50 protein-coding genes (2 of these 50 cut by a window edge) are annotated in these 57,671 nt (G+C 59.5%); 31 read left to right on the top strand and 19 right to left on the bottom strand.

Going from position 1 to position 57,671, the window contains the following annotated elements; translation table 11 throughout:
* The 9 genes from AGR2A_RS18120 to AGR2A_RS18080 all read left to right on the top strand — a co-directional run.
* Positions 1-338, top strand: the 3' portion of a protein-coding gene (locus AGR2A_RS18120) for an ABC transporter ATP-binding protein (RefSeq protein ID WP_004437876.1). 364 nt of this gene lie to the left of the window's left edge; 338 of the gene's 702 nt are visible here — the last part of the coding sequence; its start codon lies beyond the left edge, outside the window; it ends in the stop codon at positions 336-338.
* Positions 339-340: 2 nt separating this feature from the next.
* On the top strand, positions 341-1,228 hold the full coding sequence (locus tag AGR2A_RS18115) for a branched-chain amino acid ABC transporter permease (RefSeq protein ID WP_004437878.1): 888 nt from the start codon (positions 341-343) through the stop codon (positions 1,226-1,228).
* Position 1,229: 1 nt separating this feature from the next.
* Positions 1,230-2,237, top strand: coding sequence for a branched-chain amino acid ABC transporter permease (locus AGR2A_RS18110; protein WP_006698062.1), 1,008 nt, complete (start codon positions 1,230-1,232; stop codon positions 2,235-2,237).
* A gap of 72 nt (positions 2,238-2,309) precedes the next feature.
* Positions 2,310-3,905 carry a GMC family oxidoreductase gene (locus tag AGR2A_RS18105; protein ID WP_072495038.1) on the top strand — a complete coding sequence of 532 codons (1,596 nt, stop codon included), beginning with the start codon at positions 2,310-2,312 and terminating at the stop codon, positions 3,903-3,905.
* Between the two features lie 13 nt (positions 3,906-3,918).
* Complete coding sequence (mmsB, locus tag AGR2A_RS18100; RefSeq protein WP_037090645.1) at positions 3,919-4,803, top strand: 3-hydroxyisobutyrate dehydrogenase; 885 nt, start codon at positions 3,919-3,921, stop codon at positions 4,801-4,803.
* Positions 4,800-6,755 (top strand): acetoacetate--CoA ligase, encoded by a 1,956-nt coding sequence (locus tag AGR2A_RS18095; RefSeq protein ID WP_072495039.1) that lies wholly within the window; start codon positions 4,800-4,802, stop codon positions 6,753-6,755. Before mmsB ends, AGR2A_RS18095 begins: the two co-directional genes overlap by 4 nt.
* Before the next feature lie 4 nt (positions 6,756-6,759).
* Complete coding sequence (locus AGR2A_RS18090; RefSeq protein WP_072495040.1) at positions 6,760-7,545, top strand: 3-hydroxybutyrate dehydrogenase; 786 nt, start codon at positions 6,760-6,762, stop codon at positions 7,543-7,545.
* A gap of 124 nt (positions 7,546-7,669) precedes the next feature.
* The gene (locus tag AGR2A_RS18085; protein ID WP_022563475.1) at positions 7,670-8,011 is read left to right on the top strand and encodes a hypothetical protein; all 342 of its coding nucleotides are present in this window, start codon (positions 7,670-7,672) and stop codon (positions 8,009-8,011) included.
* Between the two features lie 93 nt (positions 8,012-8,104).
* On the top strand, positions 8,105-10,441 hold the full coding sequence (locus AGR2A_RS18080; RefSeq protein ID WP_072495041.1) for a glucose/quinate/shikimate family membrane-bound PQQ-dependent dehydrogenase: 2,337 nt from the start codon (positions 8,105-8,107) through the stop codon (positions 10,439-10,441).
* A 76-nt stretch (positions 10,442-10,517) separates the two neighbouring features.
* Here the strand turns inward: AGR2A_RS18080 and AGR2A_RS18075 are convergent, their stop codons facing one another.
* Positions 10,518-11,018 carry a ferritin-like domain-containing protein gene (locus AGR2A_RS18075; protein WP_044459433.1) on the bottom strand — a complete coding sequence of 167 codons (501 nt, stop codon included), beginning with the start codon at positions 11,016-11,018 and terminating at the stop codon, positions 10,518-10,520.
* Positions 11,019-11,192: 174 nt separating this feature from the next.
* Between AGR2A_RS18075 and AGR2A_RS18070 the strand changes: the two genes are divergently transcribed.
* The gene (locus AGR2A_RS18070) at positions 11,193-11,678 is read left to right on the top strand and encodes an MgtC/SapB family protein (protein ID WP_004437902.1); all 486 of its coding nucleotides are present in this window, start codon (positions 11,193-11,195) and stop codon (positions 11,676-11,678) included.
* A gap of 6 nt (positions 11,679-11,684) precedes the next feature.
* On the opposite strand, the gene AGR2A_RS18065 is transcribed toward AGR2A_RS18070, so the two are convergent.
* Genes AGR2A_RS18065 through AGR2A_RS18040 form a run of 6 tightly spaced genes read right to left on the bottom strand, consistent with a single transcriptional unit; the run spans position 11,685 to position 15,563 of the window.
* On the bottom strand, positions 11,685-12,911 hold the full coding sequence (locus tag AGR2A_RS18065) for an NAD(P)/FAD-dependent oxidoreductase (RefSeq protein ID WP_072495042.1): 1,227 nt from the start codon (positions 12,909-12,911) through the stop codon (positions 11,685-11,687).
* Positions 12,912-12,930: 19 nt separating this feature from the next.
* Positions 12,931-13,341 carry a TIGR02588 family protein gene (locus AGR2A_RS18060; protein ID WP_004437907.1) on the bottom strand — a complete coding sequence of 137 codons (411 nt, stop codon included), beginning with the start codon at positions 13,339-13,341 and terminating at the stop codon, positions 12,931-12,933.
* A 7-nt stretch (positions 13,342-13,348) separates the two neighbouring features.
* Positions 13,349-14,209, bottom strand: coding sequence for a TIGR02587 family membrane protein (locus AGR2A_RS18055; protein WP_004437909.1), 861 nt, complete (start codon positions 14,207-14,209; stop codon positions 13,349-13,351).
* 53 nt (positions 14,210-14,262) lie between these two features.
* Positions 14,263-14,703: a PPC domain-containing DNA-binding protein gene (locus tag AGR2A_RS18050; RefSeq protein ID WP_072495043.1), complete on the bottom strand. Its 441-nt coding sequence runs from the start codon at positions 14,701-14,703 to the stop codon at positions 14,263-14,265.
* Positions 14,704-14,763: 60 nt separating this feature from the next.
* On the bottom strand, positions 14,764-15,324 hold the full coding sequence (locus AGR2A_RS18045; RefSeq protein WP_004437914.1) for a DJ-1/PfpI/YhbO family deglycase/protease: 561 nt from the start codon (positions 15,322-15,324) through the stop codon (positions 14,764-14,766).
* 17 nt (positions 15,325-15,341) lie between these two features.
* On the bottom strand, positions 15,342-15,563 hold the full coding sequence (locus AGR2A_RS18040) for a hypothetical protein (RefSeq protein WP_006698052.1): 222 nt from the start codon (positions 15,561-15,563) through the stop codon (positions 15,342-15,344).
* A gap of 44 nt (positions 15,564-15,607) precedes the next feature.
* Here AGR2A_RS18040 and AGR2A_RS29635 point away from each other — a divergent pair, with 44 nt between their 5' ends.
* Genes AGR2A_RS29635 through AGR2A_RS18020 form a run of 4 tightly spaced genes read left to right on the top strand, consistent with a single transcriptional unit; the run spans position 15,608 to position 19,603 of the window.
* Entirely contained in the window at positions 15,608-15,838 is a 231-nt protein-coding gene (locus AGR2A_RS29635) for a hypothetical protein (protein ID WP_004437918.1), read from the top strand.
* A gap of 15 nt (positions 15,839-15,853) precedes the next feature.
* Complete coding sequence (locus AGR2A_RS18030; protein ID WP_072495044.1) at positions 15,854-16,672, top strand: N-formylglutamate amidohydrolase; 819 nt, start codon at positions 15,854-15,856, stop codon at positions 16,670-16,672.
* Entirely contained in the window at positions 16,669-18,546 is a 1,878-nt protein-coding gene (locus AGR2A_RS18025; protein ID WP_072495045.1) for a flavohemoglobin expression-modulating QEGLA motif protein, read from the top strand. The genes AGR2A_RS18030 and AGR2A_RS18025 overlap by 4 nt, the downstream gene beginning before the upstream one ends.
* A gap of 10 nt (positions 18,547-18,556) precedes the next feature.
* Positions 18,557-19,603: a glutathione synthase gene (locus tag AGR2A_RS18020; protein WP_004437928.1), complete on the top strand. Its 1,047-nt coding sequence runs from the start codon at positions 18,557-18,559 to the stop codon at positions 19,601-19,603.
* Here AGR2A_RS18020 and AGR2A_RS18015 read toward each other — a convergent pair whose 3' ends face one another.
* Positions 19,604-20,626, bottom strand: coding sequence for an NAD-dependent epimerase (locus tag AGR2A_RS18015; RefSeq protein ID WP_072495046.1), 1,023 nt, complete (start codon positions 20,624-20,626; stop codon positions 19,604-19,606).
* Positions 20,627-20,709: 83 nt separating this feature from the next.
* Positions 20,710-22,041, bottom strand: coding sequence for a UDP-glucose dehydrogenase family protein (locus AGR2A_RS18010; RefSeq protein ID WP_072495047.1), 1,332 nt, complete (start codon positions 22,039-22,041; stop codon positions 20,710-20,712).
* Between the two features lie 386 nt (positions 22,042-22,427).
* Between AGR2A_RS18010 and AGR2A_RS18005 the strand changes: the two genes are divergently transcribed.
* A complete protein-coding gene (locus tag AGR2A_RS18005) occupies positions 22,428-23,315 on the top strand; it encodes a DMT family transporter (RefSeq protein ID WP_072495048.1) in 888 nt (295 codons plus the stop codon).
* 9 nt (positions 23,316-23,324) lie between these two features.
* Here the strand turns inward: AGR2A_RS18005 and AGR2A_RS18000 are convergent, their stop codons facing one another.
* On the bottom strand, positions 23,325-24,227 hold the full coding sequence (locus AGR2A_RS18000) for a LysR family transcriptional regulator (RefSeq protein WP_072495049.1): 903 nt from the start codon (positions 24,225-24,227) through the stop codon (positions 23,325-23,327).
* Positions 24,228-24,440: 213 nt separating this feature from the next.
* Here AGR2A_RS18000 and amaB point away from each other — a divergent pair, with 213 nt between their 5' ends.
* The 4 genes from amaB to AGR2A_RS17980 all read left to right on the top strand — a co-directional run bounded on the left by amaB (position 24,441) and on the right by AGR2A_RS17980 (position 28,810).
* Positions 24,441-25,970, top strand: coding sequence for an L-piperidine-6-carboxylate dehydrogenase (amaB, locus tag AGR2A_RS17995; protein ID WP_080823256.1), 1,530 nt, complete (start codon positions 24,441-24,443; stop codon positions 25,968-25,970).
* A 254-nt stretch (positions 25,971-26,224) separates the two neighbouring features.
* Positions 26,225-27,178: an aliphatic sulfonate ABC transporter substrate-binding protein gene (locus AGR2A_RS17990; RefSeq protein ID WP_035210700.1), complete on the top strand. Its 954-nt coding sequence runs from the start codon at positions 26,225-26,227 to the stop codon at positions 27,176-27,178.
* Between the two features lie 16 nt (positions 27,179-27,194).
* Positions 27,195-27,974 (top strand): ABC transporter permease subunit, encoded by a 780-nt coding sequence (locus AGR2A_RS17985; RefSeq protein WP_072495051.1) that lies wholly within the window; start codon positions 27,195-27,197, stop codon positions 27,972-27,974.
* Positions 27,975-27,982: 8 nt separating this feature from the next.
* Positions 27,983-28,810: an ABC transporter ATP-binding protein gene (locus AGR2A_RS17980; RefSeq protein ID WP_072495052.1), complete on the top strand. Its 828-nt coding sequence runs from the start codon at positions 27,983-27,985 to the stop codon at positions 28,808-28,810.
* Between the two features lie 43 nt (positions 28,811-28,853).
* On the opposite strand, the gene putA is transcribed toward AGR2A_RS17980, so the two are convergent.
* Positions 28,854-32,528 carry a trifunctional transcriptional regulator/proline dehydrogenase/L-glutamate gamma-semialdehyde dehydrogenase gene (gene putA / locus AGR2A_RS17975; protein WP_072495053.1) on the bottom strand — a complete coding sequence of 1,225 codons (3,675 nt, stop codon included), beginning with the start codon at positions 32,526-32,528 and terminating at the stop codon, positions 28,854-28,856.
* 175 nt (positions 32,529-32,703) lie between these two features.
* Between putA and AGR2A_RS17970 the strand changes: the two genes are divergently transcribed.
* Positions 32,704-33,174 (top strand): Lrp/AsnC family transcriptional regulator, encoded by a 471-nt coding sequence (locus AGR2A_RS17970; protein ID WP_037090663.1) that lies wholly within the window; start codon positions 32,704-32,706, stop codon positions 33,172-33,174.
* Between the two features lie 64 nt (positions 33,175-33,238).
* On the opposite strand, the gene AGR2A_RS17965 is transcribed toward AGR2A_RS17970, so the two are convergent.
* Positions 33,239-33,805, bottom strand: coding sequence for a sigma-70 family RNA polymerase sigma factor (locus tag AGR2A_RS17965; RefSeq protein WP_004437960.1), 567 nt, complete (start codon positions 33,803-33,805; stop codon positions 33,239-33,241).
* The gene (locus AGR2A_RS17960) at positions 33,805-34,011 is read right to left on the bottom strand and encodes a NepR family anti-sigma factor (RefSeq protein ID WP_004437962.1); all 207 of its coding nucleotides are present in this window, start codon (positions 34,009-34,011) and stop codon (positions 33,805-33,807) included. Before AGR2A_RS17960 ends, AGR2A_RS17965 begins: the two co-directional genes overlap by 1 nt.
* 138 nt (positions 34,012-34,149) lie before the next feature.
* Between AGR2A_RS17960 and AGR2A_RS17955 the strand changes: the two genes are divergently transcribed.
* Entirely contained in the window at positions 34,150-34,944 is a 795-nt protein-coding gene (locus AGR2A_RS17955; protein WP_004437964.1) for a response regulator, read from the top strand.
* 96 nt (positions 34,945-35,040) lie between these two features.
* Positions 35,041-36,030: a sensor histidine kinase gene (locus tag AGR2A_RS17950; protein WP_034500236.1), complete on the top strand. Its 990-nt coding sequence runs from the start codon at positions 35,041-35,043 to the stop codon at positions 36,028-36,030.
* Positions 36,031-36,287: 257 nt separating this feature from the next.
* Here the strand turns inward: AGR2A_RS17950 and AGR2A_RS17945 are convergent, their stop codons facing one another.
* A complete protein-coding gene (locus tag AGR2A_RS17945; RefSeq protein WP_072495054.1) occupies positions 36,288-38,012 on the bottom strand; it encodes a sensor histidine kinase in 1,725 nt (574 codons plus the stop codon).
* A 232-nt stretch (positions 38,013-38,244) separates the two neighbouring features.
* Here AGR2A_RS17945 and AGR2A_RS17940 point away from each other — a divergent pair, with 232 nt between their 5' ends.
* Positions 38,245-38,820 carry a PRC-barrel domain-containing protein gene (locus AGR2A_RS17940; protein WP_004437975.1) on the top strand — a complete coding sequence of 192 codons (576 nt, stop codon included), beginning with the start codon at positions 38,245-38,247 and terminating at the stop codon, positions 38,818-38,820.
* Between the two features lie 97 nt (positions 38,821-38,917).
* Here AGR2A_RS17940 and galE read toward each other — a convergent pair whose 3' ends face one another.
* From galE to AGR2A_RS17925, 3 genes are all read right to left on the bottom strand, one after another.
* Positions 38,918-39,901 (bottom strand): UDP-glucose 4-epimerase GalE, encoded by a 984-nt coding sequence (galE, locus tag AGR2A_RS17935; protein ID WP_004437978.1) that lies wholly within the window; start codon positions 39,899-39,901, stop codon positions 38,918-38,920.
* Positions 39,902-40,072: 171 nt separating this feature from the next.
* Complete coding sequence (locus tag AGR2A_RS17930) at positions 40,073-40,510, bottom strand: hypothetical protein (RefSeq protein ID WP_004437980.1); 438 nt, start codon at positions 40,508-40,510, stop codon at positions 40,073-40,075.
* Between the two features lie 4 nt (positions 40,511-40,514).
* On the bottom strand, positions 40,515-40,859 hold the full coding sequence (locus tag AGR2A_RS17925) for a DUF883 family protein (RefSeq protein WP_004437983.1): 345 nt from the start codon (positions 40,857-40,859) through the stop codon (positions 40,515-40,517).
* 277 nt (positions 40,860-41,136) lie between these two features.
* Between AGR2A_RS17925 and nspC the strand changes: the two genes are divergently transcribed.
* Together nspC and AGR2A_RS17915 are read left to right on the top strand one after the other, a co-directional pair.
* Entirely contained in the window at positions 41,137-42,234 is a 1,098-nt protein-coding gene (gene nspC, locus AGR2A_RS17920; RefSeq protein WP_004437985.1) for a carboxynorspermidine decarboxylase, read from the top strand.
* 59 nt (positions 42,235-42,293) lie between these two features.
* Positions 42,294-43,532 carry a saccharopine dehydrogenase family protein gene (locus tag AGR2A_RS17915; protein ID WP_004437987.1) on the top strand — a complete coding sequence of 413 codons (1,239 nt, stop codon included), beginning with the start codon at positions 42,294-42,296 and terminating at the stop codon, positions 43,530-43,532.
* 292 nt (positions 43,533-43,824) lie between these two features.
* On the opposite strand, the gene AGR2A_RS17910 is transcribed toward AGR2A_RS17915, so the two are convergent.
* Positions 43,825-45,672 carry a DEAD/DEAH box helicase gene (locus tag AGR2A_RS17910; RefSeq protein WP_022563496.1) on the bottom strand — a complete coding sequence of 616 codons (1,848 nt, stop codon included), beginning with the start codon at positions 45,670-45,672 and terminating at the stop codon, positions 43,825-43,827.
* 390 nt (positions 45,673-46,062) lie between these two features.
* Here AGR2A_RS17910 and AGR2A_RS17900 point away from each other — a divergent pair, with 390 nt between their 5' ends.
* From AGR2A_RS17900 to clpB, 6 genes are all read left to right on the top strand, one after another.
* Positions 46,063-47,340 (top strand): aspartate kinase, encoded by a 1,278-nt coding sequence (locus tag AGR2A_RS17900; RefSeq protein WP_006698035.1) that lies wholly within the window; start codon positions 46,063-46,065, stop codon positions 47,338-47,340.
* A 174-nt stretch (positions 47,341-47,514) separates the two neighbouring features.
* Positions 47,515-49,782, top strand: a complete 2,268-nt coding sequence (gene ptsP / locus AGR2A_RS17895) for a phosphoenolpyruvate--protein phosphotransferase (RefSeq protein ID WP_004437993.1) — start codon at positions 47,515-47,517, stop codon at positions 49,780-49,782.
* A gap of 29 nt (positions 49,783-49,811) precedes the next feature.
* Entirely contained in the window at positions 49,812-50,891 is a 1,080-nt protein-coding gene (gene prfA, locus AGR2A_RS17890) for a peptide chain release factor 1 (RefSeq protein WP_072495055.1), read from the top strand.
* Complete coding sequence (prmC, locus tag AGR2A_RS17885; RefSeq protein WP_072495056.1) at positions 50,888-51,757, top strand: peptide chain release factor N(5)-glutamine methyltransferase; 870 nt, start codon at positions 50,888-50,890, stop codon at positions 51,755-51,757. Before prfA ends, prmC begins: the two co-directional genes overlap by 4 nt.
* Positions 51,758-52,152: 395 nt before the next feature.
* Positions 52,153-52,935 carry a DUF4167 domain-containing protein gene (locus AGR2A_RS17880; protein WP_004437999.1) on the top strand — a complete coding sequence of 261 codons (783 nt, stop codon included), beginning with the start codon at positions 52,153-52,155 and terminating at the stop codon, positions 52,933-52,935.
* A 365-nt stretch (positions 52,936-53,300) separates the two neighbouring features.
* Positions 53,301-55,925, top strand: a complete 2,625-nt coding sequence (clpB, locus tag AGR2A_RS17875; protein ID WP_006698032.1) for an ATP-dependent chaperone ClpB — start codon at positions 53,301-53,303, stop codon at positions 55,923-55,925.
* A gap of 68 nt (positions 55,926-55,993) precedes the next feature.
* Here clpB and AGR2A_RS17870 read toward each other — a convergent pair whose 3' ends face one another.
* A protein-coding gene (locus AGR2A_RS17870; RefSeq protein ID WP_072528814.1) for a M23 family metallopeptidase crosses the window boundary here: on the bottom strand, positions 55,994-57,671 show its 3' portion. It continues 269 nt past the right edge of the window; the window shows 1,678 of its 1,947 coding nt (coding positions 270-1,947); its start codon lies off the right edge, out of view — the gene reads right to left on this strand; its stop codon occupies positions 55,994-55,996.

Below are 57,671 nucleotides of genomic sequence, written 5' to 3'. Positions count from 1 at the left end.
ATCTTTACGAACGCCGCACCAGCCCCGGCACGAAGCTCTCCGGTGGCGAGCAGCAGATGCTGGCCATGGCGCGCATCCTGCGCACCGGCGTCAAGGTGCTGCTGCTGGATGAGCCGACCGAAGGGCTTGCCCCCGTCATCGTACAGCGCATTGGAGAGGTTTTGCAGAAGCTGAAGAGCCGCGGCATGACCGTGGTTCTGGTGGAGCAGAATTTCCGGTTTGCGAGCCGTATCGCCGATCGTTTCTACCTCATGGACCACGGCCAGATGGTCGGCGATTTTCCGGTGGGGGAGCTTTCCGCCCGCATGGGCGAGCTTAACAAGGTGCTGGGGGTTTAACCATGACGATGATCTTCGGCGTTCCAATTCAGGCGCTCCTCGGGCAATTGCTGGTCGGCCTTATCAACGGCTCATTCTATGCGCTGCTGTCACTTGGGCTTGCTGTCATCTTCGGGCTGTTGCGCGTCATCAATTTTGCCCATGGCGCGCAATATATGCTCGGCGCTTTCGTCGCCTTTCTCGGCCTGCAATATTTCGGCATCAATTTCTGGGTGGCGCTCATCGTCACGCCGCTCGTCGTCGCGCTGTTCGGGGCGATCATCGAACGTTTCCTTCTGTCGCGGCTTTATGATCTCGATCCACTCTATGGTCTGCTCTTCACCTTCGGCCTGGCGCTGGTGGTGGAAGGCACGTTCCGGTGGCTTTACGGCGCGGCGGGCCAACCCTATTCGGTGCCGCGCGAACTCGCAGGCGGCACCAATCTCGGCTTCATGTTCCTGCCGAACTACCGCGCTTTCGTCGTCGTGATCTCGCTGATCGTGTGCATCGCCACCTGGGCCTTGATCGAAAAGACGCGTCTTGGCTCCTATCTGCGCGCCGCGACGGAAAACCCGACCCTTGTGCAGGCTTTCGGCATCAATGTGCCTGTTCTGTTGACGCTCACCTACGCGCTCGGCGCCGGCCTTGCGGGTTTCACCGGCGTTCTCGCCGCCCCCATCTATCAGGTCTCGCCGCTGATGGGCACAAACCTCATCATCGTCGTCTTTGCGGTGGTGGTTGTCGGCGGCATGGGCTCGATCATGGGCGCCATCGTCACCGGCTACATGCTCGGTATCGCCGAGGGCCTCACCAAGGTGTTCTACCCTGAGGCCTCCAATATCGTCATCTTCGTCATCATGGCCTTTGTGCTGCTCATCCGCCCCGCCGGACTCTTCGGAAAGGACGCCTGATATGTCCAAAGCCACCCATAGCCCGACAGCCGGCGCAATGCCGCGGACGGAAGTATCGACGACGGCAGCAACCATCAAGACGGTGCTCATTCTGGCCGGGCTTGCCATTCTCATCGCCGCGCCGATGTTCGTTTATCCGATCTTCCTGATGAAGCTTCTCTGCTTTGCGCTTTTTGCCTGCGCCTTCAATCTGCTGATCGGTTATACCGGGCTGCTTTCCTTCGGCCATGCGGCGTTCTTTGGCGGCGCCGCCTATTTCACGGCCTATTCCGTGAAGGAATGGGGTGTCACACCGGAAATTGGTCTGGTCATCGGCATGGCCGGTGCCGCTCTCCTCGGCCTTGTCATCGGCTTTTTCGCCATTCGCCGACAGGGCATCTATTTCGCCATGATCACACTCGCCTTGTCGCAGATGTTCTATTTCTTCTGCCTGCAAGCGCCGTTCACTCATGGAGAGGACGGCCTGCAGGGCGTGCCGCGCGGCCATCTCTTCGGTATTCTCGATCTCAATGGTCCGCTCAATATCTATTACACGGTGCTTGCCGCCTTCGTGTTGGCGCTGCTGGTCATCTGGCGTTTCGTCAATTCGCCGTTCGGCATGATCCTGAAGTCGATCCGTGAAAACGAGCAACGCGCCATTTCGCTCGGCTATAGCGTGCAGCGCTACAAGCTCGGCGCCTTCGTCATGTCGGCGGCGCTCGCCGGGCTTGCTGGCGGGCTGAAGGCGCTGGTGTTCCAGTTCGCGACGCTGACCGACGTCACATGGCAGATGTCCGGTGAGGTGATCCTGATGACGCTGCTCGGCGGCATCGGCACCATGATCGGCCCGATTTTCGGCGCGGGCCTTGTCGTGACCCTGCAGAACTATCTCGCGACCTCGGACTTCCCGGTCACCATCATCACCGGCCTCGTCTTCATGGCCTGCGTTCTGGTGTTCCGTCGCGGTCTGATCGGTGAATTTTATGCCTCCCGGCTGGGGCGGAAACTCGGCTTTCAGCACCGCAGCTAGCCAATTTGAAAAAACCTGAAAAGCCTCCCCGCGTTCGGGACGACGCGGCAAGGATGGCGTGTGGAGAAGAGAATGGGCGAATATGACTATATCGTCATCGGAGCGGGGAGCGCCGGATGCGTTCTCGCCAACCGCCTTTCGAAAGACCCGAACAACCGCGTGCTGCTTCTGGAAGCGGGCGGCAACGATAACTACCACTGGATTCATATTCCGGTCGGTTATCTCTATTGCATCAACAATCCACGCACGGACTGGTGTTTCAAGACGGCGGAAGAGCCTGGCCTGAATGGACGCGCGCTGATTTATCCGCGCGGCAAGGTGCTGGGCGGCTGCTCCTCCATCAACGGCATGATCTACATGCGCGGGCAGGCACGGGACTATGACGTCTGGCGGCAGCTTGGCTGCGAAGGCTGGGGCTGGGACGACATCCTGCCCTATTTCCTGAAGTCTGAGGATTTTTATCGCGGCAAGAGTGACCTGCATTCCAGCGGGGGCGAGTGGCGTGTGGAAAAGGCCCGCGTGCGCTGGGATGTGCTTGATGCCTTCCAGAAGGCGGCAGGAGAAGCGGGTATTCCCGCGACTGACGATTTCAACCGCGGAGACAATGAAGGGGCGGGTTATTTCGATGTCAACCAGCGGGCGGGCTGGCGCTGGAACACGGCGAAAGCATTCCTGAAACCGGTGCTTGGCCGCAAGAACCTCACCGTTTTGACCAAGGCCCATGTCAAAAGGCTCATCATCGAAGAAGACCGGGTGACGGGTGTCGAATTCCATCATGACGGCGTCCTGAAAAAAATGCGGGCGCGGCGCGAAACCGTGCTGTCCGCCGGCGCAATCGGCTCGCCGCATGTTCTGGAGCTTTCCGGGGTCGGCCGTGGGGATGTGTTGCAGGCTGCCGGTATCGATACGGTGGCGGAAGTTCAGGGTGTGGGCGAGAACCTGCAGGACCATCTGCAGCTGCGGATGGTCTACAAGGTCTCCGGTGTTCTGACGCTCAATGAGCGGGCCTCGACGCTCTTCGGCAAGGCGCGGATCGGCCTGGAATATGCGCTGACGCGCTCCGGGCCGATGTCCATGGCGCCGAGCCAGCTCGGTGTCTTCACCCGCTCTTCGCCGGAAAAGGAAACCGCTGATCTGGAATATCATGTGCAGCCGGTTTCGCTCGACAAGTTCGGGGATCCGGTTCACACTTTTCCCGCCATAACGGCAAGCGTCTGCAATCTGCGGCCGGAAAGCCGTGGCTCAGTGCATGTGAAAGGACCGGATTTCGCCATGCAACCGGAAATCCGCCCGAACTATCTTTCCACCGAAGGCGACCGGAAGGTGGCCATAGATGCCATGCGGCTGACGCGCCGCATCGTCGCCCAGCCGGCCTTTTCCCGCTTCAGGCCGGAGGAATACCAGCCCGGCCCCTCCTTCGAAAACGACAATGATCTTGCCAAGGCGGCAGGTGATATCGGCACAACCATCTTCCACCCTGTCGGCACGCTGCGCATGGGGTCGGATATGGAAAGTGTCGTTGATGCGCGCCTGAAGTTCCGCCGGCTCGCCGGGCTGCGCGTCGCCGATGCCTCGGTAATGCCGCGCATTACATCCGGAAATACCAATTCGCCGACAATCATGATTGCCGAAAAGGCCGCCGACATGATCCTTGCGGATAATCGCTGAAAGGAACCTACCGATGAAGACCATCGCTTTTCTGGGGCTGGGACATATGGGCCTGCCGATGGCCGCCAATCTCGTCAAGGCGGGATATGCCGTCAGGGGATACGATCTTGCCGAAGCCTGCCGTGCAGCGGCAAAGGAGGCGGGCATTCCGGTTGCCGCGAATTCTGCCGAAGCAGTCAACGCGGCTGATGTGGTCATCACCATGCTGCCCAAGGGCGAACATGTCGTTTCGGCCTATGGCGATCTGATTGGTAAAATCTCTGCCGGAACGCTCCTTATCGACTGCTCGACCGTGGATATGGCAAGCGCATTGAAGGCGCATGAACTGGCCGCTTCCGCCGGCTGCCCTTCGGTCGACGCCCCCGTTTCCGGCGGCACGGGCGGTGCGGCCGCCGGCACCCTGACCTTCATGTGCGGTGGTGAGGCGGAGGCTTTTTCGGCGGCGAAGCCGCTGCTGGAAGCCATGGGCAAAAAGATCGTGCATTGCGGCAAGGGCGGCAACGGGCAGGCGGCCAAGATCTGCAACAACATGATCCTCGGCATTTCCATGATCGCGGTTTCCGAGGCTTTTGTGCTCGGCGAAAAACTCGGGCTTTCGCACCAGGCGCTGTTCGATGTCGCCTCCACCTCTTCCGGGCAATGCTGGTCGCTCACCACCTATTGCCCGGTGCCGGGTCCGGTGCCGACATCACCCGCCAACAAGGATTACCAGCCCGGATTTGCCGCAGCCTTGATGCTCAAGGACCTGAAGCTTTCTCAGGAGGCGGCCAATGGTGCTGACGCCTCCACGCCGCTGGGTGCTGCGGCGGCGGCGCTTTATGAGAGCTTCGTCGACGACGGGCAGGGCGGGCGTGATTTTTCCGCCATCGTTGAAATGCTGCGCGGGAGCAGAGCATGACAGCCGCCGCGCCATCTGACATTCTGTGGGTGCCGCCGGAAGAGAGGGTGAAGCGCTCGGCGCTTTTCGCCTTCGCGACAAGAACCGCAAAGATACACGGGCAGGCCGCCGATGATTATGCCGGCCTGCTGCGCTGGTCCATCGACGCGCCGGAAGAGTTTTACGATGCGCTGTGGGACGAGCTCGGCATTATCGGCACGCGCGGCGACGTTGCGTTCAAGCCGGGCGCGACGATCCGGGAGGCTGAGTTCTATCCGGGCGCGAGGTTGAATTACGCCGAAAACCTTCTGCGCGATGCCGATGAGCGGTTGGCCATCATCGCTCATCGTGACGATGGTACAAGGCGCGAGATAAGCCGCAAGGGGCTTTACAACGCAGTGTCCCGCATGGTGCAGGCGCTCGTGCATGCCGGGGTGCAGGAAGGTGATCGCGTCGGGGCGATCGTCACCCATGATATAGAGGCGATTGTGGGATATCTGGCCGTGAGCGCCATCGGTGCCATCTGGTCGTCCTGCTCTCCGGATTTCGGCCCGGCAGGCGCCTCTGACCGCCTGTCTCAGATCGGCCCGAAAATCATCATCGCCGTGCCGGAATATGGTTATGCCGGTAAACGCATCGACGTCGGCCCGACCATCCGCGCCGTGGCGGAGAGTGCGGCCCCTGAAAAGATCGTTCTGATCGGTGAAACCGTTCCCGAAAGCCTTACTGATCTCGGCTGCGTCACGCTTGCGGCTTTCGTTGCGCCTTATGCGGCGGGCGAGATTGTCTTCAACCGTCTGCCCGTCCAGGCGCCGCTGGTGATCCTTTATTCCTCCGGCACGACAGGCAAGCCGAAATGCATCACCCATTCCGGCGGCGGCCTGCTTCTTCAGCACATGAAGGAGCTGAAACTGCAATGCGATATCAAGGAGGGTGAGCGCTTTTTCTATTTCACCACCTGCGGCTGGATGATGTGGAACTGGCAGGTCTCCGGTCTCGCGCTCGGTACCACCCTCGTCACCTATGATGGCAATCCCGGCTATCCGACGCCCGGCCGGCTGATCGATCTCATCGACGCCGAAGGGATCGCCACTTTCGGCACGTCTGCGAAATTTATCGATGCATGCCTGAAGGCGGGACTGAAACCGCGGGAAAGCCATGATCTTTCATCGCTGCGAACAATTCTCTCCACTGGTTCGCCGCTCATCCCGCAATCCTTCGATTATATCTATCGCGACTGGAAGGCGGATGTGCATCTCGCCTCCATTTCCGGCGGCACCGACATCTGCGCCTGTTTCCTCGGCGGCAATCCCCTACAGCCGGTTCATCGCGGTGAATTGCAGGGCGCGATGCTCGGCATGGATATCGATACGCTTGACGATGAGGGCCGTTCCGTTCGCGGCGTTCCCGGCGAACTCGTCTGCCGGAATGCGCATCTGTCCATGCCGGTGAAATTCTGGGGCGATGAGGATGGTTCGCGCTATCAGGCCGCCTACTTCGATCGTTTCCCCGGCATCTGGGCGCATGGCGATTTCGCCGAACTGCGGCCCTCCGGCGGTTATGTGATCCATGGACGCTCGGACACGACGCTTAATCCAGGTGGGGTGCGCATCGGGACTGCGGAAATCTACCGGCAGGTGGAAACCGTGCCCGAAGTAGAGGAGGCCATTGCCGTTGGGCAGGATATCGACGGGGACCAGCGGGTCATCCTCTTCCTGCGCATGAAGGGTGGTGCTGCCTTGACGGAAGAGCTGGAAAAGACCATCCGCAGCCGCATCCGTTCGGGGGCGACGCCGCGGCATGTGCCGGCAAGGATCATTGCTGTCAGCGCTATCCCACGCACACGCTCCGGCAAGATTTCCGAAACCGCGGTGCGCGACACCATCCATGGTCGGCCGGTGAAGAATGCCGATGCGCTCGCCAATCCCGAAGCGCTCGAACTTTTCCGCAACCTGCCGCAGCTGAAGGACTAGGCCCATGGAGGATCAACCGAAAACCGTGCTTGTCACCGGTTCTACCAGCGGCATCGGACTTGCCATCGCCAGGCGTTTCGCCGAGGCGGGCTATCTGGTCGCTGTCCATGGCATAGAAACGGTGGAGGAGGCGACGCAGGCGCTGGAGGCTGTGGGGAAAGTGGCGCGGCAAAGACCGGCCTATTTCTCCGCCAACCTCGCGAACTATGAAGAAAGCGCGCATCTGCCTGAAAAGGTCATTGCGGAATTCGGCCATGTCGATGTCCTCGTCAACAATGCCGGCATTCAGAAGGTCGCGCCGATCGATGAGTTCGACTTCGCGGATTTTTCCCGCATCGTTGCCATTTCTCTCGACAGCACCTTTCACACCATCCGCGCTGCTTTGCCGGGCATGAAGGAAAGAGGCTGGGGCCGCATCGTCAACATCGCTTCCGCGCATGGTTTGCGCGCGTCTCCCTTCAAGGCGCCCTATGTGGCAACCAAACATGCGGTGGTGGGACTGACGAAAAGCGTTGCGCTGGAGGTTGCCGAACTCGGCATCACCTGTAACGCCATCTGCCCCGGCTATGTCTGGACCCCGCTTGTGGCCGCGCAGGTCGCGGATCAGGCGAGAGTACACGGCATGAGTGAGGAAGATGTGGTGAAAAAGGTGATGCTTGCGCCGCAGCCGACAAGACGCTTCATCCAGCCGGAGGAAATCGCTGAAATGGCACTTTATCTCGCTGGCGATATGGCCCGTTCCATCACCGGCACCACCATTTCCATCGATGGCGGCTGGACCGCGAAATAACCGAGAGGCCCGGACGCCCTCTTCCGGTAAGGGCCAGATTGCGCCATGTCGAATGCGCCGGCCCCTCGCGGGAACAAAACCTCTCCCTGTGGATTAGATTGACAGAGTTTAGGGAGTGAAAGACATGGCCAGAGAAAATACCAGCTATCTCGACGGTCGGGATGCTCCGAAAAAGGAGACGGCCACACGGGCACGGCAAGGATCGACAGGACGTCCGGTTCTTGTCATTCTGATCGTCAGCGTGTTGTTAGCGCTGGTGGTCTGGGCTGTCGTGGAATACGCGGTTTTCGAACCGGACGAGAACCTGCCGCAAAATCCGCAGACGGAGAACGCCCCCGTCCCGCAGCAGCCGTCGGGATCGGAGAGCTTCGACAACAATCCCGCAAACGGCCGTGCTTCGCCGCCGGCTTCAACGGAGCGAAACCCTTCCCCGCAGGACTCCACGGGGGCGCCGCAGAACCCGTGACGCAGATGCCATGAATTTTCGTGGCGTTTGAATGGAACCATATTGCTCCCGATTTCATTTCACACAAAGTGACAGGAATCGGGGGTTTCATTCATGGCAGTCACCGTCACTGCAGTTTTTCTCACGCTCATCGGCCTTGCGCTGTTCGGTTTCGGCTCCCAGCTTGTGATGCTTGGGGGCAGTCTTTATTATGTGCTTTCCGGACTGGCCTTTCTGTTGACGGGCGTTCTGCTCTTCAAGCGCAATCGCGCAGCACTTCACGTCTATGCCGTCTTCATTGTCGCAACACTTGCGTGGGCCGTCTGGGAAGTCGGTTTTGACTGGTGGCAGCTTGGCCCGCGCGGCGGCTTTATCATTGTGATAGGCCTCTGGCTCCTGGTGCCCTGGGTGAGGAAGCCACTCGGTTTTGCAAGCCCGACGGGGCTAAGCTATGGGCCGAATGCATGGCCGCTGGCGCTTTCCGTTCTCGCTTCCATCGCGGTTGCCGGATATTCGATGGCACAGGACCCGCATGATCAGCCAGGGTCCTTGCCGCAGGAAACGGCGTCCGCGACGCCGGCCTATGGCGGCAATGTGCCTGATGGTGACTGGCATCAATATGGCCGCACGCCCTATGGGCAGCGTTATTCGCCGCTGACCCAGGTCAATGTCGACAATGTTTCGCAATTGAAGGAGGCGTGGCGTTACCAGACCGGCGACGTGAAGCTGCCGGACGATGTGGGCGAAACCACCTATCAGGTGACGCCGCTCAAGATCGGCAATACGCTTTTCATCTGCACGCCGCATAATTGGGCCATCGCCATCGATGCCGCGACAGGCAAGGAAAAATGGAAATACGATCCGAATGTCGGCCTCAATCCGGATCGCCAGCACCAGACGTGCCGCGGCGTGTCCTATTATGCCGAACCGGGTGCCGCGCCGGGAACGGCCTGCGCCGAGCGGGTCTATCTGCCCACGTCGGATGCACGGTTGATCGCGCTCGATGCCGCCACCGGGCAGGTTTGCACCTCCTTTGCCGATCAGGGTGTGCTGCATCTCGAGCAGGGCATGAAATATAATCCCGCCGGCTATTATTATTCGACATCGCCGCCCGTGATTGCTGCGGGCAAGATCATCATCGGCGGCGCGGTGAATGACAATTACTCCACGCAGGAACAATCCGGCGTGATCCGCGCTTTCGATGTGAACAGCGGTGCGCTCATCTGGAACTGGGATTCCGGGAACCCGCAAAAGACCGAGCCGATTGCAGCCGGTGAGACCTACACGACCAACTCGCCGAACAGCTGGTCCGTCTTCAGTTATGACGAAGGCCTCGGGCTCGTTTATGTCCCGCTCGGTAATCAGGTTCCGGACCAGCTCGGCATGGGCCGCAGCGAGAATGTGGAGAAATATTCTTCCTCCATCGTCGCGCTCGATATCAATACGGGCAAGGATCGCTGGGTGCGCCAGACGGTTCATCACGATCTCTGGGACATGGATGTGCCGGCCCAGCCGGTGTTGCTCGACATAACCAAGGATGGTCAGACCGTTCCTGCGCTCGTCGGGCCAACCAAGCAGGGGGATATCTACGTTCTCGACCGGCGCACCGGCGAGCCACTTCTGCCGATCACGGAGGAGCCAGCCCCGGGCGGTGCGATCCCCGAGGACTTCACCTCGCCGACGCAGCCGACAACGGCCCTCTCGTTCAAGCCGGAGCCATTGCAGGAAAAGGACATGTGGGGCGTCTCCATGTTCGACCAGCTCGCCTGCCGCATCCGCTTCCATCAGCTGAACTACAAGGGCCGCTACACCCCGCCGTCACTGACCGGCTCGATCATCTATCCCGGCAATTTCGGCACCTTCAACTGGGGCAGTGTGGCTGTGGATCCTGAAAGGCAGGTCATGTTCGGTATGCCGACCTATCTCGCCTTCACCTCCCAGCTCGTCCCGCGCGATCAGATTCCGCCGAAGGGTCAGGACGAAAAGGGCAGCGAGCAGGGTCTGAACCGTAATGACGGTGCGCCCTATGGCGTTTTCATGGGACCGTTCCTCGGCCCGCTGCAGATTCCCTGCCAGGCGCCGCCGTGGGGTTATGTCGCCGGCGCGGACCTGCGCACCGGGGATGTGGCCTACAAGCACAAGAACGGGACGGTCTATGACATGACCCCGCTGCCGCTCCCCTTCAAGGTGGGCGTGCCGGGAATTGGCGGACCGATGATCACCAAGGGCGGCGTAGCCTTCCTGGGTGCCGCAGTGGATAATTATCTGCGGGCCTATGACCTCACCACCGGCAAGCAGCTCTGGGAAGCGCGCCTGCCCGCTGGCGGTCAGGCAACGCCGATGACCTATGCACTGGAAAACGGCAAGCAATATGTGGTGATGGTTGCGGGCGGTCACGGTTCCGTCGGGACCAAACCGGGCGACTACGTCATCGCCTACACCCTGCCGTAACCTTCAGGCTACGACGACAATAAAAAACCGGAATGGGTGACCATTCCGGTTTTTCTTTGAGCCGATGCGGATGGCGTCAGGCGGCCTTCTTCTCGGCCGCGGCGTTCACCGAAGTCTTGGCAAGCGCGGTCAGCGCGTCGTCGGTCTTGGACTCTTCCTTAAGAGTGGCATCGAGCAGCGATACCGCCTTGGTATGGCCGAGCTTTTCGGCCCAGGCCTTCAGCGTGCCGTAGCGGGCGATTTCATAGTGTTCGACCGCCTGGGCGGATGAGACGAGACCGGCGTCGAGGGCGGGGGTGCCCTTGAAATCCTCCATGATTTCCTCGCCCTCGGCGATGATGCCCTGGATGGCTTCGCAGGTCTTGCCCTGGGCGCGCTTGCCAATGATCTCGAATACTTCCTGCAGGCGCTCCACGTGGCCCTGCGTTTCTTCCTTGTGCTTTTCGAAAGCCTGCTTCAGCTTCGGGTCGGTCGCCGCCCGCGCCATTTTCGGCAGGGCTTTCAGGATCTGCCTTTCGGCGTAGTAGATGTCCTTCAGCGTGTCGTAAAACAGGTCGTCGAGTTTCTTCTCGGCCATTGGTCCTTCTCCCATGAAGTGGAAATGCACGATGTGCGCTCATGCGCACGGGAAACAAACTTTCAGCTGCTCCTATGGTTCCGGTTCGGTTGTACGCAACGTTTATATTGCTGTGCGGAACCATCGCGCCTTTTCGAACTTAGTGTGGAGAAATTTCCGGGAGGAGACGCGACAGTGCCCCAAAGCCTTGCAGAAGAATTTTCCATGAATATTTCCATTCCGTTCGAGGTGCTGCTGGTGCGCGTGTTCGGCGCGGTCATCCTGTGCGGCCTGATCGGTCTGGAGCGCGAATTTCACAAAAACACCGCTGGTCTGCGCACCAATATGCTCATCGGCCTTGCCGCCGTCACTTTCTGCGTCATCACCATCCATATGATGGAAACGATGGCGGAAGGGCATGAGGCAGCCCGGCTCGATCCCATCCGACTGGTGGAAGCCGTAACCGCCGGTATCGCCTTTCTCGCCGCAGGTGTGGTCGTTTACACCAAGGGCGACGTCAAGGGGCTGACGACGGGCGCAAGCATGTGGCTTTCGGCGGCGATCGGCCTCTCGGCCGGTCTTGGCATGTGGCCGCTCGCTCTGCTCGCCGCAGCAATGGGCATCGTCGTATTATGGACGCTTCGCCGTATCCAGGTGGTAACCGGTATCAAGGATGAATGACCGGCATCAGCGGAAGTGAAAAAGATCGGCGTCGGGGTCGGTACCGCCATTGATGGCGGCGGCCACGATTTCGGCGGCGATCTGGCTGAAAGTGATGCCGTTGCCGCCGAACCCCATCACCGCATAGACATTCTTCATGCCCGGAACGAGGCCGATCAGCGGCAGGCCCGTGGTGGTCGTACCAAAGGCTCCCGCCCAGCGATAATCGGGTTCGCCGATATCCACGCCCAGCAGTTTTTCAATCTTGCGGTGGATCGTTCGTGTCTTGCCTGCCAGCTTTCTCTTCGACTGATAGGAGACAGGATTTTCCTCGTCCTCGCCGCCGGCAATCACTCGTCCCTCACGGTCGGTTCGCAGATAGAGATAGGGGTCTGCCGCCTCCCATACGATGTGGCTTTGCAGCCAGTCCGGCAGATCCAGTCCTTTTCTGCTGGCCAGCGCCCAGGTGGAAATGATCCGGTGTGTCGGGCTTTCAAGCGCTTTCAAGAACTCATACCCGGTGCAAAATACGATGTTGCCGGCGGAGAGGATTTTCCCGTTGGCAGTGGCGACGATTACTTCGTCGCCAACGTTTCTGAGATCGGTGATTTCCAGAGGAGCGACGATTTCCGCTCCAGCGCTCGCGGTATGGCGCAACAGACCGGCTGTCAACTGGGCGGGATTGGCGGAGGCCGATATGTCGCTGACGATGGCGGCGGTCCGTTCCAACCCGTAATGCTCTCTCAGTTGCGCGGCGCCGAGAAACTCAGCCTCGATGCCGGCTTCTGCGCGGGCATCCGCCTCTGCCTTCAGAGCGCGCGAACCCATGTCGTCGCCGGCGAGGTACAGTGCCTGTTTTCGCCTCATGCCGCAGGAAATATTGAGCGAGGTGACGATTTCCTCCAGACGAAGAACCGCGCGCGCCGAGCGCTGCCAAGCCCTGTCTGCGGCCCCCCTGCCGATCATCGTCCGGAGTTTCGTCAGCGGCGTGTCGATCTCGTGCTGTATCATTGCGGTGCTCGCCATGCTGCTGCCTTTGACGGGTTCGCGTCGGTCAACGATCAGCATGGATCGTCCCGGGCGATGCAGCGAGTGGGCCACCAGCGCGCCGCTGATGCCGGTCCCGACAACGATTGTGTCGTAGTGGTTGTCTTTCGGCGTCTTGCCGCTTCTGACACCGATCCGCGGCGTATCGGCCCAGAGCGGGGTTGACTCCCTGAGGTCGCGTTCCTTCGTCAGGTCTGATGCGGTCATGAAATGGTCCTGAAAACTGTCACGGTTCGGTATAGCCGGCGACGTTGATGATAAGCCTCCCGCCTGCGGGATCGTTGCGGAAGAAAAGCGTTCCGCTGTCGCGCGATTCCGAGGCAACGTAATCGAATGTCACGTCCGCGCTTTCCTGCGTGCCGCCGTCCTGCTGCAGATCTCCGCGCACCTGCACCTGCGCCGCCGTCGTCATGGAGAGATTGCGGATATCGAATTTCACCCGATATTGCCCCGGCTCACCGTTAACGTCTGTCACGGCGATCTCGAAGCGGGCGTCGTCCGGTTCGTAGCGATAGATGTCGTAGAGGATCCAGCCGAGCATGGCGGCGACGAGCAGGGTGCAGATGGCGCCCGTGACCCATTCGATCCAGTGCGGATCGGAACTTTCCGTGTGTTTTCCATCCTTGGAGATTGTCATGATGTCCTCACAGGATCAGCCGGGCCGAGGCGGCGCCGATCGAGGCGGGAACGCCGAGAATGACGGCGGCATTCAATATCTGCGACAGGGAGGTGTGGTCGAGGCGTTCGAAAGTCCAGAGCGTGTAGATGCTGATGCCGATGGCGATGACGTAGCCCGGCAGGGTGAAGCGGATGAAGGATTGCCACCATTTCTGTCCCTCGTGGAGCCGATGCGAGCCCTTGAAATGAAGCGCGTAGACGAAACCATGCATGATGGCGATCGACAGCAGGCAAAGGGCGAGAATGTGATAGGGGGTCACCTTATAGGCGATGAGGATCATTTCTTCCGTCGGCGCGACGTTGAGGTTCAGAAAGAGCGCACCCACCACCATCATGAAGAGCTCGTGCAGATATCCGGTCTCGCCCGAATATTCGCCTTTCTCTTCATCCTGCTCATCGGAATGCTGTCCAAGCTGGCTGCGGCCAAGCAGGGCGCCTATGCTCGCGGGAACGGATTGTAACGCAACCTTTGTGACGATGTTGGAGGCGGTGATCTGGTCGTTGAGGACACCGAACAGCAGAAGTGCGGCCGCGCTCACCGCGACGCCCAGCCCGTAGGCGGTTATTGCGTCTCGCGCCGCCTGGCTCCAGGAGTGAATATTCTCGAACCCGATCCGACGGGCGAGAAGTAGAAGGAGCGGCAGGTTGAGGACGCAAAGCAGCAGGAGCCGCCATGGGCTGATGTAAAGGCCCAGAAACCACATCTCCATGGTCATCAGCATGGGCAGGGCAAACAGCAATGCGCCCGCCGTTCCTCGCGCCAGACCTGTCAGAAACTGTCTGACCTCGTCGTCGCCTTCACCGTCCCGATCGATTGTCGCCGCCATGCCATCCCCCGTGTGAAGAGATAACGCAATGGCGTTTTTCCGGTTCCGCGGGATTATTTCGCGGGGTCGATGAGGGCTATGCCGAAGTCACTGATATAGCTGCGTCGCAGTTCTGCGGGTGTTTCGCGGATAACCACTTCCAGTGTCGGTCGTACCACGCCTTTCAGAAAGTGCCCGCCCTTGGTCGAGCCATCGGCAAAGCCCAGAACGACATGCAGGTGCGGGTTCGGCGTATCGTTTTCGTCAAGGGTAATATCGCCGAGCAGGCTCAGGACCTCGCTCTGTTCCGTCACGGGTATTTCTTTGTATTCTCGCGATGAAAGGTCGAAAAACGCAAGCGTCGCGGTGGAGAAGGCACCGATCGCCGTCACCGACGCCGCGTTGATGTTTTCGGTCCGCGCAAAGCGGCGGATCGCGTCGAATGCCTCTTCTTCCGGCTCGATCACGAGAATGAAGGTACGTTCGGCGGCGCTCGCCAGCAATCTGCTTTTCATGACTTCCTCCCAAAAAAAGTGCCGCCGTAAGCCGGCGGCACAAAGGAATTGCGGAGTGTATCAGGCGGCACGGCGCTCGTGGCGACCTTCCTCCACCTCTTCGACGATCTTGGCCACAAAGGCATCAAGGTCATCGGGGCTGCGGGAGGTTATGATCCCCTTGTCGGTAACCACCTTTTCATCCTTCCAGTTGGCGCCGGCGTTTTTCAGGTCGGTCTTGATCGACCAATAGGATGTGGCGTCACGGCCGCGAAGGGCGTCGGCTTCGACCAGAAGCCAGGGCGCGTGGCAGATGGCCGCTACCACCTTGCCGGATTTCAGAAAGTCGCGGACCACCCGCATGGCGTCTTCGTCATGGCGCAGCACGTCCGGATTGATCTGGCCGCCGGGAAGCACCAGCGCATCGAAATCATCCGGGCGAACGCTTTTCGCGAGGAGATCGACGGCAATACTGTCGCCCCAGTCCTTTTCATCCCAGCTTTTGATCTCTCCTTCCTTGATAGAGGCGATCTTTACATCCGCGCCTTTGGCCTTGAGCTGATCGTAGGGCACCCTGAGCTCCGAGCGTTCATAGCCGTCAGTTGCCAGGATAAGGATTTTTGCGGCGTTAATAGCAGTCATATCTGTCTCCTTTGGGTTCAATCTTCCTTGTCCGAATTCACGGAGGGGAGGAAAAATTCCACGTCCTTGCGGCGTTCCGCTTCGAGCGGTTCGATGTGCGTCTGCCAGAATGTCTCGGCTGCAGCTGGTTCGTGCTCCCATTGGCGCACAAATGTCTTGTTGTCGTCGATCATCACCTGACGCGTGCCGCCGAGCCGCAGATATTCTTCCGCAAGTTTGCGCGTTTCGGTTTTTTCCATGTCGCGGCTCCTTGTGTGTGGAATTGGGAACGGAGGGACGCCGGATGGGTAAGAAGCTCGACTGCCGTTTCGTTGGCCACCGGGAGAAAACGGAAAAACCCCGATGTTCTTCAGCGCCATCATGTCCGTTTGACACGGCGGCCCTCCTGCCAGAACAACGTGAGCTTTCCGGTATGGTTCCGCAGTTTTTTGACGGCGCATGCGTGCTGCGGCCCAATAAATCGCGCGCAATTTTTGCCGGAACAAACGGGCCGCTTGTGCTGTTCTACCCCTGATGCAGGGGAGGCAGCATGGTAGCCAGACATAGCGACGGCAAGGATGAAAATACGGGCTTCTGGACGATCGGGTTTGGCAATTCGCCGGTTATCGGCACGGCCATCCATGACGGTCACCGCATACGGCCCGATATAGCCGGGCTGATGGCCCTTTCGGGCGAACAACGCCTGAGAGAGGAAGATCCGTTCACCGGCGACATGATTGCGGGATTGACCAACCGCATCATTGTGCACCACTCACGTTTCGAAATCGACCTCAACCGCGCCGCCGATCAGGCCATCTATCTGAAGCCGGAACAATCCTGGGGGCTTGAGGTATGGAAACAGGAGCCCGCGCCGGCAGCGGTCCGGCAATCTCTGGATTTCCACGCGGATTATTACGCGATGCTGGAAAATACGCTGGCCGCGCTCGAACGGCGGCACGGCGCTTTTGTCGTGCTCGACGTGCACACCTACAACCATCGCCGGCAGGGTCCGGCTGCGCCGCCGACCACGCCTTCGGAAGCACCCGATATCAATATCGGCACCTTTTCCATGGACCGCAGTCGCTGGAATGATATCGTCAGTGCCGTCGGTCATCATTTCGCGTCAGCGACCATTGCCGGACGCCGTCTTGATGTCCGCGAGAACGTGGCGTTTCAGGGCAAGGGGGAACAGACCCGTTTCATCCACGAGCGTTTCGCGGAAAACGGCTGTGCCATCGCCATCGAGTTCAAGAAATTCTTTATGGACGAATGGACAGGGAAGCCGGACAGGCGCGTAGTGTCGGAAATACGGGACATGATCACGGCACTTCAGCCCGTTGTCGAGGAATGTCTGAGGTCGCGGCGATGAATGTTTCTGCCGCCCGTGATGTCCCTTCTCCCACTGCCGAGCTGGTGGATGACGTGACATCCTGCCTCCAGGCAGGCAAGGCAATACGTCGCGATATCGGCAAAGACGGCCGGCTTCATATCGACCGGCCACTACCTTTCCTGTGCCTGCATCTGACCGGCGGCACGAAAGATCTTGCCGCGCGCGACATTGCCGCCGCTCACGCTTCCTATCTCATTGCTTCGACCGTTCAGGAGGCCGCGCCGTTGATCGAGGCCGTGGGTACGGCCATGCGGGAGCGTTTCGGCGCCTTCATCGTGCTCGATATCGGTGAGTTGGAGCACGACATCCTGCTTGCCGACGATTCACCCTTCTTACCGCATTATGAAGTCTCCGTCTCGGCGACAGCCGAACCGGAAACACAAAAGGCCCGTCGGGTATTCATCAAGGCCGTGTGTGACGCCGAGGTGCGGTTTCGTACACCGCGCATCACCCGGCCCGAGCCGGAAGGCGACCCGATCCTCCGGTTTCAGAATGCAGGACTGGACTTTCCCTGTATCAGTGTCCGTTTCGCGCCGATCTATAGACAGCCGGAATCCGGTGCCGATTATCCGGGCCTGCGCGAGACGATGATCGCCGATCTTTTCGACGCGGGCCTGCAAGCCTTCTCGTCATTCTCTGCAGGGATGGACGCGCTCAAGGTGACCAGCCACAGGGCGCTCGGCCGCAAGGCCTTCGTCGATGCGGTCAGGCGCGCAGACAGGTCCATCGACGATATCGTATCGTCCTTCGATTTCCTTCTCTCCGTCACGCCAATCAATGCCCGCCGGGCCTTCGAGGAATTTCGGGACGGCAGCTTCCAGTTCGCGCCGCGTCTTCTCTACCGGCCGTTGGGCGTCGATGTCGAGGAGCAGAAGCGAAAGCTCTATTCGGTGGTTTTCGATCATCTGGAAGATCCGGTGCTTTACCATCTCTATCGGGAGAAACAGCAGGAGATCGATCTGCAACTGACGATGCTGGCCAATCTGCACCGGCGCACTTTCACGGATTTTTCCCGCGCCCTCTATGGCGCCGTCGAACCTGCGCTGCTGACGCTGGCGCTGCGGGTGCTGGAGGATTGCCCTCGCCGGGAGGAGGGCGGCGAAATCGCGATGGTAGATTGTTACGCCGTCGCACGGAAGTCGCGCGAGATGGTCGAGTCCTACTTGGCCGAGGAGCCGGGCTTCAAGGCACGGGTGGAAATCCGCGACGACCTGCCGCCGGGTCTGATGGTGACGGGCGAGAAACTTCTGATTTCCCGGCACACCGTTATGGAACAGCGCCGTGTCGAAGCGCTCCTGTCGCATGAGATCGGTGTGCATCTCCTCACCTATTTCAATGGGTCGTTTCAGGGGCTCAGGCTCTTTCGCACCGGCCTCTCCGGCTATGAGGGCGTGCAGGAAGGGCTGGCGGTGCTCGCGGAGCATCTGGCTGGCGGAATGACGCGCGAGCGCCTGCGGCTGATTGCGGCCCGCGTCGTCGGCTGTGCCGCCATGCTGGATGGCGCCAGCTTTGTGGAGACGTTCCGGCTCATGACCCGCGACCATGGTTTTGATGAGGCTGGCGCCTTCAACATGACGTTGCGCATCTATCGCGGCGGCGGCCTCTCGAAGGACGCGATCTATCTGCGCGGGCTGGCGGAGGTGCTGGACCATCTGCGCAAGGGCGGTGCGCTCGATCCGTTCTGGATGGGCAAGATCGCCGCCCAGCATTTCCCGGTCATGCAGGAGCTTGCCCTGCGCGGCCTTTTGCGCCCGCCAGGCGTCAGGCCCGCATTCCTGCTGCCGGCCAGGGCCAACGAGCGTCTGGAAAAAATCCGGGCGGGAATATCCATTGCCGAACTCGCGACATTATAGGAGGGGCTTCATGCGTATCGCATTTTTCGTCAATTCGATTGAAACCGAGGGGCCGAATTTTGCAACCGGCCTGCTGGCCATGGCGGCGCTCAATCGCGGCCATGAGGTTATCTATCTGACGCCGGGTGACTTTACCCTGCGTTCGGATGACAGCCTGACGATCCATGCCACGGTGCTGCCGAAGGCGAAATACAAGAAATCCGAAGCGTTTCATGCTGCTCTTCAGGACAAGACGCTGGAACGGCGGACCATGGATGTCGAGGAGGTCGATGCTCTGATGCTGCGCAACGATCCCTCGCTCGACCAGACCACACGGCCCTGGGCGGTCCATGCCGGCATCCTGTTCGGTCGGCTCGCCGAACAGCGCGGTGTCGTCGTACTGAACGATCCCGAAGGTCTGGCGCTGGCGCAGAACAAGCTCTATTTCCAGAGCTTTCCCGAAATCGTCCGCCCGACCACGATTATTTCGCGCAATGTGGATGAAATCCGAGCCTTCGCCGATGCCCATCCAAAAGGCGTCATCGTCAAGCCGCTGCAGGGCTCCGGCGGCAAGAACGTCTTCAAGATCGGCTCCAGCAAGGAAACCAATCTCAACCAGATTTTCGAAGCCGTCAGCCTCGAGGGTTATCTGATCGCGCAGGCCTATCTGCCGGCTGCTAAGGACGGCGATATCCGCTTCTTCATGATGAATGGCCGGCCGCTGATGCGCGACGGCAAATATGCCGCCCTTCGCCGTGTGCCTGCAAAAGGCGATCTGCGTTCCAACATCCACGCCCGCGGTACGGCGGAGGCCGTGAAGGTGACAGACGACATCGTGGCGCTTGCCGAAATGGTGCGGCCGAAGCTGGTGGAGGACGGCATGTTCCTTGTCGGACTTGATATCGTCGGTGACAAGATACTGGAGGTGAACGTGTTTTCGCCGGGCGGACTTTCCAATATCCGCGACCTCACGGATATGGATTTCAGCGACACGATCATAGAGGCAGTGGAAACCAAGATCGCCATGCAGAGCGCGTCCGGCGGCACCATCTCCAATCGCCTGCTGGCAACGCTGTAGTTATTCCTGCAGCGAGGAGGATTGCATCTGCCGATACCAGGCGACGAGGGCTTTGATGCCCTCTTCGACCGACGTCTGCGGCACGTAGCCGGTAAGGGCTCTCAAAAGATCGGGCGAGGCGAAAGTGCGGGGAACGTCACCCTGCTGCATCGGCAGCATGTTGCGGACCGCCGGTTTCCCAACCGCTTTTTCGACCGTCTCGACGAAATGCATCAGTTCCACCGGCTGGCCGCCGCCAATATTGACCACGCGGAACGGTGCATAGTGGGAGAGCGTGTCGGTGACGCCTTCTTGTGTGACGCGGTTTTCCTCGGAAGGGATGACCGCGCTCAGTCGGACGATGCCCTCCACCAGGTCGTCGATATAGGTGAAGTCGCGGCTCATTTTGCCTTGACCGTAGATATCGATCGGGCGGCCGTTCGAGATGGCGTCGACGAATTTGATCGGCGCCATGTCCGGCCGCCCCCAAGGACCGTAGACTGTAAAGAAACGAAAGGCGGTGGTGGGCAGCTTGTGCAGATGGGCATAACTGTGCGCCATCAGTTCCATCGACTTCTTGGTGGCGGCGTAAAGCGTCATCGGCTCATCGGCCTTGTCGCTTTCCGCAAACGGGATTTTCTCATTGGCGCCGTAGATGGAGGAGGTCGATGCCAGCATCAGGTGCTTGACATCAAGGCTTCTGGCAAGCTCCAGCATGTTGAACGAGCCAAGGAGATTGGAATCGACATAGGCGCGGGGATTTTCAAGGCTGTAACGCACACCCGCCTGGGCGGCGAGATGAATGATGATTTCAGGCTCGGCGGCGTCGGCCGCGCGATTCAGCGCATCCTTATCCTCGAGCATGCCGATCTCCGCCCGGAAGCCGTTGGAGCGGGAAAGAATGGCGTGACGCTTTTCCTTGAGGCTGACATCGTAATATTCCGTCATGCCGTCGAAGCCGGTGACGAAATGACCAGCATCGAGCAGACGCTTGGCGACGTAAAAGCCGATAAAGCCTGCTGTGCCGGTGACCAGATAACGCATGATGATTTCCCGAATCCATTGGTGCGTCTGCGGTTAAACCGAAACGCAGAAAACCTTTTGATGAAACTGCGATGGCGGCGCCTTCAAGCGTCGTTATCCGACCCGCCTTCCTGCGGGCGACCGACGGCGGCATAGATGAAGCCATGGGCGGCGACTTCGTCGGTGCGGTAAATATTGCGTAAATCCACCAGCACCGGGCTTTTCATGATCGCCTTGAGGCGCGGCAGGTCGAGGGCGCGGAACTGGTTCCACTCCGTCACGATGACCACCGCGTCGGCGCCTTCCGCAGCCTCATAAGGCCCGGTTGCGTAATCGATGTCTTCCATCAGATGGCGGGCATTCGCCATGCCTTCCGGGTCGTAACCCACCACCTTCGCGCCCCCGTCCTGCAGGGTCTGGATGATGGCGATCGCCGGGCTGTCGCGCATGTCGTCGGTATTCGGCTTGAAGGTGAGGCCTAGCACGGCGATCTTCTTGCCGCGCACGTCGCCGCCCACCGCGTTGATGACCTTGCGGCCCATGGCGCGCTTGCGGTTGTCGTTGATGGCGATGGTGGTTTCGATCAGCCGCACCGGCGCATCATAGTCCTGCGCGGTCTTGGCGAGCGCCAGCGTATCCTTCGGAAAACAGGAGCCGCCATAACCGGGGCCGGCATGCAGGAATTTCGGGCCGATTCGGCCATCGAGGCCAATACCGCGCGAGACATCCTGCACATTGGCGCCAACCTTTTCGCACAGATCGGCCATTTCGTTGATGAAGGTGATCTTCATCGCCAGAAAGGCGTTGGCGGCGTATTTGATGAGTTCGGAAGCGCGTCTGGTGGTGAAGAGCAGCGGCGACTGGTTGAGATAAAGCGGGCGGTAAACCTCGGTCATGACCGGCCGGGCACGTTCATCCGACAGGCCGACGACGATACGGTCCGGCCGCTTGAAATCCTCTATCGCCGCACCTTCACGCAGAAATTCCGGGTTGGAAACCACGGCGAAATCGGCCGAGGGGTTTTCCTCATGGATAATTCGTTCCACTTCGTCGCCGGTGCCGACGGGAACGGTGGATTTGGTGACGATTACGGTAAAACCATCCAGGGCATGGGCAATTTCCTTTGCCGCTGCGTAGACATAACCGAGGTCGGCATGGCCGTCCCCGCGCCGCGAAGGCGTGCCGACCGCGATGAAGACCACGTCGGCCTTGGCAACGGCGGCGGAAAGATCGGTGGTGAAGCTCAACCGCCCGGCTTTGGCATTGTTGGCGACGATGGTCTCCAGACCTGGCTCGAAGATCGGGATATGGCCATTTTTCAAGGCTTCGATCTTTTCCGGCATCTTGTCGACGCAAACCACGTCATGGCCGAAATCTGCAAAACACGCGCCGGACACAAGGCCGACATAACCCGAACCGATCATCACAATCCGCATTCTTTTTCCTTTCGGTTAGCGAGGCCATGGTAACGCAGCAATATCAGCCGGGGAAATCATCGGGTGAAAATCGCAGGATAATATTTAGCCGCCTTCATGCCCGCCGCCAAGCGCCGCGATCAACACCGGCTAACGTCTTTCCATGACGGGGATGTGATGGCGGTGACGGGACAAATTTGCCGCACCTTGCAGCCATTTGCACTGGTCGCGTTCAATCGGACCATTTTACGATTTTTCCGGCTTGCACTCATAGGTAGCCGGGTCTAGCCATAGGGAGAGGATCAAAATCTGCCAGACTGTCTGTCCCCCGGAGTGGGGGCGTCCGGGCCGCGTTCCACGCGGCTGGGAGAAGCTTTGCGTTGCGGTCGATTTTCGGGGACGTTTAAATGCAAAAGGGTTTTCTGCTCGGTCTGTTCGCCTACGCGACCTTTTCCATGGGCGATGCCACCATCAAGTCGCTTGGATCGCAGATCAGCGTTTTCGAAATCGGCTTTTTCAGCATCCTGTTCTCCGGCATCTTCATCTTCTTCAGCAAACCGCGCGAGGAAAGGTGGCGTGAGTTCTGGCGCATGAGCCGGCCGTTCGCGGTGCACGGTCGCGCCATTTCCGGCCTGTTCGCGGGGATTTTCGGTATCTATGCCTTCACCACCATTCCGCTGGCGGAAGCCTATGCGCTGATCTTCCTGTCACCGCTCTTCGTAACCGTCCTTTCCGCCGTCGTGCTGAAGGAGAATATCGGCCCATGGCGCTGGGCTGCGGTTCTGGCGGGCATCGTGGGCGTTATCCTTGTCGTGCGGCCAGGTTTCAAGACGCTGGAACTTGGGCATATCGCCGCAATCGGCGTCGCCTTCCTGGCGGCCATGACCATCGTGCTTTTGCGCTCGCTTGCGGGCAAGGAAAAGCGCACCTCGATCATGGGCGTGCTGTTGGTCTACGGCCTCACCTTCAACGGCATTGCCTCGATTCCCGATTTTGTCATGCCCGACCTGCACCAGCTGCTGGCCTTTGCCTTTATCGGGCTTTGCACGGCGACAGGCCAGATAACGCTTCTGGTGGCAACCCGCATTGCACCGGCAAGCCAGATCGCCCCTTCGCATTATTCGCAAATCCTCTGGGCAGTCGCGATGGGCATGGCCTTCTTCCACGAATATCCTGACGCCATTGCGGTACTCGGGCTTGCCGTCATCGCCGCATCCGGGCTGCTGACAATGATCCGCGAAAAGGTCAGGCTCGGCACGGTGCGCTGGAACCCGTTTTTCCGCAATCGCCTCTAATGCGCACAGCTATAACGGCTTGCCGACCTGATCCAGCAGCCAAGCCTGAAAGGCACGGGCGAGCGCATTGTCCTGCCGCGCTTCCGGCAGGGCGACATAATAGCTCTTGTCGGTCTGCAACGGCATATCGAAAACGATTTCGAGGCGGCCGGAGGAAAGTTCGGCCTCGATGAGATATTTCGGCAGAAGGGCGAAACCGATACCGCTCGCGGCGGCTTCGATGATCATGGAGAACTGGTCGAAACGGCTGCCCTGATAGGCATTTTCGGCCATCACCCCGTTCATTTCCAGCCACTCCGTCCACAGTTTCGGGCGCGTGGTGACGTGTAGCAATGGCTGCCGCGTCAGGTCTTCAGGCCGCGTCACTGCCGCATGGCGCAGCAGGGCAGGGCTGGCGACGGGTACGATCACCTCATCGCACAGGAATGTGCAGGTGCCATGTGCCCAGACCGGTTGGCCGTAGTGAATGGCCAGATCGAAGCCCTCCTCGTCGAAATCGAAGGGATGGGAGCGCGAGCCGATTGTGATCGTCATATCCGGGTTGGCGTCGATGAAGCGGTGCAGGCGCGGCATCAGCCAGCGGCTGCCGAAGGTCGGCAGCGTCGCGACGGATAGCGATGCATGCGATGTTCCTGCCGAAACCGCACGCGCCATCAGCTGCTCGGATTGCTGCAACAGGCGCCGCACATCGGGCAGGAATTTGCGCCCCGCCTCTGAAAGGACCACCCGTCTGCGGATACGCTCGAAAAGCTGCATCCCCGTCTGCGCCTCGAGTTCGCCGATCTGCCGGCTGACAGCGCTCTGCGTGAGGTTGAGTTCTTCGGCAGCGCGGGTAAAATTGCCATGCCGTGCGGCGCATTCGAACGCCTGCAGGGTGACGATGTCAGGGACCAGTCTTCTACGCGGATCCATTCCATTCTCGCATCAACTTACCCGCTTTCCTCATTGGAAAAGGGTCATAATGCCCATATATGATTACGGGAAAGAATGGAACGGGGTTTTGCCGAGTTCGACGGAGCGAGTTCCCAGAACATATAACGAATTCCGGGGAAAGAAGAGCGACGGGAGTTGAAAGCGCCGTATCAAGGCGGCCTTTCCTTCCTTTCAGCCAGAAGGACAATTGATATGGATGCAACCACGAAGCTCGACGTGAAACAGGAAACCGCCGCCCTGCTCGACAGGATGGGCGTTGCCCGCGATCTCTACACTGGCGGCGACATGGCCTCTTTCAGCCCGGTGACAGGCGAGCGGATTGCAAGTCTGAAGACCGTGTCGGTCGAGGGCGTAGCGGCCGTGATCGACAGGGCGGAGGCTGCCTTCAAGACATGGCGTAATGTTCCCGCGCCGCGCCGGGGTGAGCTGATCCGGCTTCTTGGTGAAGAACTGCGCGCTTTCAAGGCCGATCTCGGCCGTCTCGTATCGCTGGAAGCGGGCAAAATCCCGTCAGAAGGTCTGGGCGAAGTGCAGGAAATGATCGATATCTGCGATTTCGCGGTCGGTCTTTCCCGCCAGCTTTATGGCCTCACCATCGCCACCGAACGCCCCGGCCACCGCATGATGGAAACCTGGCATCCGCTCGGCGTCGTCGGCGTCATCTCCGCCTTCAACTTCCCCGTCGCCGTCTGGTCGTGGAATGCCGCACTTGCCCTCGTCTGTGGTAACGCGGTCGTCTGGAAGCCGTCCGAAAAGACGCCGCTGACGGCGCTTGCCGTTCAGGGCATTTTCGAACGCGCCGCCGCCCGCTTCGGCGATGCGCCGGAAGGTCTGTCCCAACTGCTGATCGGCGACCGCGCGGTCGGCGAGGCATTGGTGGATAATCCCAAGGTGCCGCTGGTTTCGGCCACCGGCTCCACCCGCATGGGCCGTGATGTCGGGCCGCGTCTGGCGAAACGCTTCGCCCGTGCCATTCTTGAACTCGGTGGCAACAATGCAGGCATCGTCTGCCCCTCTGCCGATCTCGATATGGCGTTGCGCGCCATCGCCTTCGGTGCGATGGGCACGGCCGGCCAGCGCTGCACCACCCTTCGCCGCCTTTTCGTGCATGACAGCGTTTATGATGAGCTCGTGCCACGCCTGAAAAAGGCCTATGCTTCCGTCTCCGTCGGCAACCCGCTGGAAACCTCCGCACTCGTAGGCCCGCTGGTCGACAAGGCGGCATTCGAGGCCATGCAGAAAGCGCTCGAAGCGGCCAAGGCGGCCGGCGGCGTGGTGAATGGGGGCGGGCGCGTGGATACGGGTGCGGCAGATGCCTATTATGTGAAACCGGCGCTGGTCGAAATGCCGAAGCAGGTTGGCCCCGTTCTGGAAGAGACTTTCGCCCCGATCCTCTACGTCATGAAGTACAGCGATCTCGATCAGGCGATCGAAGCGCACAACGCCGTTGCCGCCGGTCTTTCGTCGTCGATTTTCACCCGCGACATACAGGAATCGGAACGTTTCCTGTCGTCGGAAGGCTCCGATTGCGGTATCGCCAACGTCAATATCGGCACGTCGGGTGCGGAAATCGGCGGTGCCTTCGGCGGTGAGAAGGAAACCGGCGGCGGCCGTGAATCCGGTTCGGATGCGTGGAAGGCGTATATGCGCCGCGCCACCAACACGATCAACTACTCCAAGGCGCTACCGCTGGCGCAGGGGGTTTCCTTCGATATCGAGTAATCGACTTTTCGATCGCGTTGTCGAAAGAGAAATTGATCCATCATGCCGGTGCGGCTTCCTCCGCGCCGGCATTTCTATTTGATGGGTCTGACAAGGGCCTCCGCGATGATTTGCGGAAAACATGTGGTTGCGCGAAATTTTATTCCCGCAACATTGCCGATATTGAATTATCGTCTCTCTATCGTTTTAATGGAAAACCATAGCATTGCTCCATATCGTGATCCGGCCAGAGGGGCTGGTGATAAGGAGATGAAATGCCAGCCATCACCCGACGCGCGCTTTCCGCCAGCCTTTTTGCCGCCGCCGCATTCTCCGTCCTGCCGCTGCAGGCAGGGGCGGCGGAAGAGTTGAAGATCGGTTATCAGAAAACCGGCCTGCCTGTTATCGCCCGCCAGCAGGGCGTCATCGAAAAGGCGCTCGAAGCCAAGGGCGTGAAGGTTTCATGGGTCGAATTCACCGCAGGCCCGCCGCTGGTGGAAGCCCTGAATGTCGGCTCCATCAATGTCGGCTGGACGGGTGATGCGCCGCCGATCTTCGGCCAGGCAGCGGGTTCGGCCATCGTTTATGTGGCGGCGCTTCCCTCGAACGGTAAGGGCGAGGCGATCTTCACCAAACCCGAAAGCGGCATCAAGTCGGTTGCCGATCTGAAGGGCAAGAAGGTTGGCGTTGGCAAAGGCACCAGTGCACATAACCTGCTCGTCGCGGCTCTGGAAAAGAACGGCCTGAAATTCAGCGATATCGAGGTGACCTATCTCAGTCCTGCCGATGCCGCGGCAGCTTTCGCCAGCGACAAGATCGACGCCTGGGCCGTCTGGGATCCTTTCTATGCGATTGCCGAAACCCGATACAAGCCGGTGACGCTGGCCCGCACCAGCGATGTGCTTGCTGTCAGCACCTATTTCCTCGCCAATCGCGACTACGCCAAATCGCATGGCGACACCATCAACACGACGATCGATGCGCTCGGTGAGGCCGCGAAATGGTCCGCCGCCAATCGCGACAAGGTCGCTGCGGCGCTGCATGAGGTGACGGGCGTGCCGCTGGAGGCACAGACGCTTGCCGCGAACCGTTCGGAATTCGGCATTACCAAGATCGATGACAAGATCATCGCCAGCCAGCAGGAAACGGCGGATCGCTTTTATCGTCTCGGCCTGATCCCGAAACAGATCAGCATCAAGGATGCCGTATGGTCGGGCGCCACCAACTGAGCCGGAGGGACATGCCGTGAGCAGCAGTAAGCGCATCGAGTTCGGCGGCATCATCGGCTGGCTGCTTCCCGCACTCATCCTTGCAGGATGGGAGGTGGCGGCGCGCGCGGGGGTGATTTCCGCCAATGTGCTGCCCGCCCCTTCCGCAGTCGCCGAAGCCTTCTGGCGGCTTCTGCTCTCGGGAGAACTCCTCGCCAATATCGGTGTCAGTTCCGCCCGTGCACTCGCCGGTTTCGCCATCGGCGGCTCCATCGGCTTCATCTTCGGGCTGGCGAACGGTCTGTCGAAGTTCTCCCGCAGTTTCACCGATACGACGCTGCAGATGATCCGCAACATTCCGCATCTGGCGCTCATTCCGCTCGTCATCCTGTGGTTCGGCATTGATGAAGAAGCGAAGCTCTTTCTGGTCGCGCTCGGCGTGTTTTTCCCGATCTATATCAACACGCTGCTCGGCATCCAGGGCGTCGATCCGCAACTGGTGGAAATGGGCCGTACCTACGGGATGTCGCCCTTCACGCTGTTCCGGCGGGTGATCCTGCCCGGCGCGCTGCCCTCGATTTTCACCGGCCTGCGTTATGCGCTCGGCATTATGTGGCTGACGCTGATTGTGGCGGAAACCATCTCTTCCTCTTCCGGCCTTGGCTATATGGCCATGCAGGCACGCGAGTTCCTGCTGATCGACGTCGTGGTTCTTTCGATCCTCATCTATGCCCTTCTCGGCAAGCTCGCCGACAGTTTCGCCCGCTTCCTCGAAAGCATCTTCCTGCAATGGCATCCAGCCTTCAAGAAAGCCTGAGGTAACCCATGTCGACCGGTAATGTCACGACGCTGAGACGCCCCGACGCTACGCCATCCACTGCGTCCGAAACGCAGGCGACAACCGAATCCCGCGCCAAACCGGCTGAAAGCAAGGTCGCCTTCAGCTTCCGCAACGTCACGAAGAGCTTCGGCGACAAGCCAGTTCTGCGTGGCATTGATCTCGATGTGCGGCAAGGCGAGTTTCTGGCCATTATCGGCAAAAGCGGCTGTGGCAAGAGTACGCTTTTGCGTATTCTGGCCGGCCTCGACACGCCGACGACCGGAACCGTCTCTAAGGATGCCTCAAGCCGCACCCGCATGATGTTTCAGGAGCCGCGTCTTCTGCCGTGGGAGCGTATCGCAAATAACGTTTCAGTGGGATTGACCGGCATCGCCAAGGGCGAGGCGGCGCAGGAACAGGCGCTTGCCATTCTTGAAGAGGTGGGACTGAAAGACCGGGCAGGGGAATGGCCCTATGTGCTTTCCGGCGGCCAGAAGCAGCGTGTTGCGCTGGCGCGGGCGCTTGTCGCCCATCCGCAGATCCTGGCGCTGGATGAGCCGCTCGGCGCGCTCGACGCGCTCACCCGCATCGAAATGCAGCTTTTGCTGGAGCGCATCTGGCGCAAGCAGAAATTCACCGCCGTGCTCGTCACGCATGATGTTTCCGAGGCCGTGGCGCTCGCCGATCGCATTGTCGTCATCGATGAGGGCCGCATCGCACTCGACCTCGATGTGAAGCTGCCGCGTCCGCGCCGCCATGGCACGGCGGAGTTTGCGAGACTGGAAGAGCAGGTTCTGAACCAGCTCTTCGGTCGGGGAGAGGTTACAGGGTAATAATGGGTGTCGCGGCAGGGCCAAGACCCTGCCGCCCCATGTTTTAGCCAATGCTCATTAGGCTGGCATTGCCGCCAGCGGCGGTGGTGTTGACGCTGACGGAGACCTCTTCCACCAGCCAGTCCAGCGTATAGGGCTGGCTTTCCCCGGAAAGCGCTTCCGTGGTAGCGGCCTGAACGAGAACCAGCGGACCGGAAAGAGCCGAGATTTTCCTGTTGATCTCAATCACACGCTCCGCATCGCCTTCAACCAGCGCACCGGCAAAGGGGCCTGACTTTGCCCAGTCATCCGCCCAGACGATGCGTGAGGTGACGGTTGCCGGCAAGCCATAGATCGACTTTTCAAGCCCCGACGCGTTGTCAATGACAACCGCATTTCCAGTCGCAAGCGCTGCCGCGAGCTGGCGGTAAAGCCCCTGTTCGGTTGCCGGGACCAGCAAAACCTTTCCGCGCGGATGCAGCGCATAGACATTGCGCTCACCGACAGGACCCGCCAGCTCGGTTTCGAAACCGAGGCCGGAAAGCGCCGCGGTCTGCCGCGCGGCTTCGGCGGCGACTGTCTCGCCGTTTTCATCCAGCCAGCGGGCGAGATCGACTGCGGCCTGATCCTGCTGGCTGGCGATGCGGTCGATCTTCGGTGCCTTTTGCGTCATGCGCCCGAGATAGAGCGGGCCGCCCGCCTTGGGGCCCGTGCCGGAAAGACCGCGTCCGCCAAACGGCTGTACGCCAACCACCGCGCCGATGATGTTGCGGTTCACATAAAGATTGCCGGCCGCGACACGGGAGAGCACGTGCTGGATGGTATCATCGAGACGTGTGTGCAGACCGAAGGTCAGGCCATAGCCGGTAGCGTTGATCTCATCGATCAGCCGGTCGAGATTGTCGCGCTTGAAGCGGATGACATGCAGCACCGGACCGAAAACTTCGCGTTTCAGATCCGCAAGGGACTTCATCTCGATGATGGTCGGCGGCACGAACGTGCCCTTGCCGGTTTCGCCCGCAAGTGTGATCTGCTCGATGCGGTGACCGAGCGAACGCATGTCCTCGATGTGTTTTTCGATGATTCCCTTGGCCTCGGCGGTGATGACCGGGCCGACATCAACCGAGAGTCGATCGGTGCGGCCGATGCGCAGCTCATGCAGCGCGCCTTTCAGCATGGTCAGTGTGCGGTCCGCAACATCTTCCTGCAGGCAGAGAATGCGCAGCGCCGAGCAGCGCTGACCGGCACTGTCGAAGGCGGAAGCAATGACATCGGCGACGACCTGTTCGGCAAGAGCAGAGGAATCGACGATCATGGCATTCTGGCCGCCGGTTTCGGCAATCAGCGGCACCGGCTGGCCATTCGCCAGAACCCGGCCGGCAAGCTGCCCCTGAATGAGCCGCGCCACTTCCGTGGAGCCGGTGAACATGACGCCTGCCGTCAGCGGCGAGCCGACGAGTGCTGCACCCGTCTTGCCGTCGCCCGGCAGAAGCTGCACAGCGTCTTGCGGAACGCCCGCCTCATGCAGCAGGCGCACGCCCTGGGCGGCGATGAGCGGGGTCTCTTCAGCAGGCTTTGCCAGAACCGGATTACCGGCCACCAGCGCCGCCGTCACCTGACCGATGAAGATGGCGAGCGGGAAGTTCCATGGGCTGATGCAGACGACCGGGCCGAGCGGCTTTTCGCCGGCCGCGAAATTCCTGCGCGCTTCCGCTGCGTAATAACGCAGGAAGTCGATGGCCTCGCGCACCTCGGCAATGGCGTTCGGCATGGATTTTCCCGCCTCGCGCATGACAAGGCCGAGCAGATCGGGCATTTCGGCCTGCATGGCGTCGGCGGCGCGCTCCAGGCAGGCGGCGCGCTCTTCCACAGGGGTGGACGGCCAGTTCGAGGACGCCGCGCGCTGCATGGCCGCTTCCACATCAGCTTCAGTCGGTTCGGTGACGTACCCGACGATATCATTGTGGTCGCCCGGGTTGAGAACCAGCCGCGTTGCGCCGCCCGCTTGCGGTGCGGCCGCTTTCCACTCGGCCGATGCCCCCGCCTTCAGGACCTTGTCGAGGGCAGCGAGTGTCGTTTCGCTGGAGAGATCGAGGCCGGCGGAATTTTTACGTTGCGGCCCGAACAGGTCGGCAGGGGCGGCGATGCGGTCGTGACGTGCGCCGGGAACGTTATGGGCCTTGACGATGGCGACCGGGTCTTCCAGCAGGGAATCCACCGGCACCGCGGGGTCGGCAATGCGGTTGACGAAAGAGGAGTTGGCACCGTTCTCCAGCAAGCGGCGGACGAGGTAGGCCAGCAACGTTTCATGGGTGCCGACCGGGGCGTAGAAGCGGCACGGCCGGTCGAGCTTCCTCTTGCCGACGACCTCGCTGTAAAGCGGTTCGCCCATGCCATGCAGGCACTGGAACTCGTAGTCGCCAAGTTTGAAGTCTGGACCGGCAAGATGATAGATCGTCGCCATGGACTGCGCATTATGGGTCGCAAATTGCGGGAATATCACATCGCGCGCGGCGAGCAGCTTGCGGGCGCAGGCAATGTAGGAGACATCGGTGTGCACCTTGCGGGTAAAGACCGGGAAGTCTTCCAGCCCCTCCACCTGCGCGCGCTTGATTTCGGCGTCCCAGTAGGCGCCCTTGACAAGACGCACCATGATGCGGCGGTTCGAACGGCGGGCAAGGTCGATAATGTAATCCAGAACGAACGGGCAGCGGCGGCCATAGGCCTGCACCACGAAACCGAGGCCGTTCCATCCGGCAAGGTCCTTGTCCAGCGCCAGTTCTTCCAGAAGATCAAGCGACAATTCCAGCCGGTCCGCTTCTTCAGCGTCGATATTCAGGCCGATATCGTATTTTTTGCTAAGCAGCATCAGTGATCTCACGCGGGGCAGAAGCTCTGCCATGACGCGTTCGGCCTGCGCGCGCGCATAACGTGGGTGCAGCGCTGAAAGCTTGATGGAAATGCCCGGACCGCCATAGATACCGCGCCCGGCAGAGGCCTTGCCGATGGCGTGGATGGCGTTTTCATAATCCTTGTAATAACGCTCCGCATCCTTTGCAGTGGTCGCGGCTTCGCCCAGCATGTCGTAGGAGTACTGAAAGCCCTGTTCTTCCAGCGGCCTGGAACGCTTGATCGCTTCCCCAATCGTCTCGCCGGTCACGAACTGCTCGCCCATCATGCGCATCGCCATATCGACGCCGCGGCGGATGACGGGTTCGCCAGCCCGGGCGATCAACTTGGTCAGCGCCGCCGAAAGGCCGCTATCGTTCACCGTCGAGGTGAGCTTGCCGGTGATGACGAGACCCCAGGTGGCCGCATTGACGAAGAGCGAGCGGCCGCCGCCAATATGGGATTTCCAGTCGCCGCGAGCGATCTTGTCGCGGATCAGCGCATCGCGGGTGGCAGTGTCGGGGATGCGCAGCAGTGCCTCGGCGAGGCACATCAAGGCAACACCCTCGTGGCTGGAGAGCGAATATTCCTGGACCAGCCCTTCGACGCCGGTGCCCTTGGTCTTGGCGCGCAATGCTTCGATCAGTTTGCGAGCGGTCTCGCGAATGGCTTTCGCCTGTTCTGCCGTCACCGTCGCCGCCTCGATCAACGGCGCCATGCATTCTTCTTCGGTACGGCGATAGGCGGCAGTGATCGCCTTGCGCAGCAGGGTCTGCTCACGCACCGGCGGCGCAAAATTCTGGAAAATACCACTCGTCACTACACCGGCGTTGCTTGCACCATCGGCCATTCTGAAAATCCTGAAAACGCTGTTGAAGACAGACTGCCGGCGGCAGTGTGTCCTCAGCCCGCCGCTCGTCATCCTTACGCTCACAATATCATTGCCGCGAAAATTGCTATGGCCTTATTTTTAGTATAAAACAGGCAATACGAACTTTTATTGTGCGAATTTGGCGGGAAAATGAATGGCAAATAGTCAGAAAACAGAAGGTTTGGATGACTTCGACCTCAAGATTCTCGAGGCGCTCAGCGAGGATGGGCGCATGTCCGTGCTGCAGCTGTCGAAAAAGGTAGGTCTTTCCAAGACACCCTGCCAGACGCGGCTGAAGCGACTGGTGGATGAGGGCTATATTCTCGGCTTCCGCGCCATGCTCAATCCGCAGAAACTCGGCGTCGACCATATCGCCTTTGCCGAGGTCAAGCTGTCCGATACACGGGAAAAGGCACTGGAGGAGTTCAACACTGCGGTACGTAAGATCAAGGAAGTAGAAGAGTGCCACATGATCGCCGGCGCCTTCGATTATCTCCTGAAGGTCCGCACCAGCGACATACGCAAATACAGAAGAGTATTGGGCGAAAAAATCTCGAGCCTGCCGTCTGTCGCTAACACGTCGACCTTTGTGGTCATGCAGTCCGTCAAGGAAACCGGCATCTAAAAAGAAGACGAAAAAACGGGCAGACTCGCGTCTGCCCGTTCGTTACCTTCTGCGTCCAGTCCTCTCAGCGCGCCGTTGCAGCGGCGGTGACGGCTGTCATCTGCGCGTCGGGACCGAACTCGTTTTCATTCTCGATGCCCAGCAGTTCCTGCAGGCGCAACCTTGCACGGCTGACGCGGCTCTTGATCGTGCCCACAGGGCATCCGCAGATTTCCGCCGCCTCTTCATAGGCGAAGCCGGAAGCGCCGATCAGCAGTATGGCTTCACGCTGGTCGTCGGGCAATTTCGCGAGCGCTGCGCGGAAATCCTGAAGGTCCACCGAGCCATGCTGTTCCGGCGGGACCGACATGCGGGACGTATAGACACCATCCGTGTCCTGCACCTCGCGGCCGGATTTGCGGATCTGGCTGTAAAACTCGTTGCGCAGGATCGTTACCAGCCAGGCGCGCATATTGGTGCCGGGTTGATAACTGTCCTGTTTCGCCCAGGCCTTCATGATCGTGTCCTGCACGAGGTCGTCGGCCCGGTCCCTCGAACGGATCAGCGAAATTGCGAAGGCGCGAAGGTTGGGCAGTGCTGCCAGCATCTCGCGCTTGAAGTTGTATTCTGTCTGCTCCGGCTCTTTCGCCATCATTCCTCCAAAGCCTTGATTTTGGCTCTGCTTTCCGCTTCATCGAGTTTTTCGAGAAGGTCGAGGAATTTGTCAGGGATGCCTTCGTCCTGAACGGCATCATAAAGCTCCCTGAGCTTACGGGAAATCACCGCCCGCCCTGAGTGCGGGACCTGGGGGGCGGCCGGATTATCCGGCTGATCTTGGTCCGATTGAAATATGCTCATAACGTCCGGTATTCCTTTTTTGTCATGGCAAAGAATGCACGGCGAAAAAAATAGTTCCGGTGGTTCGGAACTTTTTTTGCGATGTGCACGTTGCTATCTTGGGTTTGCGTTGCAGACCGCATGAAAGGGGAGAATTCCATGTCAGTTTCTACACGCATCGCACCGCACCTGCCATATCTGCGCAGGTTCGCGCGTGCCGTTTGCGGCTCACAATCAACGGGCGATGCCTATGTTGCGGCTACACTCGAAGCGCTGATCGCCGATATCAGCATCTTTCCGCAGACAAGCAGCGATCGTGTTTCGCTCTATCAATTGTTCGTATCGATCTTTAGTTCCGTCACGATCAATATTAAGGCCGACGAAAACCTGTCTGGATGGGAAAAACGCGCTTCCGCCAATTTGTCCGCCGTGCCGCCACTTGCCCGCCAGGCTTTCCTCCTGACAACCGTCGAGGAGTTCTCGCCGTCGGAGACGGCGGAGGTTCTGCGGGTATCCGAAGACCAGGTTGGTAAGCTCATCGACGAGGCAGCGTCTGAAATCGCCCGACAGGTGGCGACCGATATCATGATCATCGAGGATGAACCGCTGATCGCCATGGATATCGAACAGATGGTCACCGATCTCGGCCATCGTGTGACGGGCATCGCCCGCACGCACACGGAAGCGCTCGATCTCTTCCATCGTACCCAGCCGAAGATGATCCTGGCCGACATCCAGCTCGCCGACGGCAGCTCCGGCCTCGATGCGATGAAGGACATCCTTCAGATGACCACCCTCCCGGTAATCTTCATCACGGCTTTCCCGGAGCGTCTTTTGACGGGTGAACGGCCCGAGCCGACATTCCTCGTAACGAAGCCCTTCAACCCGGACATGGTGAAAGCGCTCATCAGCCAGGCCCTGTTTTTCAACGAAAGCTCGCGCGTCGCGGCGTGAGATTTTGCCGAAACCGCACGCTGACCGGGAACCTCTCTGGTGCCCGGGCGTTGGCGGTTACGGTCGTGGGGCTGCCCCGCGACTTTCTGCAAGGAGATGAATTTGCATCGGCTGGCGTGGCATAACGCGGAGAGGGACGAAAGCGAACTTCACGATTCGCTCGTCCTTGCCTTGCTCGATTCGGGTGAGACAGTCATGCTCCAGGACCGCAACCGTGACTACATATTCGTGGCCAATCTTCCGGATGTCTGGAAGCTGCCGGCTGAATCCCCTCCAACTGATGAAAATCTGTTCGGAAAGGATTTGTCCGGGCGGTTGGCCGAGCTCAAGAAAGACATGGGCGCGGCTGGCAGTCGCGGCATGCTGGAAGTGGGCGCGGGCAATGATCGAGTCTTCCAGTTCCACGTGCACTCAACTTTGAATCAGATGAACCAGATGGTGATGAAAACCACCATCCGGGAAGTGACGGCGGAACGGCGACGCGAGCAACTTCTGCGTTCGTTGCTGCGCGAAGTCAGTCACCGTTCCAAGAATTTGCTGGCGATCATCCAGAGCCTTGCGGGCCAGACGGCCCGTTTCAGTCTCACAAAGGATGATTTCCTGCGCAAATTCCGGGGGCGCCTGCATGCGCTTGCCCAAAGCCAGGATCTCATCACCGATTCCGACTGGCGGGGGGCACGTATATTCGAGCTGCTGCGCCAGCAATTCGATCTCTATGTGCCTGAATATCCGAACCTCATCCATATGGAAGGCGAGAACCTGCTGCTCAATCCGAACGGCGCGCTCTATATCGGGCTCGCCTTTCACGAACTTGTTGTCAACACTGTCAGCCACAGCGGCAATCTCGCCTATCACCCGCCAATATCCCTGCAATGCCGGCAGGAGGGGGAGTTCTATATAGTCGAATGGAACGAGCCGATGACGCCGTCGAAGGAACCCGTGGAGGCAAGGCGCGGCAGTTTCGGCAGCGTCGTGCTGGAAAAGGTGGTTCCCTCCGCCCTGGGAGGAAGTGCCGAATATGAGCTTACTCCAGAGCGCATTGTTTATCGGCTGAAATTCCCCTCGGGCGACGTCGCAGATATGTAAGCGACGCACGCGGCCGGACGGACGTCTCGGCCGCCTTTCACTACAGAAGACATTAAAAAAGCACGGCTCAGAGAGAGCCGTGCTATTTCAATGACGGGTTTTCAGGGGCGAAACCCGTTTATACTGGGCCAAGCTTCAGGCGGGGACGGGGGAATTGCTTGGCCTGCATTAAAAACACACTTGGCGAGATTCGGTTCCAGCAAAATGTATATTTTTTGCGGTTCACGAATTATCGTCACTTTTGCGGGTCCGATTAGTTAATGGGAGCCCGCCTGATCGGATCGTTTGGGCGTGAAGTAACGCATCGGCGCCTCCAGCGCCCATTCGAAACCGCTTTCACGATATTCCGTTGTCACATTCCCCCCGAAAGCGCCTTCCGCGTGCCTCTTGATGACCGTAGTCCCGAAACCCTTGCGGCTGGGCTCCTGCGCCGGGGGGCCACCCGTTTCGGTCCATACAAGATGAAGCATCTGCCGCCCGTCTTTTTCAACCGGTTTCCAACGGACAGTAATTTTGCCTGAGGGAGCGGACAAAGCGCCGTATTTTATGGAATTTGTGGTAAGCTCATGCACGACGAGGCCAAAATTCTGCGCGGCCTCGGGCGAGAGCATGAAATCGTCTCCCGCCAGAACAAAACGCTCTGCCACCGTGCCAAAAACATCGAGGTGGGTCTCGATCAGTTTCCGGATTGGCAAGCCCTGCCACTGAACTTCCGCCAAGGCCCGGATCGACATGCCGAGGCCGCGCAGGCGATGGTCCACCTCTTTCTGGAATTCCGGAATGCTTTTATTCTCGCGGCCCAGTTGCCGTATCATCGCCTGAACAAGCGTGAGAATGTTCTTGGAGCGGTGCACCAGCTCATGCAGCAGCAATTGCAGCCTTTCTTCTGACTGGCTTCTGTCGAAGGAGGCGTTTGAAAGCGCGATGGCCACCTGATTGGCCTCTTTTATCTTGGTGTCCACCGGCGCGACGATCTCACCTTCACCAATGCGCTCGGCCATGAGGGTCAGGTCGCGGATCGAGCTGCGCAATTGCCGCCCCACCAGATAGGCGCCTCCTATAGCAATCAAAACGAGTACCAGGCTGCCGATCATCATCTGCCGCCAGGTATCGACCAGCGCAGCCTGACTTGCGGCAAGCGGCCCCCACATGACGGTTTTCCACTGCCAGCCCGGCAATTGCGCATAGGCGTAAAGATTGCCCTTGCCGTCGAAAAAATTGCCGCTGAAGGCCTGCATTTCGGAGAGTATGGCCGGGGTGACGAACGGTTTGCCAATCGCCGCCTCGTCAGGAGCGGTGGATACAACGACACGATTGGTGCCGTCGATGATAGCGACCGCCCAGTTTCGCGGCAGGTTCTCGGTGGAGATGAGCCGGCTCAGGTCACTGGCGTTCTGCGTCAGGATGAGGGCGTCTCCGGCAGACCCGAGTTTCGGATCGAGCGGCATGGTAACGTTGAACACCCATTCCTTGCTGGTTGAGCCGAAAAAAATGTTCGATACCGTTATACGGCGGGATTCTATCGCTTTGGCGAGATCGGCCTCGACCGGCACCTTGCCGAGAGGTTTGCCGAAGGGCACGCGGGTGTTGAGATGCTGCTGGCCATCCTTGGTGGCAAGAATGGCATAAAGACCCTCCCGTTTCAGGCTGTCTGCTACGCGTCCCTGGAAGGCGGCGAGATTGCCGCTTTCGAGTTCGGGAAATTGCGACAGCAGATTAAGCGAGGTGGCGATTTCCTGCAGACGGCGATCGATGTTGCGACTGACGACCCGTACATCCTCGATCGTCTCGCGCTGCAGGTCGTCGCGTTTTTCCGCTTCCAGGCGGAGCATCAAGTAGCCGACGAAAAGGATCAGCGGCAAAGTGATGACGGTCGCCATCACCACCAGATAGGTGCCGATGGAGGCGGTCGGGAAAAAATTCGCGCTACGCCGACGCAAAGCCGAGATCATGTTCTTCAGTCTGTTGCCGGGTCGAGGCATATAAAAACTCCGGCATTTATCCCTTTGTTACGACATGGATAATACCGCGCCATACCCCATTGGCAATGGCTGATTTCTTACCTTTGGTTGTTGTGGTTCACGACATCTCCCAAAGCCGTGATTGAAAAAATCGGAACTATTTGGACAACCATGCCGTTTGCCAGTCGAACCGGTCGAAGAGCGGAAAAATGTTTTCGCCGGCCAGTTGAGAACGATGAAAGGAAGGTACGATATGGCAAAGAAACTTACGATCCTCGTCACCGCCGCCCTCATGGGCACGACGGCTTTCGCGCCGCTTGCCATCGCTCAGGGCACGACGCAGCCCGCGCCGGCAAATCCCAGCGCACAGACTGAACCGGCGACGCCGCCAGCGACGCCCATGGCTCCTGCAGCACCCTCGGCCAATGACAGCGCAGCCACGACCACCGGCGGAGCCTATCTGACGGAGCAGGGCGAAACGCAAATCAGCGCCAACGACTATATCGGCAAGTCTGTCTATACAGCGGCCGATGAGAGCATCGGCAATGTGACGAACCTCATCATGGAACAGGACGGCGGTCTGGTTGCAGCGGTGATCGGTGTTGGCGGCTTCCTGGGTATCGGCGCCAAGGACGTGGCCGTTCCCATGGACAAGGTGACGATGACGCGCAACGCGCAGGACGGCACCATTCGCCTGACGACGACCGAAACCGCGGAAACGCTGAAGGCAGCGCCGGAATTCAAGACGCTGGAGCAGAAGACCAGCGAGCAGAACGCGGCAACCCCGGCGGCACCCGACAGCACCACCACTTCGGCGACAAAGCCGTAAATCCCATACCTGGGAGGCAGGAGCGGGAACAGGCGCCATCCGCCGTCCCGCGGGAGACACCGGCCGTCGGCCGGTGTCTTTTTATCAACTGACTGGTTTATTCACCCGCGTTCCGCGACGAATGCCACGCCCAGGCGGATTTGATGATATCGGAAAGAGAATAGCGCGGTTCCCAGCCCAGAACCTCTTTCGCCTTTTCGTTATTTGCCACCAGTGTTGTCGAATCGCCATCCCGACGCCCGGTATATTCGACGGGGAAGGGCCGACCGGAGACTTCCGAAATCGCTGCCAGCAATTCTTTGACCGTTGTGCCCGTGCCGGTGCCGAGGTTGAGTTCCACGGTTTCCCCGCCCGCCAGCAGATAATCCACTGCACGCACATGGGCGTCGGCGAGATCGAGAATGTGGATGTAGTCGCGCACGCAGGTTCCATCGCGCGTGTCGTAATCCGTGCCGAATACCTTGAAACCCTGACGCCGGCCGAGTGCGGCCTCGATGGCCAGCGGGATCGCGTGGGTTTCCGGTTTGTGCCATTCGCCGATGCGGCCTTCGAAATCAGCTCCTGCGGCATTGAAGTAGCGCAGCATTACCGAGCGCAGCCCCTTATAGGCGCTGTAATCTTTCAGCGCCTGCTCGACCACCCATTTGGTGCGGCCATAGGGGTTGATCGGCGCCTGCCGGTGCGTTTCGTCGATCGGGACCTGTTCCGGCAGACCATAGGTGGCGCAGGTGGAGGAGAATACGAAGGCGTTGACACCGGCATCGATGGCGGACGAAAGCAGGTTGAGCGAGCCGATGACGTTGTTGTCATAGAAAGCCACGGGCTGCTTGACCGATTCACCGACCTCGATCAGTGCCGCGAAATGCAGAACCGCCTCCGGCCGGTGTTTGGCGAAGACTTCGTCCAGCCGCGCCCGGTCGCGAATATCGCCCTGTTCGAAAGGCCCCCAGCGGACGAATTCCTCATGCCCGTTGGAGAGATTGTCAAAAACGACGGGTTCATACCCTCTTTCAGAGAGGAGAAGGCACGTGTGCGAACCGATATAGCCGGCACCACCGACGACAAGGACTTTCTTCTTCATCAATTGCCTTTCAAAAAATTACGGATGCGCCGAGACTGTATGTTACTTTGTTTAAATAAGGGCGGCGTGACGCAGTGCGCCATCAACCAATCTATCCTTCGCGGGTAACATAAAAAAAACCGCGCATCCATGGGCCGGATGCGCGGTTGGTGTCGCTGGCGAGCCAAGAAGTTACTTGGTCTTTTTTGTACCTGCTCTCGTGGCGAGAAACCCGGCTGCGACGGCGACGGCAAGTGTCGCATAGGGGCGCGCCTGTATCGCGAGCGAAAGCAACGACTGAAGAGCAAGCGGCGCCGCCGTCAGCGGCGCTGCGGCGGCGAGTGGCGTGACCGGCCTCGTTGCATAAACCCTTGGACGCTTCAGGATGGCGAGTGCCACAAGCATGATGACTCCAAGCAGAAACGCAGATCCGGCGACGACCAGGGCTGCAGGGCCTGCGCCAACGTGCCGGGCGAGGTAAATCGATCCGGCTACGACGGCCGCCACGAAGGCTATCAGGAAAAATATTCCCGCCAGCACCGATAATATGATGACAGAGCGCAGTCGTCTCGTGACGACACGCCCTTCACGCTGGGTCTCCCCCAGATAGACCAGCAATGCCTCAAGCATGAGCTTATCGACGTGTCAGGAGGGCAAGAACGAAACCGACGCCGACCGCAATGCCGAGCGACTGGAGCGGGTTTCGCTGGACCTGGTCCGTCAGATTGTCATTCAGCGTTGAAATCTCGTTGCGCACGGTATCCGCCATGTCGCTCGATGCGGAGATGGCATCGTCCGCAACACGCGCGGCCTGAGCTTTCAGCTCATGCGAAGCACCGACGCCAAGCGCCTTCACGCTCTTGGCAAGATTTGCCAGATCTTCGCGAAGCTGGGCGAGCTGCGCGGCCACATCGGCTGCATCACCGCTTTCGAGGGATTGCTGGATCTTGTCATTAACGCTGCTACGCACGCTTGCCATGAGTGAAGTCCTTCTTGAACATCGTTGATGGAGATGGCGACATGTCCATGACTGACGCCGCTTGACTTTCATTACGGCGGCAGAAACTACCCGCCTGTCCGTGATTGAAACGCAGCGACACCGACTTGGTTCCGCAACGTCATGTCTTTTCTTCGTCCCGCTCGATGCGCCTCATTTTTAAGGAATTAGTCCCCGGACATTTGTTTTCCTGTAACAAGCATCATATAAGGCCCATCATCCAAGACCGACCTTGACTTCAATCAATATGTGAAACGAGATGCTGCAGACGCCATATTACCTCATCGACAAGACAAAACTTCTTCGCAACATGGAGAAGATTGCCTATGTGCGGGAAAAATCCGGTGCCAAGGCGCTGTTGGCGTTGAAATGCTTCGCCACCTGGTCGGTGTTCGACTTCATGTCGCAATATATGGATGGCACCACTTCCTCCTCGCTTTATGAAGTCCGTCTTGGCCGCGAGAAATTCGGCGGTGAAACCCATGCCTACTCCGTTGCCTATGCCGATTATGAGATCGACGAGGTGATTGCGAATGCCGACAAGATCATCTTCAATTCCATTGGCCAGCTGGAGCGCTTTGCCGACAAGGCGTCCGGCATCACGCGCGGTCTGCGCCTCAATCCGCAGGTCAGCTCCTCGAGCTTCGATCTCGCCGATCCCGCACGTCCGTTCAGCCGCCTTGGCGAATGGGATGTCGCAAAGGTCGACAAGGTCATGGATCGCATTTCGGGTTTCATGATCCACAATAACTGCGAAAACAGCGATTTTGCCCTGTTCGACCGCATGCTGACGCAGATCGAGGAAAAATTCGGATCGCTGCTGTCGCGTGCCGAATGGGTCAGCCTCGGCGGCGGCATTCATTTCACTGGCGACGATTACCCGCTCGACCAGTTCTGCGACCGTCTGCGTGCCTTCTCAGAAAAATACGGTGTGCAGGTGTATCTTGAGCCGGGCGAAGCCTCGATCACGAAGAGCACGACGCTCGAAGTGACGGTTCTCGACACGCTGTTCAACGGCAAGAACCTCGCTATCGTCGACAGCTCCATCGAAGCGCACATGCTCGATCTTCTGATCTATCGTGAGAGCGCCAAGGTATCGCCGAACGAGGGCGAACATCCCTATATGGTTTGCGGCAAGTCCTGCCTCGCCGGCGATATTTTCGGCGATTTCCGCTTCGACAAGGAGCTGAAAGTGGGTGACCGCATCTCCTTTCAGGACGCAGCCGGTTACACCATGGTCAAGAAAAACTGGTTCAACGGCGTGAAGATGCCGACGATCGCCATCAAGGAACTCGACGGCTCGGTTCGCGCCGTCCGTGAATTCGACTTTGCCGATTTCGAGCAAAGCCTGTCTTAAACCCTGTTTCAACATCCAACGAAGCTCATCCCTGCGGGGAAAAGGAGGCATCACCTGAAATGAAGAAGAACGTTCTGATCATCGGCGCCGGTGGCGTAGCACAGGTCGTGGCGCATAAATGCGCCCAGAACAGCGATGTATTGGGAGACATTCATATTGCGTCACGGACTTTGGAAAAGTGCCGCAAGATTGTCGAGTCCGTACGCGAAAAGAAGAGCCTCAAGACAGATGTGAAACTTGAGGCCCATGCGCTTGACGCGATGGATATCGAGGCGACGAAAGCCTTGATCAACAAGACCGGCGTACAGATCGTCATCAACGTCGGTTCGGCTTTCGTCAACATGTCCGTTCTTCGTGCCTGCATGGACACGGGTGTTGCCTATATGGATACGGCGATCCACGAGGATCCCACCAAGATTTGCGAGACGCCGCCGTGGTATGGAAACTACGAGTGGAAGCGTGCTGAAGAATGCAAGGAGAAGGGCATTACTGCCATTCTCGGTGTCGGTTTTGACCCGGGCGTCGTCAACGCCTATGCGCGTCTTGCCAAGGATGAGTATTTCGACAAGGTCACCTCGGTCGATATCGTCGACATCAATGCCGGCAGCCATGGCCGCTGGTTCTCCACTAACTTCGATCCGGAAATCAACTTCCGTGAGTTCACCGGGGTCGTTTATTCCTGGCAGAATGGCCAGTGGCAGACCAACCAGATGTTCGAAGTCGGCCAGGAATTCGATCTGCCTGTCGTCGGCAAGCAGAAGGCCTATATGACCGGCCATGACGAAGTGCATTCGCTGTCCAAGAACATGGACGGCGCTGATGTCCGCTTCTGGATGGGGTTCGGCGATCACTATATCAATGTCTTCACCGTGCTGAAGAACCTCGGGCTGCTCTCCGAAAAGCCGGTCAAGACGGCTGAAGGTCTGGAAGTCGTGCCGCTGAAGGTGGTCAAGGCCGTGCTGCCCGATCCGTCTTCGCTGGCGCCCGATTATGTCGGCAAGACCTGCATTGGCGATATCGTCAAGGGTATCAAGGACGGCAAGGAACGCGAAGTTTTCATCTACAACGTGGCTGACCATAAGGAAGCCTATGAAGAAGTCGGCTCGCAGGGCATTTCCTACACAGCCGGCGTTCCGCCGGTTGCTGCCGCCATGTTGATAGCGACGGGCGAATGGGATGTGAAGCAGATGGCAAACGTTGAAGAACTGCCACCGAAGCCGTTCCTGAACCTTCTGAACAAGATCGGTCTTCCGAACCGCATCAAGGACGAAAACGGCGATCGCGCGCTCGAATTCTGATTGCCGGTGTTGTGATTGCGTTAAATAGAAAGCCCCGCGAAAGCGGGGCTTTTTGCTGAATCTGTCGACCTGAATCGATTGCAAAATTTTTGCATCCCCACTCCGTCACCCCGGACTTGATCCGGGGTCTAGCGCGATCAAGTCTTTGATCGCAAAAGGGTCTTCTCACGACGCAGACGCGTCGTGGCTGGATGCCGGATCAGGTCCGGCATGACGGAGGAGGTCGTCGACCGGCTTGGGTCCCACAAAAAGGGACTCATTTTCTTGCAAGAGCTAAAAACGAAGGGCGTCCTCACCCCTTCGTCGGCTTTGGCCCACGCTTTTCGAATGGCTTGTCCTTCTTGCCCTCATATTTCGGCTTGTCGCCAAAGGGCTTTTTCTTTTTCCAGGGCTTGTCTTCGCCCTTGCGATCATCGCGGGGGGCGCTCGCGTTGTCGGACTTGCTGAACTTCCGCTGGGCCTTGGCCGGCCGCGTGTCTTCGCGGAAGCCGCCGGTCATCTCGGGTTTGCCCTCAAGCGCCTTCAGGCGAATGCCCTTTTCGAGCGTCATGTCCTTGCCGATGGCGGAGGTGAAGCGGTCGACGGCGTCGGCTGCCAGTTCCACGAAGGTTTCGGTCTGTTGCATGCGGATCGCCCCGATATCCTGGCGGGTGATCTTGCCGAAACGGCAGAGCATCGGGATAAGCCAGCGCGGTTCTGCACTCTGCTTGCGACCGACAGACAGGGAGAACCAGGCACTGTCGGAGAAATCGGACCTGTCGCGGCGCGGAGCGTTGTTTTCGGGTGTTTCGAAACTGTCGCGGCGCGGCTTGCGGGTGTTATCAAGCGCGACTTCAAAAATGTCTTCCGGTGCCGAACGTCCCGCATGATAAAGGCGCACGAAGGCCGCCGCGACTTTTTCCGCGCCATGCTGTTCCAGCAGCTTGGTCACGAAATCGCGTTCGTCATCCGCCACTGCTTCGCTGAGCGTAGGATCGGCCAGAAGCCGGGCGCCGTCGCGCTCGACGATCTCTTCAACGGAGGGTGGGTGTACCCATGCGGCACTGACCTTGGCGCCTTCGAGCAGGCGCTCGGCCTTGCGGCGCTGGCTGACCGGCACCACGATGGCGCTGACGCCCTTCTGACCGGCGCGGCCGGTGCGGCCCGAGCGATGCAGAAGTGTTTCGGAATTGGTCGGCAGGTCGGCATGGATGACGAGTTCGAGGCCGGGCAGGTCGATGCCGCGGGCGGCAACGTCTGTCGCCACGCAAACGCGGGCGCGGCCGTCACGCATGGCCTGCAGGGCATGTGTACGCTCGTTCTGCGTCAGTTCGCCGGAGAGAGCCACGACGGAGAAGCCACGATTGTTCAGGCGGGCCGTCAGGTGGTTCACCGCGGCGCGGGTGGAGCAGAACACGATGGCGTTGCGGGCTTCGTAAAAGCGCAGCGCATTGATGATGGCGTTCTCGCGATCGGAAGGCGAAACCAGAAGCGCGCGATATTCGATATCCACATGCTGCTTCTGTTCGGAAGCGGTGGCGATGCGCACGGCGTTCTTCTGGTAGCTTTCGGCCAGCTTGGCGATGCTGCGCGGCACGGTGGCCGAGAACATCAGCGTGCGGCGATCTTCGGGCGATTCCTCCAGAATGAATTCAAGATCTTCACGGAAGCCGAGGTCGAGCATTTCGTCGGCTTCGTCGAGCACGACAGCGCGGATCGATGAGAGATCGAGTGCATTGCGCTTGATGTGGTCGCAGAGACGGCCGGGCGTGCCGACGACGATATGCGCGCCGCGCTCCAGCGCCCGGCGCTCATTGCGGATATCCATGCCGCCGACGCAGGAGGCGATGGAGACACCGGCAAATTCGTAGAGCCATTCCAGCTCGCGCTTGACCTGCATGGCCAGTTCGCGTGTGGGGGCGATGGCAAGCGCCAGAGGGGCAGCGGCCTGGCCGAAACGGGTGTTGTCACGCAGCAGCGTGGTCGCAAGCGCGATGCCGAAGGCAACGGTCTTGCCGGAACCGGTCTGCGCGGAAACCAGCGCGTCCTTGTCGGCAAGTTCCGGCGCAAGCATGGCCTGCTGCACGGGGGTCAAATCTTTGTAGCCGCGTTTTTCCAACGCCTGCGCGATCGCCGGGGCGATACCCTGGGTGTCTGTCATCTACCGTCTTTCGGATATGAAGCTGCCCGCATCCGCCCGAAACCAATAGATCCTAAAGTCTCCGGGGCAGCCGATACAGGCCATTTCGGCCATCTGGCCGGTTGCATTGCCGCGCTCATACTGCGAATGGGCCGATTTGTACAGTGCACCGCGGTACGGTCTTTTGCGGGTGCTTTATCCCGCCGGCGCATCAGTGCGCCATTGTTGCATGTTCAGGCTCCCGAAAAAGGCGTACCGCATGGTTCATAAACGGCATTGCGTGGCCCCCTCCTTTTCGCTAAGAGACCCGCAACTTGAGGCTCTTTGTCAGGAAGAGCCGACTGGGTTTGTTCTTGTCCGTCCGTCTTGTGAAAGAGCCGGCGGGAAAATGGGATGGTACTGGTCAAGGCTATGGCTCGCATTGTCATGAAATTCGGCGGCACGTCCGTCGCGAACCTCGAACGCATTCACAATGTCGCCCGGCATGTGAAACGCGAAGTGGATGCCGGCCATGAAGTGGCCGTGGTCGTTTCCGCCATGTCCGGTAAAACCAACGAATTGGTTGACTGGGTGCAGAACGCAGCAAAGATTACGGGGAGCAACGCCGCGTCCTTTTATGATGCGCGCGAATATGACGCGGTTGTCGCATCCGGCGAGCAGGTGACGTCAGGTCTTCTGGCGATCACGCTGCAATCCATGGGCATCAATGCGCGCTCCTGGCAGGGCTGGCAGATCCCGATCCGCACCGATAATGCGCATGGCGCCGCCCGCATTCTCGAGATTGACGGTTCCGATATCGTCAAGCGCATGGGCGAAGGCCAGGTTGCCGTTGTTGCCGGCTTCCAGGGCATCGGTCCCGATAACCGCATTGCAACGCTTGGCCGCGGCGGCTCCGACACCTCGGCCGTTGCCATTGCCGCTGCCGTGAAGGCGGATCGTTGCGACATCTATACGGATGTCGATGGCGTCTACACGACCGATCCGCGCATCGAGCCCAAGGCTCGCCGCATGAAAAAGATCGCCTTCGAGGAAATGCTCGAAATGGCGTCGCTCGGTGCCAAGGTCCTGCAGGTCCGCTCGGTCGAGCTTGCCATGGTACACAAGGTGCGCACCTTCGTTCGCTCCAGTTTCGAGGATCCCGATGCGCCGGGCATGGGCGACCTCATCAACCCGCCCGGTACTTTGATTTGTGACGAGGATGAAATCGTGGAACAGGAAGTCGTAACCGGCATCGCCTATGCCAAGGATGAAGCACAGATCTCGCTGCGCCGCGTGGCCGACCGTCCGGGCGTCTCCGCCGCGATCTTCGGGCCTCTGGCGGAAGCGCACATCAATGTCGACATGATCGTGCAGAACATTTCCGAAGACGGTTCGCGCACCGACATGACCTTTACCGTTCCTTCGGGCGACGTTGCCAAGGCGCTTAAGGTTCTCGATGACAACAAGGCCCAGATCGGCTTCGACGTTGCCCAGAACGAAACCGGCCTCGCCAAGGTTTCGGTCATCGGCATTGGCATGCGCAGCCACGCGGGCGTTGCCGCCAGCGCGTTCAAGGCACTGGCCGAGAAGAACATCAACATCAAGGCGATCACCACGTCGGAGATCAAGATTTCGATCCTGATCGATGGCGCCTATGCCGAACTTGCGGTTCGCACTTTGCATTCTGCTTACGGCCTCGATAAGAGCTAAGCCGAGACATCGGTTCCCGATGCTCCGATTCTTCGGAGTTGCGTTCTTCCGATGTGGCGTTTCATGAAAGCGTGTCCCTTGCGGGACGCGCTTCTCGCGCTATAAATTTTTAAATGACGTTTTGATTCCCGAATATTATGACATTCGGATCGGAAGCGTCGGGGAGCAAACGCGATGAGAGACCTTTCCGCAGGTCCGCGCGTCCTGCTCAAGCGGCTGCGCGAAATGATGGCGGAGCACCTTGAACCGCAGGACCGCCTTGACCAGATCGTCCGTCAGATCGCCGGCAACATGGTGGCGGAGGTTTGCTCGGTCTATGTGCTGCGTTCCGACAGCGTGCTTGAGCTTTATGCGACGGAAGGTCTCAACAAGGATGCCGTGCATCTTGCGCAGCTGAAAATGGGGCAGGGTCTTGTCGGCACCATTGCCGCTTCCGCCCAGCCGCTCAATCTTTCCGATGCGCAGGCGCATCCCGCATTCCGCTATCTACCTGAAACCGGTGAGGAAATTTATCATTCCTTCCTCGGCGTGCCAATTTTGCGCTCCGGTCGCACTCTTGGCGTTCTTGTGGTCCAGAACAAGGCCAGCCGAACGTACCGGGAGGATGAAATTGAAGCGCTCGAGACAACCGCGATGCTTATCGCTGAAATAGTGGCGAGCGGCGAGTTGAAGAAGATCACACGCCCCGGTGTCGAGCTGGACCTGACGCGTGCCGTCTCCATCGACGGCGACGCCTATGGCGAAGGCATCGGTCTTGGCCATGTGGTGCTGCACGATCCGCGCATTGTCGTTACCAACCTGCTGAACGAAGATGCGGATACGGAAATCCGTCGGCTTGCCGATGCTATAGGCTCGCTGCGGCTCTCCATCGATGACATGCTGCAGCGCCGTGACGTACCGACCGAAGGCGAGCACCGCGAGGTTCTCGAGACCTACCGTATGTTCGCCCACGATCAGGGCTGGGTGCGACGCATGGAAGAAGCGATCCGCAACGGCCTGACGGCGGAAGCGGCGGTCGAGAAGGTGCAGAGCGATACCAAGGCGCGCATGATGCGTCTCACCGATCCTTATCTGCGCGAACGCATGCATGATTTCGACGATCTCGCCAACCGGCTGCTTCGGCAGCTCATCGGTTTTGGCGGTCGTGGTCCGGAACAGGATTTCCCGCTCGATGCCATCGTGCTGGCCCGCGCCATGGGGGCGGCCGAACTCTTGGATTATCCGCGCGAAAAACTGCGTGGTCTGGTGCTGGAAGATGGCGCGGTGACCAGCCATGTCGTCATCGTGGCCCGCGCCATGGGCATTCCGGTTATCGGGCAGGCGACGGGCATTGTCGCGCTTGCCGAAAACAACGATCCCATCATCATCGATGGCGATGACGGCCAGGTGCATCTGCGTCCGATGTCGGATCTGCAACGCGCCTATGAGGAAAAAGTGCGTCTGCGTGCCCGCCGGCAGGAGCAGTTCCGCGCACTTCGCAATGTCGAACCGATCACCAAAGATGGCCAGAAGGTCAACCTCAAGATGAATGCTGGTCTTTTGGTGGATCTGCCGCAGCTGGATGAATCGGGTGCCGATGGCATTGGACTGTTCCGTACCGAGCTGCAATTCATGATCGCTTCCAACATGCCGAAGGGTGAGGAACAGGAGGCCTTCTATCGCTCCGTCCTGCGGCAGGCGAAGGGCAAGAGCGTTACCTTCCGCACGCTGGATATTGGCGGCGACAAGGTCGTTTCATATATGCGCGGCCAGGAGGAGGAAAATCCGGCGCTCGGCTGGCGGGCGATCCGCCTGTCGCTCGACCGGCCGGGGCTGATGCGCACGCAGATGCGCGCGCTTCTGCGTGCCGCTTCCGGTGCAGAACTGCGCATGATGTTGCCGATGGTGACGGAAGTGTCCGAAATCCGCGCTGCACGCGACCTGCTGCAGAAGGAAGTACAGCATCTTTCCAAATTCAGCCATGCGCTGCCGAAAAAGCTGCAGTTCGGCGCCATGCTGGAGGTGCCGGCGCTGATGTGGCAGCTCGATGAGCTGATGCAGGAGGTGGATTTCGTCTCCGTGGGTTCGAATGATCTCTTCCAGTTCTCGATGGCTGTGGATCGCGGCAACGCCCGTGTTTCGGATCGCTTCGACAATCTCGGCAAGCCGTTCCTGCGCATGCTTCGCGATATCGTGCGGGCGGGCGAAAGGCATCAAACTTCGGTTACGCTGTGCGGTGAAATGGCGAGCAAGCCACTTTCGGCAATGGCGCTTATCGGGCTTGGATTCCGTTCGATTTCCATGTCGCCGACGGCGATCGGCCCCGTGAAGGCCATGCTGCTCGGGCTCGATGCCGCAAGTCTTGCCGAAGAGTTGAACGCGGCGCTGGATGATCATAATTCGCTGGAAAGCGCGCGCGAGGTGTTGTTACGCTTTGCGGCGACGCATTCCATTCCCATTTAAAAAGAACTGTTTCATAATTGGAGTGACTGGTGGCGAAGCTTCCCGTCGAAAAAATGCGCGAGTTGGAAAGACGTTTCGGCGAGATCGAAGCGCGTATGTCGGCCGGGCCTGCTGCGGATGTCTATGTGAAGCTCGCTTCGGAATATTCCGAGCTCGAGCCGGTGGTGAAGAAAATTCGCGAATACGAGAAGGCGATCTCCGAGGCCGCCGATCTCGAAGCGCTGCTTGCCGACAAGACGACCGACAAGGATATGCGCGAACTGGCGGAAATGGAGCTGCCGGAGATCGAGAGCCGTATCGAAGAGCTCGAAAAGGACATGCAGGTCCTGCTGCTGCCGAAGGATGCAGCGGACGAAAAAAGTGCGATCCTCGAAATACGCGCCGGGACCGGCGGTTCCGAGGCGGCACTGTTTGCCGGCGATCTGTTCCGCATGTATGAGCGCTTTGCTGCTTCCAAGGGCTGGAAGGTGGAAGTGCTCTCCGCAAGCGAGGGTGAAGCCGGCGGTTACAAGGAAATCATCGCCACCATCAGTGGGCGAGGGGTGTTCTCCAAGCTGAAATTCGAGTCCGGCGTTCACCGGGTCCAGCGCGTGCCGGAAACGGAAGCAAGCGGCCGCATCCACACGTCTGCGGCCACCGTCGCGGTGCTGCCGGAAGCGGAAGAAATCGATATCGAAATCCGCCCGGAAGACATCCGCATCGATACGATGCGTGCGTCGGGCGCCGGCGGCCAGCACGTCAACACCACCGATTCCGCCGTTCGCATCACTCATTTGCCGACAGGGCTGATCGTGACGAGCTCGGAGAAATCGCAGCATCAGAACCGTGCCAAGGCCATGCAGGTTCTTCGTTCACGACTTTACGATATCGAGCGCCAGAAGGTGGACAGTGAACGTTCGGCCGACCGCAAGAGCCAGGTGGGCTCCGGCGACCGCTCCGAGCGCATCCGCACCTATAATTTCCCGCAGGGCCGTGTCACCGATCACCGTATCAATCTCACGCTCTACAAGCTGGACCGGATGATCGAAGGCGAGATTGATGAGCTCGTGGATGCGCTGACCGCCGATTATCAGGCGGGGCAGCTGGCGCAACTCGGCGAGCAGCATTGAGCGCGCCGGCCGGGGCCACTGTCGCAAGTGAACTTGCCGCGGCCCGCAAGCGGCTGCAGGCGGCGGGGATCGCCGATCCACTTCTCGATGCGCGTCTCCTGATTGCCGAAGTCGTCGGTTTTTCGTTGACCGACTTCGTGATGAAGCCGGACCGGTCGCTCACGACCGAGGAGCAAGCCCGAATTGATGCGATGGTTGAAAGACGCGCCGCCGGCGAGCCTGTTCACCGCATCCTGGGCCATCGGGAGTTTCATGGCCTGGATCTTCTTTTGTCGAGGGAAACGCTCGAGCCGCGCCCTGATACGGAGGTTCTGGTAGACACGCTGCTGCCTGCCTTGAAGGCTGCCGTTTCAGCCAGGGGCAGCGCGCATATTCTCGATCTGGGCACAGGCACGGGGGCAATCTGTCTCGCGCTTTTGAAGGAATGCCCGGAGGCGACCGGTGTCGGCAGCGATATCTCCGCCGACGCGCTGGAGACAGCCTCGAGAAACGCATTCCGAAATGATCTCGGCGGTCGTTTCGAACCCGTTCAAAGCGACTGGTTCGAAAAAATCTCTGGCCGCTTTGACATAATTGTGTCGAATCCGCCTTATATAAGAAGCGATATCGTCGCAACGCTTGACCGAGAGGTTCGTCATCATGATCCTCTGGCGGCGCTGGATGGAGGTCAGGACGGCCTTGCACCGTACCGCCTCATCGCTGCCGAAGCAGGCCGCTTTCTTGTGGAAAACGGGATTGTCGGTGTGGAGATCGGTTTCGATCAAAGGCTTGATGTTTCCGCTATATTTTCTTCCCACGGCTTCTCTCTTCTGGACGCCGTGAAGGATTATGGCGGTAATGATAGAGTTTTGACCTTCCGGAGATAGTTGACGACGATATGTCTGCGGAATTTTTTGCAAGGATATTTTGCACAGCAAAAGAAAAGGCTTGGATTTCCGCGGGAAGCGGGATAGTTTGCGGCCACATGCCGGGTGGCTGAGGACGAACTGAGATTCGTCAGGGTATGGGTCAGTCCCGAAGCGGGTTCTTTAAAGAGCCCTGAAAGGCTGGGCGTTTCCGGCATGTGAATCAGTAAACTTTGTTCGCAGACGGCTCGGTGCAGCATTTGCGCGACCGGTCGTCTTACGCGAGGTCTTGTCCGGAGGTATCTCGGCAGGGCGCGTGATGGAGCAATTTCAGGAAAAATTTCCAGCGGTTTTCCGCCCGGAATTGCATGAAAACAACCAGATTATCAGCAAAACAGAATTCAGGTGAGCAATTGATGAGGCCAGGACAGCAAAACAAGCGCGGCCGGGGGCGTGGAAACAACAACAATAATAATGGTGGCGGTAACAACAACTTCAACCGCAAGGGCGGTAACCCGCTGACCAGGACTTATGACAGTTCCGGCCCCGATGTTAAAATCCGTGGCACAGCCCAGCACATAGCGGAAAAATACGCGGCTCTGGCGCGCGACGCACAGAGTTCCGGCGACCGCGTGATGGCTGAAAACTATCTGCAGCACGCTGAACATTATAACCGCATCATCGCGTCGGCTCAGGCGCAGATGCAGGAACGCTTCCAGCGCGACGACCGCGGCGAGTATAATGCCGCCGATGCCGACGAGATGGATGTGAACGATGGTGACGAAGGCGCCATTGCACCGCAGCATCAGGCCGAACAGGCCGAGCGCGCGCAGCAGCCCGAACGCCAGGAGCGCGCCGAACGGAACGAGCAGCGCCAGGAGCGCCGTGAACGTCCCGACCGCCGTGAGCGGCAGGAGCGTCAGCCACGCCAGCAGGTGAGCGCAGACCAGCAGCCTCCGGTTTATGACGCCAGTCAGGCGCCGCAGCCCGTCATCGAGGGTACGCCGATGGAGGTGGCCGTCGAAGAGGAACAGCAGCAGGCGGAAGCTCCGGCCGAACGCGCACCGAAGACGCGCCGGGCGACTGGTCCGCGCCAGCGCCGTCCACGTCGCACTGCGGCTGCCGAAGGTGCCGAAGGTGAAGATGCAGGAGCCGGTGAAGAGGCCGCTCCCGCCACGCTTGAAAACGCCGCGGAATAAACAGCGCAGGCAGACATGCCCTAGGACTGAAAAACTCCGGCTCGCCGGAGTTTTTTTATTTTGGCGCGCCAAAGTCTATGACTGCGCGCACCAGCATGGCTAGCAGGGTGAAGCTGACACCCGTCAACTTCCTGGGAAAATTTCTCGACGGCCGGATTTCTTCCCCTTTAAACCGATGAAAATGCCTCCCATATTCGAGCAGGATGGAAGGTTGCCGATACTGCTGGCGACCGACCATCGAGAGGCGGCGATCGTGAAATCCTTAAACACGGCTGTCGTAGCGGGGCTTGCCTTTTGAGGGAGCCTCAACCCTAACACCCGGAGCCGTGCCGAAAGCGGGCGGGCCGGTCTATGGAGGTTCGACTATGAATATTGAAAAATACTCCGAGCGCGTTCGCGGTTTTCTGCAATCGGCGCAGACCTTTGCGCTGGCCGAAAACCATCAGCAGTTTTCGCCCGAACATGTTCTCAAGGTGCTGCTCGATGACGAGCAGGGCATGGCGGCATCGCTGATCGAGCGGGCTGGCGGCGACGCGAAAGAAGCGCGTCTTGCCAATGATGCCGCACTGGCAAAATTACCCAAGGTATCCGGTGGCAATGGCGGCCTTTCGCTGACGGCTCCCCTTGCAAAGGTGTTTTCCACCGCCGAAGACCTGGCCAAAAAGGCTGGCGATAGTTTCGTGACCGTCGAGCGTCTTCTGCAGGCGCTTGCGATTGAAAGCTCTGCTTCCACTTCGGCTTCCCTGAAGAAGGCCGGCGTGACGGCGCAGGCGCTCAATCAGGTCATCAATGATATCCGCAAGGGCCGCACGGCTGACAGCGCCAATGCCGAACAGGGCTTTGACGCGCTGAAGAAGTTCGCGCGCGACCTGACGGAAGAGGCCCGCGAAGGCAAGCTGGACCCTGTTATTGGCCGCGACGATGAAATTCGCCGTACCATTCAGGTGCTGTCTCGCCGTACCAAGAACAATCCCGTGCTGATCGGTGAACCTGGCGTCGGTAAGACGGCGATTGCCGAAGGCCTCGCCCTGCGCATCGTCAATGGCGATGTGCCCGAAAGCCTCAAAGACAAGAAGCTGATGGCGCTCGATATGGGCGCGCTGATCGCAGGTGCGAAATATCGCGGTGAGTTCGAAGAGCGCCTGAAGGCTGTCCTCAATGAGGTGCAGTCTGAAAATGGCGGCATCATCCTCTTCATCGACGAAATGCATACGCTGGTCGGCGCCGGTAAGGCGGATGGGGCGATGGATGCCTCCAATCTGCTGAAGCCCGCGCTTGCCCGCGGTGAGCTGCACTGCGTTGGCGCCACCACGCTCGACGAATATCGCAAGCATGTGGAGAAGGATCCGGCCCTTGCCCGCCGTTTCCAGCCCGTGCTGGTGGATGAACCGACCGTTGAGGACACGATCTCGATCCTGCGCGGGTTGAAGGAAAAATACGAACAGCACCACAAGGTCCGTATCTCGGATTCGGCCCTGGTTGCGGCTGCGACGCTTTCCAATCGCTATATCACCGACCGTTTCCTGCCGGATAAGGCAATCGACCTGATGGACGAAGCCGCGTCGCGTCTTCGCATGCAGGTGGATTCCAAGCCGGAAGAACTGGACGAACTGGATCGCCGCATCATCCAGCTCAAGATCGAGCGCGAAGCCCTGAAGCAGGAGACGGACCAGTCTTCTGTCGACCGGCTCAAGAAGCTTGAGGATGAACTGGCGGATACGGAAGAGAAGGCCGATGCCCTGACGGCCCGCTGGCAGGCGGAAAAGCAAAAGCTCGGCCACGCCGCCGATCTCAAGAAACGGCTGGACGAAGCCCGCAACGAACTGGCGATCGCGCAGCGCAACGGGCAGTTCCAGCGCGCGGGTGAATTGACCTACGGCATCATTCCGGGGATCGAAAAGGAACTGGCTGCAGCGGAAGCGCGGGACAGCAGCGGTGCCGGCTCGATGGTTCAGGAAGTGGTGACGGCGGACAACATCGCGCATGTCGTTTCCCGCTGGACAGGTATTCCAGTTGACAAGATGCTCGAAGGCCAGCGCGAAAAGCTGTTGCGCATGGAAGACGAACTTGCCAAGTCCGTTGTCGGGCAGGGTGAGGCCGTTCAGGCCGTGTCCAAGGCGGTTCGCCGTTCGCGTGCCGGCCTGCAGGATCCCAACCGGCCGATCGGTTCGTTCATCTTCCTCGGCCCGACGGGCGTGGGCAAGACCGAGCTGACCAAGTCGCTGGCCCGCTTCCTGTTCGACGACGAAACCGCAATGGTTCGCCTCGACATGTCGGAATATATGGAGAAACACTCCGTTGCCCGGCTCATCGGTGCGCCTCCCGGCTATGTCGGTTACGAGGAGGGCGGCGCTCTGACGGAAGCGGTTCGCCGCCGGCCTTATCAGGTCGTGCTGTTCGACGAGATCGAAAAAGCGCATCCGGATGTCTTCAACGTCCTGCTGCAGGTGCTGGATGATGGCCGCCTGACGGATGGCCAGGGCCGCACCGTCGATTTCAAGAACACCATCATCATCATGACCTCGAACCTCGGTTCGGAATTCATGACGCAGATGGGTGACAATGACGACGTGGATTCGGTTCGGGAACTGGTGATGGAGCGTGTCCGGTCGCATTTCAGGCCGGAGTTCCTCAATCGTATCGATGATATCATCCTCTTCCATCGCCTGCGGCGGGACGAGATGGGTGCCATCGTGGAAATCCAGTTGAAGCGGCTCGTTTCGCTGCTGGGAGATCGCAAGATTTCGCTCGAACTGGATGAGGATGCCCGTAACTGGCTTGCCAACAAAGGCTACGATCCCGCCTATGGCGCGCGTCCGCTGAAGCGGGTGATCCAGAAGGCGGTTCAGGACAGGCTTGCGGAAATGATCCTTGGCGGGGAAATCCCCGATGGTTCGCGGGTCAAGGTGACCTCTGGAACCGACCGGCTGCTGTTCAAGGTCAAGCCGCCAAAAGCCGAGGCCGACACTGAGGCCGCCGACGCTGCATAAAAAAAGGGCTCCGGAAACGGGGCCCTTTTCCTATAAGCGGACTCTGTTGATCTGAAATCCCCTGCCGATCAGCGGCTTGCCACCTGATTGGACTTTTCTTCGATATTCAGCAGATTATCGATGCGTTTTCTCTCGTCGGAGAAACGCGCCAGCGCTTCGCCGGAAAGCGACTTGCCGCCCGGCAGACGCACCTTCATTGCGTCCACCTTGGTGCCGTTGACGATCAGCTCGTAGTGCAGATGCGCGCCGGTCGAAAGACCGGTCGACCCCACATAGCCGATGACCTGACCCTGCCGGACCTTTGCCCCCTCGGTGACCCCCTTGGCGATCGCGCTCTGGTGGTTATAGGACGAGACATAGCCATTGGCATGGCGGATCAGGGTCTGGTTGCCGTAACCGGAGGCCCATCCGGCCTTCTCGACAGTGCCATTACCCGTAGCGATAATCGGCGTGCCCCGGGCGGCGGCCCAGTCTGTTCCCGTATGCATGCGGCTGAATTTCAGCACGGGATGGCGGCGCATCCCGAAACCGGAGGTCATGCGGCCGTTTGGAACCGGGTTGCGCAACAGGAACTGCCGGATGCTTTTGCCGTTTTCATCGAAATAATCGATGCTGTTGTCTTCCGGATTCTGGAACCGGTAAAAGCGTGTCTCGTTGTCGCCGAACTTGGCATTGACATAGAGCAGCTCCGACTTGTCCGTCGCCTTGCCATCCGCATCTTCCACGGAGAAGAAGGCTTCGAGCGTATCCGCCGGCTTGAGCTGCGCCTGGAAATCGACGCTGCTGGCCAGAAGCTTGATCAACTGCGAGACCATGCCTTGGTTCATGCCGTAAGCAAGCGCGGCGCGGTACACCCCGTCATAGACGCTTGGCAGATCGCGCCCCGCCGCAGGTGCGGGTGTGCTGTCAAAGGCGGTCGCCACCGCGTCCAGTTTCGGTGGTTGGCTGGCCTTGATGAAGCGCTTGCGGTCATCGACGGCCATGGTGACCATGTGGCGGCCCTTGCGGTAAAGGCTCACGCGCACGATATCGCTTTTCTCGTCTTCCTGAAGGATGCCGACGCGCAGCACATCGCCGCTTTCCACATTGTTGGACTGGATTTGCGGTGCCAGCAGGCCGGCAATCTCCGAAGACTGTGCCTTCGAATAACCTGCGCCGAAAAGCGCGGCCTCGATGGTTTCGGTCTGGCGGGCCGGGATCACGTCATCGGCATATTCCTTGACGGGAACGGAGGCCGATTGCGGTGTCGAGACCGACATGTTCTGTTCGACGACGCGGGCGGCCAGGCCGGCGGTGATGTCGACGTCGCCTTCGTCATTATCGAAACGGCGTGGATCGATGTAATAAAGCGCGGCAAGCTGTTCGTTGCCGTCTGTCAGGATCGATCCGTTGGAACGCACGGCTTCCTCCACCTCATCGAAGCTCAGCGAGCCGGCGAAGGGGAATTTGGAATGCTGCACGGGAAAGGCAACGGTCTTCAGGCTGACTTCGGATTCGACCTCGGAACCGTAAATCGTTCCCGTCCTGCTCGGTGCAGGTGCCGACGCGTCCTTGTCGTCATTGCTGGCGAAGATATTAAGGGGATCGAAGGCTGGATAGTCGTCCTGCTTGGCGTAATTTGCCGCAAGCGGAATTTTCACGTGGGAGAAGGGCACCTTGCGGACCACTTCCTTATCGCCTTCGTTGATGACGGTCGAGACTTCCATGATCGAGCGGTCGGACGGTCGCGCGGCAATATTCGGTGCC

It is taken from the genome of Agrobacterium genomosp. 2 str. CFBP 5494 (assembly GCF_900013495.1).
Classification (GTDB): domain Bacteria; phylum Pseudomonadota; class Alphaproteobacteria; order Rhizobiales; family Rhizobiaceae; genus Agrobacterium; species Agrobacterium pusense.
Note: the sequence above shows the minus strand (reverse complement) of the source record. Positions and strands in the feature narration are given on the sequence as shown.

Coding starts and splice junctions, on each gene's coding strand:
- AGR2A_RS18115 (WP_004437878.1), top strand. CDS start 341: ATGACGATGATCTTCGGCGTTCCAATTCAGGCGCTCCTCGGGCAATTG.
- AGR2A_RS18110 (WP_006698062.1), top strand. CDS start 1,230: ATGTCCAAAGCCACCCATAGCCCGACAGCCGGCGCAATGCCGCGGACG.
- AGR2A_RS18105 (WP_072495038.1), top strand. CDS start 2,310: ATGGGCGAATATGACTATATCGTCATCGGAGCGGGGAGCGCCGGATGC.
- mmsB (WP_037090645.1), top strand. CDS start 3,919: ATGAAGACCATCGCTTTTCTGGGGCTGGGACATATGGGCCTGCCGATG.
- AGR2A_RS18095 (WP_072495039.1), top strand. CDS start 4,800: ATGACAGCCGCCGCGCCATCTGACATTCTGTGGGTGCCGCCGGAAGAG.
- AGR2A_RS18090 (WP_072495040.1), top strand. CDS start 6,760: ATGGAGGATCAACCGAAAACCGTGCTTGTCACCGGTTCTACCAGCGGC.
- AGR2A_RS18085 (WP_022563475.1), top strand. CDS start 7,670: ATGGCCAGAGAAAATACCAGCTATCTCGACGGTCGGGATGCTCCGAAA.
- AGR2A_RS18080 (WP_072495041.1), top strand. CDS start 8,105: ATGGCAGTCACCGTCACTGCAGTTTTTCTCACGCTCATCGGCCTTGCG.
- AGR2A_RS18075 (WP_044459433.1), bottom strand. CDS start 11,018: ATGGCCGAGAAGAAACTCGACGACCTGTTTTACGACACGCTGAAGGAC.
- AGR2A_RS18065 (WP_072495042.1), bottom strand. CDS start 12,911: ATGACCGCATCAGACCTGACGAAGGAACGCGACCTCAGGGAGTCAACC.
- AGR2A_RS18060 (WP_004437907.1), bottom strand. CDS start 13,341: ATGACAATCTCCAAGGATGGAAAACACACGGAAAGTTCCGATCCGCAC.
- AGR2A_RS18055 (WP_004437909.1), bottom strand. CDS start 14,209: ATGGCGGCGACAATCGATCGGGACGGTGAAGGCGACGACGAGGTCAGA.
- AGR2A_RS18050 (WP_072495043.1), bottom strand. CDS start 14,703: ATGAAAAGCAGATTGCTGGCGAGCGCCGCCGAACGTACCTTCATTCTC.
- AGR2A_RS18045 (WP_004437914.1), bottom strand. CDS start 15,324: ATGACTGCTATTAACGCCGCAAAAATCCTTATCCTGGCAACTGACGGC.
- AGR2A_RS18040 (WP_006698052.1), bottom strand. CDS start 15,563: ATGGAAAAAACCGAAACGCGCAAACTTGCGGAAGAATATCTGCGGCTC.
- AGR2A_RS29635 (WP_004437918.1), top strand. CDS start 15,608: ATGGGTAAGAAGCTCGACTGCCGTTTCGTTGGCCACCGGGAGAAAACG.
- AGR2A_RS18030 (WP_072495044.1), top strand. CDS start 15,854: ATGGTAGCCAGACATAGCGACGGCAAGGATGAAAATACGGGCTTCTGG.
- AGR2A_RS18025 (WP_072495045.1), top strand. CDS start 16,669: ATGAATGTTTCTGCCGCCCGTGATGTCCCTTCTCCCACTGCCGAGCTG.
- AGR2A_RS18020 (WP_004437928.1), top strand. CDS start 18,557: ATGCGTATCGCATTTTTCGTCAATTCGATTGAAACCGAGGGGCCGAAT.
- AGR2A_RS18015 (WP_072495046.1), bottom strand. CDS start 20,626: ATGCGTTATCTGGTCACCGGCACAGCAGGCTTTATCGGCTTTTACGTC.
- AGR2A_RS18010 (WP_072495047.1), bottom strand. CDS start 22,041: ATGCGGATTGTGATGATCGGTTCGGGTTATGTCGGCCTTGTGTCCGGC.
- AGR2A_RS18005 (WP_072495048.1), top strand. CDS start 22,428: ATGCAAAAGGGTTTTCTGCTCGGTCTGTTCGCCTACGCGACCTTTTCC.
- AGR2A_RS18000 (WP_072495049.1), bottom strand. CDS start 24,227: ATGGATCCGCGTAGAAGACTGGTCCCTGACATCGTCACCCTGCAGGCG.
- amaB (WP_080823256.1), top strand. CDS start 24,441: ATGGATGCAACCACGAAGCTCGACGTGAAACAGGAAACCGCCGCCCTG.
- AGR2A_RS17990 (WP_035210700.1), top strand. CDS start 26,225: ATGCCAGCCATCACCCGACGCGCGCTTTCCGCCAGCCTTTTTGCCGCC.
- AGR2A_RS17980 (WP_072495052.1), top strand. CDS start 27,983: ATGTCGACCGGTAATGTCACGACGCTGAGACGCCCCGACGCTACGCCA.
- putA (WP_072495053.1), bottom strand. CDS start 32,528: ATGGCCGATGGTGCAAGCAACGCCGGTGTAGTGACGAGTGGTATTTTC.
- AGR2A_RS17970 (WP_037090663.1), top strand. CDS start 32,704: ATGGCAAATAGTCAGAAAACAGAAGGTTTGGATGACTTCGACCTCAAG.
- AGR2A_RS17965 (WP_004437960.1), bottom strand. CDS start 33,805: ATGGCGAAAGAGCCGGAGCAGACAGAATACAACTTCAAGCGCGAGATG.
- AGR2A_RS17960 (WP_004437962.1), bottom strand. CDS start 34,011: ATGAGCATATTTCAATCGGACCAAGATCAGCCGGATAATCCGGCCGCC.
- AGR2A_RS17955 (WP_004437964.1), top strand. CDS start 34,150: ATGTCAGTTTCTACACGCATCGCACCGCACCTGCCATATCTGCGCAGG.
- AGR2A_RS17950 (WP_034500236.1), top strand. CDS start 35,041: ATGAATTTGCATCGGCTGGCGTGGCATAACGCGGAGAGGGACGAAAGC.
- AGR2A_RS17945 (WP_072495054.1), bottom strand. CDS start 38,012: ATGCCTCGACCCGGCAACAGACTGAAGAACATGATCTCGGCTTTGCGT.
- AGR2A_RS17940 (WP_004437975.1), top strand. CDS start 38,245: ATGGCAAAGAAACTTACGATCCTCGTCACCGCCGCCCTCATGGGCACG.
- galE (WP_004437978.1), bottom strand. CDS start 39,901: ATGAAGAAGAAAGTCCTTGTCGTCGGTGGTGCCGGCTATATCGGTTCG.
- AGR2A_RS17930 (WP_004437980.1), bottom strand. CDS start 40,510: ATGCTTGAGGCATTGCTGGTCTATCTGGGGGAGACCCAGCGTGAAGGG.
- AGR2A_RS17925 (WP_004437983.1), bottom strand. CDS start 40,859: ATGGCAAGCGTGCGTAGCAGCGTTAATGACAAGATCCAGCAATCCCTC.
- nspC (WP_004437985.1), top strand. CDS start 41,137: ATGCTGCAGACGCCATATTACCTCATCGACAAGACAAAACTTCTTCGC.
- AGR2A_RS17915 (WP_004437987.1), top strand. CDS start 42,294: ATGAAGAAGAACGTTCTGATCATCGGCGCCGGTGGCGTAGCACAGGTC.
- AGR2A_RS17910 (WP_022563496.1), bottom strand. CDS start 45,672: ATGACAGACACCCAGGGTATCGCCCCGGCGATCGCGCAGGCGTTGGAA.
- AGR2A_RS17900 (WP_006698035.1), top strand. CDS start 46,063: ATGGCTCGCATTGTCATGAAATTCGGCGGCACGTCCGTCGCGAACCTC.
- ptsP (WP_004437993.1), top strand. CDS start 47,515: ATGAGAGACCTTTCCGCAGGTCCGCGCGTCCTGCTCAAGCGGCTGCGC.
- AGR2A_RS17880 (WP_004437999.1), top strand. CDS start 52,153: ATGAGGCCAGGACAGCAAAACAAGCGCGGCCGGGGGCGTGGAAACAAC.
- clpB (WP_006698032.1), top strand. CDS start 53,301: ATGAATATTGAAAAATACTCCGAGCGCGTTCGCGGTTTTCTGCAATCG.